This window comes from Hylemonella sp. P2_B10 (assembly GCF_056404875.1).
Genome location: NZ_JBFUDE010000001.1, coordinates 446,843 through 503,973, shown reverse-complemented (window position 1 = coordinate 503,973; position 57,131 = coordinate 446,843). Strand labels below are relative to the sequence as shown.

50 protein-coding genes (2 of these 50 running past the window's edge) are annotated in these 57,131 nt (G+C 65.3%); 31 read left to right on the top strand and 19 right to left on the bottom strand.

The features are described 5' to 3' along the window. The 6 genes in view from AC1DX2_RS02355 to AC1DX2_RS02330 are tightly spaced (at most 52 nt apart) and all read right to left on the bottom strand, a layout consistent with a single transcriptional unit that may run on beyond the window. Positions 1–637, bottom strand: partial view of an SCO family protein gene (locus tag AC1DX2_RS02355; RefSeq protein WP_477194675.1) — the 5' portion only. It extends 20 nt beyond the left edge of the window; the window shows 637 of its 657 coding nt (coding positions 1–637); it begins with the start codon at positions 635–637; the stop codon falls past the left edge of the window. Between the two features lie 20 nt (positions 638–657). Next, positions 658–1,257 (bottom strand): c-type cytochrome, encoded by a 600-nt coding sequence (locus AC1DX2_RS02350; protein WP_477194674.1) that lies wholly within the window; start codon positions 1,255–1,257, stop codon positions 658–660. Positions 1,258–1,277: 20 nt separating this feature from the next. Further along, entirely contained in the window at positions 1,278–1,871 is a 594-nt protein-coding gene (locus AC1DX2_RS02345) for a cbb3-type cytochrome c oxidase subunit II (protein ID WP_477194673.1), read from the bottom strand. Further along, on the bottom strand, positions 1,861–3,516 hold the full coding sequence (locus tag AC1DX2_RS02340; protein ID WP_477194672.1) for a cbb3-type cytochrome c oxidase subunit I: 1,656 nt from the start codon (positions 3,514–3,516) through the stop codon (positions 1,861–1,863). Before AC1DX2_RS02340 ends, AC1DX2_RS02345 begins: the two co-directional genes overlap by 11 nt. A 52-nt stretch (positions 3,517–3,568) precedes the next feature. After that, positions 3,569–4,789: an NnrS family protein gene (locus tag AC1DX2_RS02335; protein ID WP_477194671.1), complete on the bottom strand. Its 1,221-nt coding sequence runs from the start codon at positions 4,787–4,789 to the stop codon at positions 3,569–3,571. Beyond that, entirely contained in the window at positions 4,782–5,189 is a 408-nt protein-coding gene (locus tag AC1DX2_RS02330) for a group III truncated hemoglobin (RefSeq protein ID WP_477194670.1), read from the bottom strand. The genes AC1DX2_RS02335 and AC1DX2_RS02330 overlap by 8 nt, the downstream gene beginning before the upstream one ends. A gap of 274 nt (positions 5,190–5,463) precedes the next feature. Between AC1DX2_RS02330 and AC1DX2_RS02325 the strand changes: the two genes are divergently transcribed. After that, entirely contained in the window at positions 5,464–8,163 is a 2,700-nt protein-coding gene (locus AC1DX2_RS02325; RefSeq protein ID WP_477194669.1) for a cyclic nucleotide-binding domain-containing protein, read from the top strand. Between the two features lie 2 nt (positions 8,164–8,165). On the opposite strand, the gene AC1DX2_RS02320 is transcribed toward AC1DX2_RS02325, so the two are convergent. The 4 genes from AC1DX2_RS02320 to AC1DX2_RS02305 all read right to left on the bottom strand — a co-directional run bounded on the left by AC1DX2_RS02320 (position 8,166) and on the right by AC1DX2_RS02305 (position 12,319). After that, a complete protein-coding gene (locus AC1DX2_RS02320) occupies positions 8,166–10,304 on the bottom strand; it encodes a S46 family peptidase (RefSeq protein WP_477194668.1) in 2,139 nt (712 codons plus the stop codon). A gap of 123 nt (positions 10,305–10,427) precedes the next feature. After that, positions 10,428–10,619 (bottom strand): hypothetical protein, encoded by a 192-nt coding sequence (locus AC1DX2_RS02315; protein WP_477194667.1) that lies wholly within the window; start codon positions 10,617–10,619, stop codon positions 10,428–10,430. Between the two features lie 314 nt (positions 10,620–10,933). After that, complete coding sequence (locus tag AC1DX2_RS02310) at positions 10,934–11,848, bottom strand: SPFH domain-containing protein (RefSeq protein ID WP_477194666.1); 915 nt, start codon at positions 11,846–11,848, stop codon at positions 10,934–10,936. 42 nt (positions 11,849–11,890) lie between these two features. Then, positions 11,891–12,319 (bottom strand): NfeD family protein, encoded by a 429-nt coding sequence (locus tag AC1DX2_RS02305; RefSeq protein ID WP_477194665.1) that lies wholly within the window; start codon positions 12,317–12,319, stop codon positions 11,891–11,893. 134 nt (positions 12,320–12,453) lie between these two features. Between AC1DX2_RS02305 and AC1DX2_RS02300 the strand changes: the two genes are divergently transcribed. Next, a complete protein-coding gene (locus AC1DX2_RS02300; RefSeq protein ID WP_477194664.1) occupies positions 12,454–14,718 on the top strand; it encodes an Orn/Lys/Arg family decarboxylase in 2,265 nt (754 codons plus the stop codon). 62 nt (positions 14,719–14,780) lie between these two features. Here the strand turns inward: AC1DX2_RS02300 and AC1DX2_RS02295 are convergent, their stop codons facing one another. After that, positions 14,781–17,156, bottom strand: a complete 2,376-nt coding sequence (locus AC1DX2_RS02295; RefSeq protein ID WP_477194663.1) for a TonB-dependent receptor plug domain-containing protein — start codon at positions 17,154–17,156, stop codon at positions 14,781–14,783. Positions 17,157–17,284: 128 nt separating this feature from the next. Here AC1DX2_RS02295 and AC1DX2_RS02290 point away from each other — a divergent pair, with 128 nt between their 5' ends. Continuing rightward, positions 17,285–18,085, top strand: a complete 801-nt coding sequence (locus AC1DX2_RS02290; RefSeq protein WP_477194662.1) for an acetyltransferase domain-containing protein — start codon at positions 17,285–17,287, stop codon at positions 18,083–18,085. Positions 18,086–18,133: 48 nt separating this feature from the next. Here the strand turns inward: AC1DX2_RS02290 and AC1DX2_RS02285 are convergent, their stop codons facing one another. From AC1DX2_RS02285 to AC1DX2_RS02265, 5 genes are all read right to left on the bottom strand, one after another. Further along, a complete protein-coding gene (locus AC1DX2_RS02285; protein ID WP_477195746.1) occupies positions 18,134–18,919 on the bottom strand; it encodes a peptidylprolyl isomerase in 786 nt (261 codons plus the stop codon). Between the two features lie 88 nt (positions 18,920–19,007). After that, positions 19,008–19,283 (bottom strand): BolA family protein, encoded by a 276-nt coding sequence (locus AC1DX2_RS02280; protein ID WP_477194661.1) that lies wholly within the window; start codon positions 19,281–19,283, stop codon positions 19,008–19,010. A 14-nt stretch (positions 19,284–19,297) separates the two neighbouring features. Further along, positions 19,298–19,837 (bottom strand): septation protein A, encoded by a 540-nt coding sequence (locus tag AC1DX2_RS02275; protein WP_477194660.1) that lies wholly within the window; start codon positions 19,835–19,837, stop codon positions 19,298–19,300. A 12-nt stretch (positions 19,838–19,849) separates the two neighbouring features. Then, positions 19,850–20,260 carry a peptide-methionine (R)-S-oxide reductase MsrB gene (gene msrB / locus AC1DX2_RS02270; protein WP_477194659.1) on the bottom strand — a complete coding sequence of 137 codons (411 nt, stop codon included), beginning with the start codon at positions 20,258–20,260 and terminating at the stop codon, positions 19,850–19,852. Then, positions 20,257–21,741, bottom strand: a complete 1,485-nt coding sequence (locus AC1DX2_RS02265; protein WP_477194658.1) for a protein adenylyltransferase SelO — start codon at positions 21,739–21,741, stop codon at positions 20,257–20,259. The genes msrB and AC1DX2_RS02265 overlap by 4 nt, the downstream gene beginning before the upstream one ends. A gap of 158 nt (positions 21,742–21,899) precedes the next feature. On the opposite strand from AC1DX2_RS02265, the gene AC1DX2_RS02260 reads away from it, so the two are divergent. The 16 genes from AC1DX2_RS02260 (at position 21,900) to AC1DX2_RS02185 (ending at position 40,270) form a co-directional block, all read left to right on the top strand. Next, positions 21,900–23,528, top strand: a complete 1,629-nt coding sequence (locus AC1DX2_RS02260; RefSeq protein WP_477194657.1) for a 3-(methylthio)propionyl-CoA ligase — start codon at positions 21,900–21,902, stop codon at positions 23,526–23,528. 144 nt (positions 23,529–23,672) lie between these two features. Further along, entirely contained in the window at positions 23,673–24,905 is a 1,233-nt protein-coding gene (locus AC1DX2_RS02255; protein WP_477194656.1) for a branched-chain amino acid ABC transporter substrate-binding protein, read from the top strand. Positions 24,906–24,995: 90 nt separating this feature from the next. After that, positions 24,996–25,964, top strand: a complete 969-nt coding sequence (locus AC1DX2_RS02250; RefSeq protein ID WP_477194655.1) for a branched-chain amino acid ABC transporter permease — start codon at positions 24,996–24,998, stop codon at positions 25,962–25,964. 3 nt (positions 25,965–25,967) lie between these two features. Then, entirely contained in the window at positions 25,968–27,260 is a 1,293-nt protein-coding gene (locus AC1DX2_RS02245) for a branched-chain amino acid ABC transporter permease (protein WP_477194654.1), read from the top strand. Then, the gene (locus tag AC1DX2_RS02240) at positions 27,257–28,027 is read left to right on the top strand and encodes an ABC transporter ATP-binding protein (RefSeq protein WP_477194653.1); all 771 of its coding nucleotides are present in this window, start codon (positions 27,257–27,259) and stop codon (positions 28,025–28,027) included. The genes AC1DX2_RS02245 and AC1DX2_RS02240 overlap by 4 nt, the downstream gene beginning before the upstream one ends. Position 28,028: 1 nt before the next feature. Further along, complete coding sequence (locus tag AC1DX2_RS02235; RefSeq protein WP_477194652.1) at positions 28,029–28,724, top strand: ABC transporter ATP-binding protein; 696 nt, start codon at positions 28,029–28,031, stop codon at positions 28,722–28,724. 171 nt (positions 28,725–28,895) lie between these two features. Then, on the top strand, positions 28,896–30,995 hold the full coding sequence (locus AC1DX2_RS02230; RefSeq protein WP_477194651.1) for a 3-hydroxyacyl-CoA dehydrogenase NAD-binding domain-containing protein: 2,100 nt from the start codon (positions 28,896–28,898) through the stop codon (positions 30,993–30,995). Positions 30,996–31,026: 31 nt separating this feature from the next. Next, the gene (locus tag AC1DX2_RS02225; RefSeq protein ID WP_477194650.1) at positions 31,027–32,517 is read left to right on the top strand and encodes a M20 family peptidase; all 1,491 of its coding nucleotides are present in this window, start codon (positions 31,027–31,029) and stop codon (positions 32,515–32,517) included. A 27-nt stretch (positions 32,518–32,544) separates the two neighbouring features. Then, positions 32,545–33,720 carry an acetyl-CoA C-acyltransferase gene (locus tag AC1DX2_RS02220; RefSeq protein ID WP_477194649.1) on the top strand — a complete coding sequence of 392 codons (1,176 nt, stop codon included), beginning with the start codon at positions 32,545–32,547 and terminating at the stop codon, positions 33,718–33,720. A gap of 141 nt (positions 33,721–33,861) precedes the next feature. Continuing rightward, positions 33,862–35,694 (top strand): acyl-CoA dehydrogenase, encoded by a 1,833-nt coding sequence (locus tag AC1DX2_RS02215; RefSeq protein ID WP_477194648.1) that lies wholly within the window; start codon positions 33,862–33,864, stop codon positions 35,692–35,694. After that, positions 35,694–35,924, top strand: coding sequence for a hypothetical protein (locus tag AC1DX2_RS02210; RefSeq protein WP_477194647.1), 231 nt, complete (start codon positions 35,694–35,696; stop codon positions 35,922–35,924). Before AC1DX2_RS02215 ends, AC1DX2_RS02210 begins: the two co-directional genes overlap by 1 nt. Positions 35,925–35,974: 50 nt before the next feature. Continuing rightward, a complete protein-coding gene (locus AC1DX2_RS02205; protein ID WP_477194646.1) occupies positions 35,975–36,766 on the top strand; it encodes an SDR family oxidoreductase in 792 nt (263 codons plus the stop codon). Positions 36,767–36,803: 37 nt separating this feature from the next. After that, positions 36,804–37,262, top strand: coding sequence for a PaaI family thioesterase (locus tag AC1DX2_RS02200; protein ID WP_477195745.1), 459 nt, complete (start codon positions 36,804–36,806; stop codon positions 37,260–37,262). A gap of 23 nt (positions 37,263–37,285) precedes the next feature. Next, on the top strand, positions 37,286–38,302 hold the full coding sequence (locus AC1DX2_RS02195) for an NADP-dependent oxidoreductase (protein WP_477194645.1): 1,017 nt from the start codon (positions 37,286–37,288) through the stop codon (positions 38,300–38,302). Between the two features lie 25 nt (positions 38,303–38,327). Further along, a complete protein-coding gene (locus tag AC1DX2_RS02190; RefSeq protein WP_477194644.1) occupies positions 38,328–39,266 on the top strand; it encodes a glutathione S-transferase family protein in 939 nt (312 codons plus the stop codon). Between the two features lie 95 nt (positions 39,267–39,361). Further along, positions 39,362–40,270: an SDR family oxidoreductase gene (locus AC1DX2_RS02185; RefSeq protein ID WP_477194643.1), complete on the top strand. Its 909-nt coding sequence runs from the start codon at positions 39,362–39,364 to the stop codon at positions 40,268–40,270. A 222-nt stretch (positions 40,271–40,492) separates the two neighbouring features. Here the strand turns inward: AC1DX2_RS02185 and AC1DX2_RS02180 are convergent, their stop codons facing one another. Next, positions 40,493–41,290, bottom strand: coding sequence for an ABC transporter substrate-binding protein (locus AC1DX2_RS02180; protein ID WP_477194642.1), 798 nt, complete (start codon positions 41,288–41,290; stop codon positions 40,493–40,495). A gap of 170 nt (positions 41,291–41,460) precedes the next feature. On the opposite strand from AC1DX2_RS02180, the gene AC1DX2_RS02175 reads away from it, so the two are divergent. The 5 genes from AC1DX2_RS02175 to AC1DX2_RS02155 all read left to right on the top strand — a co-directional run bounded on the left by AC1DX2_RS02175 (position 41,461) and on the right by AC1DX2_RS02155 (position 47,193). After that, positions 41,461–42,363 carry a substrate-binding domain-containing protein gene (locus AC1DX2_RS02175; protein WP_477194641.1) on the top strand — a complete coding sequence of 301 codons (903 nt, stop codon included), beginning with the start codon at positions 41,461–41,463 and terminating at the stop codon, positions 42,361–42,363. Beyond that, entirely contained in the window at positions 42,363–45,359 is a 2,997-nt protein-coding gene (locus tag AC1DX2_RS02170; protein ID WP_477195744.1) for a PAS domain S-box protein, read from the top strand. Before AC1DX2_RS02175 ends, AC1DX2_RS02170 begins: the two co-directional genes overlap by 1 nt. Beyond that, the gene (locus AC1DX2_RS02165; protein ID WP_477194640.1) at positions 45,356–46,273 is read left to right on the top strand and encodes a TIGR02285 family protein; all 918 of its coding nucleotides are present in this window, start codon (positions 45,356–45,358) and stop codon (positions 46,271–46,273) included. The genes AC1DX2_RS02170 and AC1DX2_RS02165 overlap by 4 nt, the downstream gene beginning before the upstream one ends. Before the next feature lie 76 nt (positions 46,274–46,349). Next, the gene (locus AC1DX2_RS02160) at positions 46,350–46,832 is read left to right on the top strand and encodes an SRPBCC family protein (RefSeq protein WP_477194639.1); all 483 of its coding nucleotides are present in this window, start codon (positions 46,350–46,352) and stop codon (positions 46,830–46,832) included. A gap of 25 nt (positions 46,833–46,857) precedes the next feature. Beyond that, positions 46,858–47,193 carry an ArsR/SmtB family transcription factor gene (locus tag AC1DX2_RS02155; RefSeq protein WP_477194638.1) on the top strand — a complete coding sequence of 112 codons (336 nt, stop codon included), beginning with the start codon at positions 46,858–46,860 and terminating at the stop codon, positions 47,191–47,193. Between the two features lie 24 nt (positions 47,194–47,217). Here the strand turns inward: AC1DX2_RS02155 and AC1DX2_RS02150 are convergent, their stop codons facing one another. Further along, positions 47,218–47,964, bottom strand: coding sequence for a DUF1223 domain-containing protein (locus AC1DX2_RS02150; protein WP_477194637.1), 747 nt, complete (start codon positions 47,962–47,964; stop codon positions 47,218–47,220). A gap of 143 nt (positions 47,965–48,107) precedes the next feature. On the opposite strand from AC1DX2_RS02150, the gene AC1DX2_RS02145 reads away from it, so the two are divergent. From AC1DX2_RS02145 to AC1DX2_RS02120, 6 genes are all read left to right on the top strand, one after another. Further along, positions 48,108–50,477, top strand: a complete 2,370-nt coding sequence (locus AC1DX2_RS02145; protein WP_477194636.1) for a Tex family protein — start codon at positions 48,108–48,110, stop codon at positions 50,475–50,477. Between the two features lie 52 nt (positions 50,478–50,529). After that, positions 50,530–51,519, top strand: coding sequence for a biotin synthase BioB (bioB, locus tag AC1DX2_RS02140; protein ID WP_477194635.1), 990 nt, complete (start codon positions 50,530–50,532; stop codon positions 51,517–51,519). A 94-nt stretch (positions 51,520–51,613) separates the two neighbouring features. Further along, positions 51,614–52,432 (top strand): HDOD domain-containing protein, encoded by an 819-nt coding sequence (locus tag AC1DX2_RS02135; RefSeq protein WP_477194634.1) that lies wholly within the window; start codon positions 51,614–51,616, stop codon positions 52,430–52,432. 37 nt (positions 52,433–52,469) lie between these two features. Then, positions 52,470–53,588 (top strand): patatin-like phospholipase family protein, encoded by a 1,119-nt coding sequence (locus tag AC1DX2_RS02130; protein ID WP_477194633.1) that lies wholly within the window; start codon positions 52,470–52,472, stop codon positions 53,586–53,588. Between the two features lie 43 nt (positions 53,589–53,631). Further along, complete coding sequence (locus tag AC1DX2_RS02125) at positions 53,632–53,976, top strand: hypothetical protein (RefSeq protein WP_477194632.1); 345 nt, start codon at positions 53,632–53,634, stop codon at positions 53,974–53,976. A gap of 4 nt (positions 53,977–53,980) precedes the next feature. Next, complete coding sequence (locus AC1DX2_RS02120) at positions 53,981–55,327, top strand: M1 family metallopeptidase (protein ID WP_477194631.1); 1,347 nt, start codon at positions 53,981–53,983, stop codon at positions 55,325–55,327. Between the two features lie 22 nt (positions 55,328–55,349). Here AC1DX2_RS02120 and AC1DX2_RS02115 read toward each other — a convergent pair whose 3' ends face one another. Further along, on the bottom strand, positions 55,350–56,486 hold the full coding sequence (locus AC1DX2_RS02115) for an iron-containing alcohol dehydrogenase (RefSeq protein ID WP_477194630.1): 1,137 nt from the start codon (positions 56,484–56,486) through the stop codon (positions 55,350–55,352). A gap of 80 nt (positions 56,487–56,566) precedes the next feature. On the opposite strand from AC1DX2_RS02115, the gene AC1DX2_RS02110 reads away from it, so the two are divergent. Further along, positions 56,567–57,131, top strand: the 5' portion of a protein-coding gene (locus AC1DX2_RS02110; RefSeq protein ID WP_477194629.1) for an alpha/beta hydrolase. The gene runs 416 nt beyond the window's last position; only the first 565 of its 981 coding nucleotides appear in the window; the start codon lies at positions 56,567–56,569; its stop codon lies beyond the right edge, outside the window.

Below are 57,131 nucleotides of genomic sequence, written 5' to 3'. Positions count from 1 at the left end.
CGGCCAGTTGGTGCGCATAGGCCAAGGCCAGATCTACCTCGGCATAGTCAAACACCCGCACCAGCCGGCCTTGGGCGTCCACCACCAGCAGCGCCGCATTGTGCTCAAAGCCGCCCAGCCCATCGGGGATCACCGTCACCCGATAGCGTTGCAACAACGCGGCGTTGTCAGCACCCCGCACCACGCTGGCAAAACGCCACACCTGCGCATCCGCCTGCAGTTTCTGGGCATAGCGCGCCAGCGCCGGCGCATCGTCATGCGTGGGATCGAAGCTGATGGACAGCAGCCGCAGCGTCGTCTGGGGGGAAGGTAGGGCGTTGGCCGCCTGTTGCTCCTGCACGATGTGGGTTTGCAACTGCTGAAAGACCGTGCCCAGTGCCGCGCACACCGTTACACAGCGGGTGTACATGAAGTCCACAATCGTCACCGCGCGCTGTTGCGCCAGCAACTGCTGCAAGGTCTGGCCCTGCATGCCCGGCCCGGCCATCTGCGTGGCCGGTGCTGCCACCGGCTGCAGCGCAACATCAAGCCGCCGTGCGCCTTCAGCGGTCCAGACCTGGAAGTCATGCGTCAGCCAGCGCGCGCAGCCCCAGGCCAGCAGCAGGCTGGCCAGGCAAGCAAGAGTGCTGCGGGCCATGGTTGGGTCGTCCGGTGGCGTCACGGCGCCTTGGCCAGCGCCTTCAGTTCATCGCCATTGGCGAAGGGCTTGTCGCGCAGCTTGGCCGCGCGCTCCTTGGCCAGCAGCTCAACGCTGATGGCCCCCGACTTGTTGGACCAGGCCGAGCGCACATGGCTGAGCACCGCTGCCAATTCGGCGTCGCTGAGCTGGGCAAACGCCGGCATGCTGCCCTTGAAAGGCTGGCCCGCCACCGTGATGTCGCCGTTGATGCCGTACAGCAGCGCATTGGCCAGCACGCGTTCGTCGCCATTCACCCACTCCGAACCATCCAGCGGCGGGAACACGCCGGGCAAGCCCTTGCCATGGGCCTGGTGGCAAGCCACGCAGTTGGCGGTGAACACCTGGGCGCCGTCCGGCCCCTGGCCGGGCTTGGCCACGGCAGGGCGCAGGTCGGCCAGCGTGCGCCGGTCGCCCAGGTCGGCCACGCCGAAAGACTCTGACAACAGGATGTAGGCCACACAGCTCAACACCACGCCCAGCGTGACCCCGGCCACGATCAGTGGAATGGGTTGGCTGCGCTCGGACGGGTCGGCGGTCTCGCGTTGCTGCTGCGGGCGCGGATCGGGTTCAGAAGCCATGGTGCGGGTCCTCCTGACGCTCAGCGCTTGGGTTCCGGTGGCAGCACCGGGTAGGTGTGGTTCAGCCCTTGCAGGTACTTCACCAGGTCCAGCGCCTCGGGCGTGGGCACCACCACCTTGCCCACGCCGGGGCTCCAGCCGGGTGGCAGTTTCAACACTTCCTCGCCCTCGTCAGGGGCGTCCTTCACGTTGAACAGGTAGGGGTAGGACGGCATGATGGAGCCCGGCACATAGGCGCGCGGCTGGTACAGGTGGCCCAGGTGCCAGTCCTTGCTGGGCTGGCGCACGCCGATGTTGAACAGGTCGGGCCCGGTGCGCATGCTGCCCAACAGGTGCGGCTTGTCGTAGACATAGTCGGCCGGCACCGAGGCGCGGCCCCAGCCGCGTTCGATATCCGGCCCGAAGCCGCGGTCGCGCGGCTGCTGGCTGTGGCAGTAGACGCAGCCATTGGCGATGTAGACCTGGCGCCCGCGCAGCTGGGCGCTGGTGTAGGGCTTGAGTTGGGGCGGTGGCGAAACGTCGCGCACCTGGATGTAGGGCATCACCACCAGCGCGGCCGTGGCCACGCCCAGGGCCACCATGGCGCCTGCTGCCAGCTTGACTTCATTTTCCATGCTGTGCGGCCTCCACGACTTCTTGCTGGCCCTGCTGCCAGAACAGCGCCGCCCCGGCCCGGGTGGGACCGAAGCGCAGCGCCATGGCCAGGAAATGGCCCACGAACACCAGATGGCTGAGCACCATCAAACCGCCGCCCACCGAGCGCGACACCAGGTAGGGCACCGTCAGCGTCACCGAATCCATGAAGGGCCGCTTGGCGTCCAGCATGGCCTGGCCCTGCAGCCAGCCGCCCACCGACAGGCCGATGAAGTAGATGGCGATGCCCAGCGCCGCCAGCCAGAAATGCAGGGCGATCAGCTTGGGGTAGGGCCATTCCCAGTTCAGCACGCGCGGCATCATGAAGTACACGGCGCCGAACAGCACCATGGAGACGAAGCCATAGGCACCCAGGTGCGCATGGGCGACGGTGAAATGGGTGAAGTGGGTCACCTGGTTGATGCTGCGCAGTGACTCCAGCGAGCCTTGCAGCGACGAGGCCAGGTACATCAGGCCGCCAAACATCATGAAGCGCAACGTCGGCGAATGCAGCGCCAGATGCATGCGCCCGCGCAGTGTGCCGCCCATGTTGATGGAAAAGGCGATGACCGGGATCACCATCATGATGCTTTGCACGATGGACAGCGTAGTCAGCCAGCCCGGCACCGGTCCGCCGATCAGGTGGTGGCCCCCAACCTGGCCGTAGAAGAAGGCCAGCGTCCAGAAGCCCAGGATGGACAGGTTGTACGAGCTGACCGGCCGGCCGATGATCTTGGGCAGGAAGTAGTAGATGGCGCCCACGCTGACCGGGGTGAACCACAGGCCCAGCACGTTGTGGCCGTACCACCAGTTGGTGGTGGCCTGCTGCACGCCGGTGTGCACGCCGGGCATCTTGCCCACCAGGTACAGCAATGCGATCCACAACAGCGCAGCCACCATGTACCAGACGCTGACGTACAGGTGCTCAACCTTGCGGTTGACCAGCGTGAACAGCACCGGCAGGATGACCAGCGCGAAGCCGATGAAGATGAAGATGCCGATCTGCCAGGGCATCTCCAGGTACTCCATGCCATCGCTCCAGCCGGTGGCCACCGCCCCTATGCCACCGGCGATGCCGGTGTTGATCAGCGCGCCGCCCAGCATGGCCCAGATGCTGCCCATCAACCGCGTGCGCAGCAGCCGTGGCAACACCCACAGGATCATGCCCAAGGCGGCGTTGCTGATCCAGCCGTACAGCACGGCGTTCAGGTGCACCGTGCGCAGGCGTCCAAAGGTCATCCAGGCCTGGTCGACCAGCCAGTCCGGCTCGTGCAGCTTGATGGAAGACGCCAGCCCGGCCAACGAGCCCACAGCCAGCCACAGGCAGGCGAAGGCGATGAACATGAAGACCGGGAAGGCGCTGGAACTGTCGGCCTCGACGCGGGCGCGCAACTCCTGGGCATCGGCCTCGCCAAGCACCGGGCCGGCAGCGGCCTGCAGCGATTGCCGGCCGGCACCGGTGAGCGCCGGGTCGTCGACCTGGCCAATTTCACCGGGAGCGAAGATGACCGAGGCGGCGCGCGGGTTGTCGACGAACAGCCCCTGGCGCATGGACCAGATGAAGATGAACAGGCCGATGATGGACAGCAGGAAGGCGCCCAGCAGGCTGAGGACGGCGCTGTCCATCACGGTCTGCGCAGACGCGCGGGCGTGGGTTGCGATGCGGGTCCAGGGTGCGTCATGAAGCTCTCCTGAGGATGGTCGTGGCGGCCTGGTCCAGCCGCGGCCGTACCAGCATGGGTCCGAAGCGCCACAGGTACAGCCCGAACGCCAGTATCCATGCTGCCGCTGAAAGCTGCAAGGCGTAGGGGGCTCCTGGTAGCGGCAGCAGCGCCAGCAGGCGCAAAGCGGTGGCGACCAGCATGGCGGCGTAGGCCGCGAGCATGCTGCCGTCGGCGCGCAGCGGGCGGCCCAGATGGCCCAGCGCGGTGCGGGTCAGCATGCCGATGATGAGCACTGAAAAACCGCCCACCGCAATCACATGCACCGGCCAGGCTGCCCGTGCCACCCAGCCAACCGTGTGCGCGGCGGCCACCAGCAGGCCGGCGCCCAGCAGTGCATGGCCGGCGTACAAGACCCACAGCAGCGGTGTGCGCCGCACCGCCCAGGGCTGCCAGGCCAGCACCTGCCACAAGGCGAGGGCACCGGCCAGCGCAAGGCCTGCCGCCATGGCCCAAGGCAGACCCAGCAGACCGCAGGCCACGGCCAGCAGGATGGCAGCCAGCTGGCACTGCCCGCTGCGGGTGTGCAGGGGAATCTGCAGGCCCGGCAGCGCACGCATGGCGAAGAAGGGAATGACGCGTCTTGCAATCAGCAGTGCCAGCGCCGCCATGCACAGCAAGCCGGTGTTGAAGCGCTGCATCAGCAGCGTGTAGTCGCCGAGCCAGACGGCCAGCAGGTACAGGGCGTCGGCACCGCCCAGCGCCAGCAGCAGCAGCGGCATGCCGTAGTTGCGCTGGTTGCGCGAGGGGATCACCGCGCGTGCCAGTGCGCCTGCAGCCCAAACGAAGAAGCCCAGTTCAGCCATGGCGGCCAGCGCAAAAGCCGCGTCGCCGGGCAGCAGGTAAGCCAGGCGCGCCAGCAGCCACAGCGCGGTCAGCGCGCCCAGCGGGCGGCCGCGCAGGGGGTTGATGCCGGTCCAGTTGCTGCCGGCGGTCAGCAAAAAACCCACGGCGATGGTGGCAATGAAGCCCCACAGCATCTCGTGCGCGTGCCACAGCACGCCGGCCATCCGGCCGTGCAGCCATTGCGGTGCGCCCACCCACAGTGCCACCGCCACCACGGCCCAGCTGGTGCCCGCCAGGTACAGCGGCCTGAAGCCCAGTTCCAGGAAAGCTGACCATTGCGGGCGCGGCATGCGGGCCCGGCCCGGCTCCTCGATATGCAACAGCTCAGCCATGGCGGGCCTCCTGGGGCAGGGGACGGTAGGCCGGGGCGTAGTCGGGGAATTGGCCGAACAGCACATAGTGCAGGTTGCGCGCCACCCCACGCGCCACCTTTTGCATCTGGGTGGCCACGGCGGGCTGCAGCAGCGCCTCGGTGTGCAGCCGCCACAACGCCAGCCAGCGCTCAAACATGGCCGGGGTCAGTCCGGGCAGCGTGGTGTGTTTGTCCATCACGTTGCCGCGAAAGGCGTGGCTGCGCAGTGCCACACTGCTCCAGAAGTCCTGCATGCGCGCCAGGTGCTCGGGCCAGGCTGACGGTGCGATGGCGCGCTCGAACACCGGGCCCAGCAGCGGGTCCTGGCGCACGTCGTCATAGAAGGCCTGCAACAGGTGGCCCAGCAGGCCCGGCGTCAAGGGGGCAGGCGGTGATGGTGTGACATTTTTCACGGTGCGTGGCCCTATTTTAAAGATGTATTTTATATAGATCTTATAGATTTCGGATGCGCCTGGCAAATCGCCCCCGCAAGACCCTGGGCCAGGGCGGGTAACATCAGCGCCGGGCCAACTGCAATCCGCTATCATTTTTGAAGCACATTGGCCTTGCGGCATTGTCATTTAGCCCTGACAATCCGGTAACTTCAGGGGGCGTTTGATTTCATGATGAGCACTACCAAGGGCCGTTGCTGATATGAGCGAGAAGAGCTGCATTCTTGCTGTGGATGCCGACCCGGCGGTGACCGCGGCCCTGCGCAAGGGCCTGGATGACCGCTACCAATGGGTACTCGCCCACACCGCTGCCCAGGCCCTGGAGGCGGCCCGCGAGACGCCGCCCAGCCTGGTGCTGTGCGGCTTGGCCTTGCCCGACATGGACGGCTACCAGCTGTGCCGCGCGTTCAAGGCCGATCCTTTGACGCAAAGCGTGCCGGTGTTGCTGCTGGCTCCGGCCGGTCAGGCGCGCGACGAGGCACTGGGTCTGCAAGCCGGCGCAGCCGATTTTGTCGACCCGAAATTGGACCGCGGCCTGCTCGCCGCGCGCATTGAAACCCATTTGGCGTTGCGCCAGGCCAACGATGCGCTGGAAGCGCAAAACGCGGTGCTGGAGTCGCTGGTGGCGGTGCGCACGGCCGAGCTGGAGGCCAACCGCGAAGAACTGCGCCAGGCCATGCACAACCTGCGCACCACCCGGGTGACCAGCGGCGTGTACTGGATACAGGTGCCCGAGGCGGGCTTGTACATCCTGTGCGGCAGCCCGGCCGACGTGGTCAAACACCTGATGCTGCGCGGCTACATCGCGCAGGAGACGCGCGACGGCGTGGAGTGCGAGACCGGCCCCAACGCCATCCTGCTGTCCGACGTGATGATGCAAAACGGCGGCTTTGCCAACCTGGCCGAGTTCCCGGTGCTGCAGATGCTGTACCGCCAGGGCCTGATCCTGCCTGGCCACCCCAACAACACCGGTCGCAAGCCCTTGCTGATCGGGTCGGCCGCTCAGGTGCACGCCCAGCTGGACTACATCTACCGCGGCAACTATGGTCTGGTCAGCGAGGAAGAGCTGATGGCCGCCGGCCTGGATGCGGAAGAAGCACACCGCCAGATGGCCCTGAAGCTGCGCTTCGCCTTCGGCAAGATACGCGCCACCGATGACCTGCTGGACTACCGCATCGTCGGTCAGGAGCCGGTGGAACTGGTCAACGGCGTGTTCGTGCACCGGCTGGGCCTGAACCGTTTCGAATTCCGCTACCGTGGCGGCAGCACGGTGGTGGACCTGAACCTCGAGCCCGACGAGCGCTACGAATCCCCCTACACGCCGGGCCACCATGTGGTGGACCGGCAATACTTCGGCGTCATCCACTCCGGCAACGGCGACGGCTGGGACCTGCGGCGCCAGAGCATGGGCTCCATCGTGATGTTCCAGGGCCGCTACTACCTGGTGGATGCCGGCCCCAGCATCCTGCACACGCTGCGCAGCCTGGGTATTGACGTGTCCGAGATCGAGGGCATCTTTCACACCCACACGCATGATGACCACTTCGCCGGTCTGCCGACGCTGATTGCCTCGGGCCACCGCATCAAGTACTTCGCCACGCCGCTGGTGCGCCACTCGGTCACCAAGAAGCTGGCGGCGCTGATGTCGCTGGACGAAAAGCTGTTTGCCGAATTCTTCGACGTGCGCGACCTGAAGGAGGGCGAGTGGAACGACTGCGACGGCATGGAGGTGATGCCCATCTTCTCGCCGCACCCGGTGGAAAACACCGTGTTCATCTTCCGCGTCAACCAGGACAACGGCGACCGCACCTATGCCCACCTGGCCGACATCGTGTCGCGTTCGGTGCTGACGCGCATGCTGGAGGAGTTGCCTGAGGGCGACGCCTGCATCTCGCACGAGTACATCGACGCTGTGCACCAGCATTACCTGACGCCGGTGACACTGAAGAAGCTGGACGCCGGCGGCGGCCTGATCCATGGCGATCCGTTCGACTTCGCCGAGGACACCTCCAGCAAGGTGGTGTTTGCCCACCGCGCCACGCCGTACAGCCGCGAGGAGCTGGAAATCGGCTCCGAGGCCAGCTTTGGCGCTGTGGATGTGCTGGTGCCCTCCAGCCAGGACTACCTGCGCCAGCGGGCTCACCGCTTTCTGAGCCAGATCTTCCCCGAGGCCGACAGCTACCGCCTGAATGCGCTGGTGCGCTCGCCGGTGGAGACCTACAACGCCGGCTCCATCATCCTCAAGCGGGACATGACCACCGATGATGTCTACCTGCTGCTGACCGGCACGGTGGAGCAAAACCAGGCCGACCTGGACGCGCCGCTGTCATTGGCCACCGGCTCGTTCATCGGCGCGCAGGCGCTGTTCGACCCCGGTCCATTGACCGACACCTGGCGGGCGGCGTCTGCCGTGCGGCTGATGCGCATCGGCGTGGCCACCATGCGGGCATTTTTGATGTCGGGCGGCTGGAGCGATATGCTGCGCACGCTGCTGAGTGAAGCCGCCTTCCTGCAGCGCACCTGGCTGTTTGGCGAGCAGGTGGGTTTCACCATACAGAGCCGGTTGGCGCGCGAGCGCAAACTGTTGCTGTTGAAGGCTGGCACGCCGCTGGCGTTTCCAGAAGGCCCCTGCCTGTACCTGGTGCGCCAGGGTGAGCTGGAGCTGCGCGACGGTCGCGGCCATGTGATCGAGGTGATCACGGCCGGTGGCTTTGTCGGCGAAGAGAGTTTCATCGACCGCGCGCGCGCCGGCTGGCAGTGCGTGGCCCGCAGCGACACCGAGATGCTGGCCATGGCCTCGCCGGAGTTGCGCGGCATTCCCATCGTGCTGTGGAAGCTGCTGGAAACCCATGACCGGCGACTGCGCGCGATGGAGTTGGGCGGGCGCAAGCAACGGGTTTGATGTCAGCGCACGTAGCGCACTGTCATCTCCTGCAGCAGGCGGTCGGCATGGTCCACCTCCTTCATCACCCACAGCACATAGCGTATGTCGACGTGGATGGCACGGGTGATGGCGCGGTCGAAGTACCAGTCCTTGGAGATGGACTCGTAAGTGGAGTCGAAATTCAGCCCCACCAGCTCGCCGCGCTTGTTCATCACCGCCGAGCCCGAGTTGCCGCCGGTGGTGTCCGCCGTGCTGAGGAAATTCACCGGCACCGTGCCCAGCGCCGCGCTCTTGAAGGCGCCGTAGCGCTTGGCCGCCACCGCCTCGCGCAGCGCGGGGACGGTCTCGAACGGCGTCTTTCCGGTGGCCTTGGCCACCACGCCTTCCACGGTGGTGAATGGGCCCTTGGTCACGCCATCGGTGGGCGTGTAGGGCGCCACATTGCCGTAGCTGACGCGCAGCGTGGAGTTGGCGTCCGGGTATACCGGCAAGCCCCGCGATCGGTTCCAGGCGATGACGGCCTCCATGTAACGCGGAATCAGCCGCTCCAGGTTGCCTTCCAGCTCCTTGCGCCGGCCCTCCAGCGCCATGGCCAGCGGGTGCACCTTCACCGCCAGTTGCATCACGGGGTCGTCGGATTTGGCCAGCGCGTCGGCGTCCAGCTCCAGCGCAGCCAGTCGTTTCTTGGTGTCGGCCAGTGCGGTCATGTCGTACAGCGCGGCCACTGCGTCCACGGCGGGCAGCAAGGCATCCAGTTCCTTGACGTGGGCGTCAGCCGGCAACCCCTGGTAGCGCTGCAGGGCGGCCTTCCAGCGCGCCTGGTCCACGCCGGCGACGAAGGATTGCTCCAGCCGCGTCAGCCGTGCGCGAATGAAGGGCAGGTCGCGCTGCTGGTAGCCGGGCTCACGCTCGGCGTCGGGCTTGGCGCGTTCCAGCGCGGCCCGGTACAGCGTGCGTGCGCTGCGCAACAGGTCGCTGTGGGTGGCCTGATTGAGGGCGGCCTGCTCTTGTGTCAGTGCCATATCGGCGGCAATCACCCGCTCCAACTCGGCCAGCATGGCCTGGGCGCCACCCTGGTCGGGCTGCGCGGCCAGCCAACGGCGGAATTCGGCCTCCTGGCCATCCTTGATGGTGGCGATGTCCTTGCGACGAAAGCCGTCCAGCATGCCTTGGCTGCGTTTCAGGGTGTTCTGCGTGCCCCTGACCACGCTGGCATAGCGCACCTGCCACTCGGCATTGCCCAATGTGGCCTGCTGGATCACGGCAATGTCGGCCTGGGCCTCGGCCACGCGGCGGGGGTAGTCGACGTCGCGCGCAAAGCGCACCTCGCTGGCCAGCTTGTAGCGGCTGGTCCGGCCCGGGTAGCCGGCCAGCAGGATGGCGTCGCCGTTGTTGACGCCTGCGGCCGACACCGCCAGGAAGTCCTTGGACTTGTAGGGCACATTGTTGGGTGAGGGGTCGGCCGGCTTGCCGTCCGGGCCGACATAGGCGCGCAGGAAGGCGAAGTCGCCGGTGTGGCGCGGCCACTCGAAATTGTCCACCTCGCCGCCAAAGTTGCCTATCTTGTCCGACGGTGCGTAGACCAGGCGCACGTCGCGGACCATCAGCTGGCGCACGCGGTAGTACTCCAGGCCGCGGTGGAAGGCCGGCACCGAGCAGCGGTAGACCTTGTCTTTTTCGCACTCGGCGATCAGTACCTTGATGCGGTTTTCCACCTGTTCGTGGTATTGCTTGCCGGAGAGGCTCTTGTCAAGCCCGCCCAGCACGTGCGCGGTGACGTTGTCCACCTTGTCGGTGATGTAGACGCGCACATTGGGGCCGCCAGGCAGTTCCTCGGCCAGTGTCTTGGCCAGAAAGCCGTTGGCGATGTAGTTCTTGTCGCCGGTGGAGTTGCGCTGGATGGCGCCATAGGCGCAGTGGTGGTTGGTCACCACCAGGCCCAGCGGGGACACGAAGGCGGCCGAGCAACCCGGCAAGCCCACCATGGCGCTCATCGGGTGTTTCTTCAGATCGGCCAGCTGGTCGGCGGGGACTTGCAGGCCCGTGCGTTTGAGCTGGGATTTGAGTTGCAGCAGTTGGTGCGGTTGCCACTGGCCTTCGTCGGCCTGGGCGGCCAAACCCAGCGAGCAGGCGGCCAGCAGCAGTGTGTGTTTGAACAAGACGAACCCCATCCGCAGCGCGGCTGAAAAAACAGCCGCTGAGTATATCTGGGGGAGTTTATTTCCAGGGGGCGCCGGGAACGGGCAAGCGCAGGGTCGGCTTTGCGCCGACCCGGGGGTAGATCAGCGCACCAGCCAGACGCCCAGGGCCAGCAGCACGATGGAGGTCAGCAGAAACATCGGGCCGGAGACTGAGCGGCGGTCCAGCTTGGCGTCGCCTTCCTCGGTGGTGTGCGCCCATTTGCGCGGATTGCCGTCGGAGCTGAAAACCACGATGGCCAACCAGATCAGGATGCAACCAAATGCAAAGCTCATGATGTCACTCCTCAAACTGTCCAGGTACTCTGCGGTGCCACCTTCAGGCGAAAGGCATGGCGACGCGCTGATGAGGTTTGGATTATGAGGATTCAGTGCGGCAACGCTATCCCCCTAACGGGGGGTTGTGCGGATCTGGCGCAAGGTTTTGAGGAATTCGTCACAAATTGATACGCTTTGTAGGGACAAGACCTGTCACACAACTGTGAACTGGTAGTTTGTCCCCGGGCCAAACCGGTCATATTTCACGGAATGTGCGCGGTGAAACGTTGGCGTACCAAGCGCGCCAGACAATTCCGGGTGTTTCAGGCCCTTCAGGTCTTTTGCGAGGCCTGCAGCATCTTCATCGCCGAGCCCACCAGCGCGGCGACCTCGGTCATGTTGCTGGGCACGATCAGCGTCGTGCTGGCGTCGGCTGCCACCCGCGAATAGGCTTCCACCGATTTTTCCGCCACCTTCAGCTGCACGGCCTGTTCGCCGCCGGGCTGGCGTATCGCGGCCGCAATGCGCTCGATGGCGTGGGCGGTGGCCTCGGCCACGGCGGTGATGGAGGCCGCTTCGCCCTGCGCCTTGTTGATGGCGGCCTGCTTCTCACCTTCGGAGCGGGCGATGAAGGCCTCGCGTTCGCCGGTGGCGATGTTGATCTGCTCCTGGCGCCGGCCCTCGGAGGCGGCGATCAGCGCGCGCTTGCCGCGCTCGGCGGTGATCTGCGCCTGCATGGCGTGCAGGATTTCCTTCGGCGGCGTCAGGTCCTTGATCTCGTAGCGCAGCACCTTGACGCCCCAGTTCAGCGCCGCCTCGTCGATGGCCGCCACCACCTGCGCATTGATGATGTCGCGCTCCTCGAAGGTCTTGTCCAGCTCCAGCTTGCCGATCACCGAGCGCAGCGAGGTCTGCGCCAGCTGCGAGATGGCGATGATGTAGTTGGACGAGCCGTAGCTGGCACGCATGGCGTCGGTGACCTGGAAGTACAGGATGCCGTCCACCTGCAGCTGGGTGTTGTCGCGGGTGATGCAGACCTGGCTGGCGATGTCCAGCGGGATCTCCTTCAGCGAATGCTTGTAGGCCACGCGGTCAATGAAGGGGATCAGGATATTGGGGCCAGGCGTCAGCGTCTGGTGGAATTTGCCCAGGCGCTCGATCACCCAGGCATGCTGTTGCGGCACCACCTTGATGGACTGCGAGGCAAAGATCAGGGCGACGATGAAGATGATGACGGCGACTTCCATGGGCTTGTTCTCCGGTGATGTTGTTGGTGTCGTTGGCCGGGCTCAGGCCTTGCGTACGATCAATTGGCTGCCCACCACTTCCACAATGCGGTGTGGGCCTGTGCTGGCGGGTGTGTAGTCCGGCGCGGGCGCGGCACGCCACAGCGCGCCACGGTATTTCACGCTGGCGTTGCCGTCGCTGCCCCAGGCTTCCACCTGCACGGTTTCGCCGATGTCCATGTTGACGTCGCGGTTGGCTTCAGCCGGCGCACCCGCCACCAGGCCCTGGCGGTAACGCCGCCAGCCCAGGATGGCGGCGCTGCTGAGGGCTGCCGCCACCAGCAGTTGCACGGTCACGGAAGCACCCAGATGGGCCGCCACAGCCGCAGCGGCCAGGCCAATGGCCAGCATCAGCAGGTAAAAGGTGCCGGTGACCAATTCCACCGCCACGGCGGCGCCGGTCAAAACCCACCATATCGTTGATTCAGCCATCTTGCTCCCCTTGAGGTGATTCTCCACAACATTTTGAGTCAAAAGCCTAAGCCCGAACGCACGCGGACACATTATTTCCTTACACTTCGCGCCTGTTTGCTTTTTTTTGCACCGGGCACCGGTTGGAGGTTGGCATGAAGTTTCGCTTTCCCATCGTCATCATCGATGAGGACTTCCGCTCCGAGAACACCTCGGGCCTGGGTATCCGTGCGCTCGCGCAAGCCATAGAAAGCGAGGGCTTTGAGGTGCTGGGCGTCACCAGCTATGGCGACCTGTCGCAGTTTGCCCAGCAGCAAAGCCGCGCCAGCGCCTTCATCCTGTCGATTGACGACGAGGAATTCACCCCCGGCCCCGATCTGGATCCGGCCGTGCTGAACCTGCGCAACTTCATCCTGGAAGTGCGGCGCAAGAACCTGGACGTGCCGATCTACGTCTATGGCGAGACCAAGACCTCGCAGCACATCCCCAACGACATCCTGCGTGAGCTGCACGGTTTCATCCACATGTTCGAGGACACGCCCGAATTCGTGGCGCGCCACATCATCCGCGAAGCCAAAAGCTACCTGGAGGGTGTGCAGCCGCCGTTCTTCAAGGCGCTGCTGGACTACGCCGAGGACGGCTCGTACTCCTGGCACTGCCCCGGCCACTCTGGTGGTGTGGCCTTCCTGAAAAGCCCGGTGGGTCAGATGTTCCACCAGTTCTTCGGCGAGAACATGCTTCGCGCCGACGTCTGCAACGCGGTGGAAGAGCTGGGCCAACTGCTGGACCACACCGGCCCGGTGGCGGCGTCCGAGCGCAATGCGGCGCGCATTTTCAACGCCGACCACTGCTTCTTCGTCACCAACGGCACCAGCACCAGCAACAAGATGGTGTGGCACCACACGGTGGCGCCGGGCGATGTGGTGGTGGTGGACCGCAATTGCCACAAGTCCATCCTGCACGCCATCATCATGACCGGCTCGGTGCCGGTGTTCATGAAGCCCACGCGCAACCATTTCGGCATCATCGGCCCGATCCCGCAGAGCGAATTCGAGCCGGCCACGATACGCGCCAAGATCAGGGACAACCCGTTGCTGAAGGGCGTGGATCCGGATTCGGTGCGCCCGCGCGTGATGACCATTACCCAGTCCACCTACGACGGCGTGCTCTACAACACCGAGACCATCAAGAAGATGCTGGACGGCTACGTGGACACGCTGCATTTCGACGAAGCCTGGCTGCCGCACGCCGCCTTCCACCCGTTTTACGGCACCTACCACGCCATGGGCCGCAAACGCCCGCGCCCCAAGGATGCGCTGGTGTTCGCCACCCAGTCCACGCACAAGCTGCTGGCCGGCATCAGCCAGGCCAGCCACGTGCTGGTGCAGGATTCGCAGGAGCGCAAGCTGGACCGCCACCTGTTCAACGAAGCCTACCTGATGCACACCAGCACCAGCCCGCAGTACAGCATCATCGCCAGCTGCGACGTCGCGGCGGCCATGATGGAGCCGCCCGGCGGCACCGCGCTGGTGGAGGAGAGCATCACAGAGGCGCTGGACTTCCGCCGTGCCATGCGCAAGGTGGACGATGAATACGGCAAGGACTGGTGGTTCAAGGTCTGGGGCCCGGACAAGCTGGTGGACTCCGGCATCGGCCGCGCCGAGGACTGGATCATCAAGGGCGAGGCGCGCACCGCCAAGTGGCACGGCTTTGGCAACCTGGCCGAAGGCTTCAACATGCTGGACCCGATCAAGTCCACCATCGTCACGCCCGGGCTGGACCTGAACGGCAAGTTCGCCAAGACCGGCATCCCGGCCAGCATCGTCACCAAGTTCCTGGCCGAGCACGGCGTGATCGTGGAGAAGACCGGCCTGTACAGCTTCTTCATCATGTTCACCATCGGCATCACCAAGGGCCGCTGGAACACGCTGCTGACGGCTCTGCAGCAGTTCAAGGACGACTACGCCAAGAACCAGCCGATGTGGCGCATCCTGCCCGAGTTCTGCCAGAAGTACCCCAAGTACGAGCAGATGGGCCTGGCCGATCTGTGCCAGTTCGTGCACGAGCTGTACGCCAAGTACGACATCGCCCGCCTGACCACCGAGATGTACCTGAGCGACCTGACGCCGGCCATGAAGCCCAGCGACGCCTACGCCCACATCGCCCACCGCAAGACCGAGCGGGTGGCGATCGACGACCTGGAGGGCCGCATCACCGTCGGCCTGGTCACACCTTACCCGCCCGGCATCCCGCTGCTGATCCCCGGCGAGGTGTTCAACCGCAAGATCGTGGACTACCTGAAGTTCTCGCGCGAGTTCAACGCCAAATGCCCCGGCTTCGAGACCGACATCCACGGCCTGGTGGAAGAGGCCGACGAGAACGGCAAGATCAGCTACTTCGCGGATTGCGTGAAGGCCTGAGCACTGCTAGTCAATGACGCCGGGGTGAAGGTCTGCGGGGCCGACGCCGCTGGGGCGCGTGGCTAAAGCTTGATCTCCAGCCGGGCTTGAATGGCAACGAACGAAGGCGCATACGCCGTCGAAGTCTGCCGTACCGGCTGGTTCAGCACGTTGGTGGACACCGCCTGGCTGCTGGTCACGTACTGGCGCGGCGTGAAGTTGTTGGCCGAGATGCGCAGCTGGTAGGTGGGGTTGATGGTCCACAGCACATAGGCATCGGTCACCAGCTTGTCGCCTTGTATCAACGCCTGCGTGGTGGTCTGCTGCGTGGTGAAGCCCGGCGTCCAGTTGATGTTGCCGCCCACCGTGACGGGCACGCTGGTCAGCTTGTAGTCGGCACCCAGGTTGGCGGTGCCGCCGGGTTGCTGGTCGAGCCGGTTGTTGGGGCCCTGGATGCCCTGCACCTGCGAGCGGAAGAAGCTGGCGTTAGAGCGGATGTCGATGCGCGGCATGTCCGCAAACACCTCGCTCAGGCGGAACTTGGCCTCCAGCTCGATGCCCGCCGTGGTGGCGTCACCGATGTTTTGCTTGCGCGCCACCCAGCGTGGCACATCGGCCCAGCTGACGGTCTCCAGCGAGGTCACGGTGCGCATCAGGTTCTGGATGTGGCGGTAGAACATGTTAGCGCTCAGGATGCCGCCGCCCGGCACGTAGTGCTCATAAGCCACGTCCAGGCCGCGCGCCAGCTCGGGCAGCAGGTTGGGGTTGCCACCGCTGTCCGGGTGCAACTGGTCGTTGGGGCCGCGGTTCAGGTACATGCCATTGATGTTGGGCCGCGCGATCAGGTCCTGCAGGTTCGGCGAGCGGTAGCTGCGTGTCAGGCTGAAGCGTATCTGGTCCTTCACCGCCAGATCAGGCCGCCACACCGCATGCAGCAGCGGTGTCACCACACTGCTGTGGTTGCTGACGTTGGGCGTGTTGTCGCTGACACTGCCACTGGTGGTGATGCCTTCCATCCGCACCCCGGCGTGTGCCGCCCAGTTGGGCGTGACCGACCATTCGTCTTGCGCATAGACGGCGTAGCGCAGCGTGGATGCGCTCAGGTTGTCGTCAAAATCACTCAGCGGCGACTGGCCGTTTTGCAGCGTGGTGGCGGTCTCCACCCGCTTGTTGGATTCGGCCTCGAAGCCGGTGACCAGGCTGTGTTCGTTGGCGATCAGCTTGGACAGCTTGATGTTCAGGTTGAAGGTGTCGTCGTGCTGCTGCGATTGCTGGCTCTGCACGGTGCTGCCGCTGCCGGCCGTCTGGTTGCCACCGGTGTTGGTGCGCAGCGACTGGTTGTGCCACTCGCTCTGGCCCAGGCTGGCGCTGACGCGCAGGTTGCCGCCGCCTTCGATGCGGTGTATCCACAGGCCATTGAGGCGCACGGTATGGAAGTCGTTGCTGGCCGAGCCGGTGCTGGTGGTGAAGGGGATGATGCCGCCATCTTGCGCCAGGAAGCGGTTGACGTAGCCGCTGCCCCGGGTGGCCGCCAGCATGGGCATCAGCTGCAGGCTGTCGCCGCCGTCCAGCCGCCATTGCAGCCGGGCATTGGCATGCACCGAGTCGCGCGAGCCGGAAGAGCTGACCGCCTCGCGCGCGTTGACCACCTCGGCGGTGGCCAGGTTCTCGGTCAGCGTGGTGTTGACGATGTCGTTGGACCGCTCGCCATGGCTGCCGGCCAGCGAGAAGTTGTAGATCAGGTTGTCCACCGTGTCATTGCGTGACCACGACATGCTGGGCGCGGTGTGGCCGTTTTCCATGCCCAAGCCGACATTGATGTTGTTGACGTGCTTGGTGTAGCCGCCCCGGGTGATGATATTGATGGTGCCCGCAATCGCCCGTGCGCCGGTCTCGGCGGTGGGCGCGCGCAGGATTTCTATGCGCTCGATCTGGTCGGGTTGCAGGTCATCCAGCGAGAAGCCACGCGGCACGCGCTCGCCGTCCAGCAGGATCTGGGTATAGCCGCTGCCCAGGCCGCGCATGCGCGGCGCGCCGCCGCGCCCCGGGCGGCCCTGTATCGTGATGCCGGGCAGGCGCTTGAGCAGTTCGCCCATGGTGGTGTCGCCATAGCGCTCAATGTCATCGCGGCCGACGATGATCTTGGCAGCGGTGGACAGGCGGCGTTGCTCGGTCTCGTCGTTGGCAGTCACCTCCACCCGGTTCAGCACGGCGGTGGGGCGCTGCGGGGGTCTGGCGGCAGAGGCAGGGGCCGGTGCTGTTGTGGGCGAGGCGGGCGCGGGTGCCGGCCGGGTGGTCGCCGGCGGTGCTTTGGCCGCGGGCTCGCCGCTGTCGGCCGCGGGTGTGGGGGCGCTGCTCTGGGCCAGCGCCATGGTGCCGTGCGTGCCCAACGCGGCCATCAGGCTCAGGGACAGCAGCGATGCCTTCAAGGCGGGCGGGGTGGGCGTGTAGCTCATCATCGCGGCGATTATGCGGTGTGCTTGTCAACCATGGGTTAACGCCAGGCAGCGTTTTGTACCAGCCTGCACCCGCCCTGCATGCAACGCCCACACGGAGGCGGCTGGTTCGCATGGCACACTTGGGCCCCATGTCCGACCCGTCGTTTGCCCGCATGAAGCCAACCGCCCGCCATGACGCCGTCGATGCCCTGCGTGGTCTGGCCATGCTGTGGATGACCGCCTACCATTTCGGTTTTGACCTCAACCACTTCGGCTACTGGCGGCAGGACTTCTATGCCGACCCGCTGTGGACAACCCAACGCTCCGCCATCGTCAGCCTGTTCCTGTTCTGCGCCGGCCTGGGCCAGGCCATCGCGCTGGCGCAGCGGCAGGACACGGCCCGCTTCTGGCGCCGTTGGGGCCAGGTGGCGGGCTGCGCGTTGCTGGTCAGCCTGAGTTCGTGGTGGATGTTTCCCAACAGCTTCATTTACTTCGGCGTGCTGCACGGCATCGCGGTGATGCTGCTGTTGGCGCGCTTTGCTCTCGGGCCGGCGCTTGGCCAGCGCGGTTGGCTCCTGTGCGCATTGGGCGCGTTGGCGGTGGCGCTGCATGCGCTGGCGCCGCTGCTGTGGGGCAGCACGCCGTTGGCCGATGCGTTGAACACCCGGCCGCTGAGCTGGCTGGGCCTGAACACCGTCAAGCCCATCACCGAGGACTTCGTGCCGCTGCTGCCCTGGCTGGGGCCCATGCTGCTAGGCCTGGCGGCGGGCAACTGGCTGCTGCGCCGCCGCCCAGGCCTGCTGGCTGCCCAGGCGCCGGCGCCGTTGGCCTGGCTGGGCCGCCACTCCCTGAGCTACTACATGCTGCACCAGCCGGTGCTGATGGGGGTGCTGATGGGACTGGGTTGGTTGCGCGGCGCGCATGGTGTGTTCGCCGTCGCAGGGGCATGAAAAAAGCGGGCCGCGGCCCGCTTTTCTTTGGGGGAAGGCCTGCTGGCCTTACTCCACCTTGGCTTTGCCACGCAGGTCTTCCTGGAACTTGGCCAACTTCATCTGCTGCATCTGCTGGGCAATCTGCGGCTTCACGTCCTCGTACTTGGGCAGCTGGGCTTCGCGGATTTCTTCCAGGCGGATGATGTGGTAACCAAACTGGGTCTTCACCGGTGTCTCGGTCATCTTGCCCTTGCCCAGCTGCACCATGGCGTCGGAGAACTCTTTCACGTAGTTGCCCGGACCGGCCCAGTCCAGGTCGCCGCCCTTGGCGCCGGAACCGGTGTCCTTGGAGGACTTCTTGGCTATGTCCTCAAACAGCTTGGGGTTCTTCTTCAGCCTGGCGATGATGCCGGTGGCCTCGGCCTCGGTCTCCACCAGGATGTGGCGGGCGTGGTATTCCTTGCCGCCCTGGGCGCCCACGAAACGGTCGTACTCGGCCTTCATGTCGGCCTCGGAGATCGGGTTGTTCTTCTGGTAGTCGTTGAACAGCTCACGGATCAGGATGGATTGGCGGGCCAACTCCATCTGGGTCTTGAACTCTTCGGTGTTGTCCAGGCCGCGCAGCTGGGCTTCCTGCATGAACACCTCGCGCGCGATCACTTCCTGCTTGATCTGCTCTTGCAGCTCGGGGGTCACCTGGCGGCCGCTCTTGGCGACTTGCGCAGTCAGCACATCGGTGCGCGACTTGGGCACCGCCTTGCCGTTGACGATGGCCAGGTTTTGGGCCATTGCCACGGGAGCCAGGCCGGCCAACAGCGCGGCGGCAACGACGGTCAACATCTGCTTCTTCATCATCAGGTTTCCTCAAAAATCCATATAAAACAACGGGCGCGGCCGCCTGGAGGAACAGCATGCCTGGGCTGGCCGGGCATGCATTCCTTCAAGGCGGCGGTGCGGGAAGAGTCTCAATCGCAAGGGCGTGCAAGCCCTGGTCCATGAATTCTTGGAGCGCATCATACACAAGCCGGTGACGCCTCACCCGGGGCAGACCGGTAAATAAAGGTGAAGTTATGCGCACCCGGAAATGGGTGCCATGGCCCAGCCCATTGGCGCCGGCATGGCCCGCGTGGGCTGCGCTTTCGTCCAGCACTTCCAGGAATTGCGGCTCCAGGCGCTCGCGCAGGCGCTGCGTCAGCTGTTGCGTGGTGGGGGGCATGGGTGGCGGGGTCATCACGTGCTGGGCTCTTCGGCCTTCAGGTGCGGCGCGATGTAGATGCCCTGGCCGATGATGAATGCGAGCGGAAACACATAGCCCCAGACCTTGAAGTTGACCCAGGCGTCGGTGCTGAAATAGGCCGCCACATAGCCGTTGAGCGCCGCCATGAAGGCGCAGTAGACGATCCACACCAGGTTCAGCCGTTGCCACACCGCGTCGGGCAGTTCCAACTGCTCACCCAGGAAGGATTTCAGGAAATTGAGCTTCCTGACCCACACCATCACTGCCAGCACCAGCGCCAACACCGCGTACAGCACGGTGGGCTTCCATTTGATGAAGGTTTCGTCGTGCAGTGCCAGCGTGACAGCGCCGAACACCAGGATGGCGGCCAGCGTGATCTTTTGCATGGTGGCCAGCTTGCGCTCCAGCGCGTAGACGATGCCAGCCTCCACCACGCTGGCGGCCATCAGCACCATGGTGGCGGTGTAGATGTCGGTCAGCTTGTAGGCGACGAAGAACAGCAGTATTGGTAGAAAGTTCAGCAGCGTCTTCATGCGGGATGCCGGTTATTTGGGGCTGAAGTGTACCGAAGCCGAATTGATGCAATAGCGCAGGCCGGTGGGTGGCGGACCGTCATTGAACACGTGGCCCAGGTGGGCACCGCAGTCGCTGCAATGCACCTCCGTGCGCAGCATGCCGTGCCTGCGGTCCTCGGTGGTGCCTATGGCGGCTTCATCCAGCGGCGCGGTATAGCTGGGCCAGCCGCAGTGCGACTGGAACTTGGCGCCCGACTCGAACAACGGCTTGTCGCAGCAGATGCAGCGGTAGGTGCCCTCGTCGGTGGTTTCCTCGTACTTGCCGGTGAAGGCGCGCTCGGTGGCCTCGTGGCGGGTGATCTCGAAGGCGTTGGGCTCGGCGCCTTTTTGCGCCAGCAGCGCCTTCCATTCGGCGTCGGTTTTCTGGATCTTGTAGGTCATGATGAGCAGCTTATTTCTATGCCGGCCGCCCAATCAGGCGGAAAACCGGCGCGTTGGGCGGCTTGCGGCGATTCGTCATACGGATTTTGCAACACCGCCAGCAGCGTATGGACTTCGGAAAAGTCTTTTAGTTTCGCCAGTTTGATGGCTTGCTCGCCCAGATGGTTGCGCAGCACCACGTGCGGGTTGGCCGCCAACATGGTGGCGCTGGCGGCGGCCCGGTCGGCTGGCAGCCGCGCCAGGTAGCGCGGCAACCAGGCGTCGAACGCGGCGCGGTCCAGGAACAGGTCGCGCACCGAGGCGTCTGCCTGATCGCCCTGAGCCACCCAGTGGCTGAGCCGGCGCCAGAAGATGGTGTAGTCCACCCGTTCGCTGGCCAACAGCTTCAATGTCGCCTCCACCAACTCCCGGTCGCCATCCTGGCGGTCAGAGAGCCCCATTTTGGTGCGCATCAGCGCCTCGAACGTGTCGGGGAACAGCGTTTTGTAGGATTCCAGCGCCGCTATGGCCAGTTCCTGGTCTTCAATCAGTGGCAGCAGCGCCTGGCCCAGCGCATACAGGTTCCAGTAGGCGATGTTGGGTTGTTTGTTGAAGGCGTAGCGGCCTGAGGTGTCGCTGTGGTTGCAGATGTGGCCGGGATGGTAGCCGTCCATGAACTGGAACGGGCCGTAGTCAATGGTCAGGCCCAGCATGCTCATGTTGTCGGTGTTCATCACGCCGTGGCAAAACCCCACAGCTTGCCAATGCGCCACCATGACGGCCGTGCGCTCGCTCACCCGCTCCAGCAGCAGCGCATACGGGTTGCCGGCGAATTTGTCGCTGCCGCGGCATTCGGGGTAGTAGCGGTCTATGGTGTAGTCGGCCAGTTGCTGCAGTTGCGCGTACTGCTCGTTGTAGCTGAAATGCTCGAAATGGCCGAAGCGCAGGAAGCTCTTGGCCACCCGGGCCACCACAGCGGCGGTCTCCACCTCTTCGCGGCGCACCGGGGCGTCCGATCCGGTCACGCACAACGCGCGCGTGGTGGGGATGCCCAAGGCGTGCATGGCCTCGCTGCACAGGAATTCGCGGATGCTGGAGCGCAGCACCGCGCGGCCGTCGCCCATGCGGGAGTAGGGTGTCAGGCCCGCGCCCTTCAACTGCACTTCCCAGCCGGTGGTGGTTTCGCCCAGCAAGATGGCGCGGCCATCACCCAACTGGCCGGCCCAGACGCCGAACTGGTGGCCGCTGTACACGCTGGCCAGCGGCTGTGCGCCGGCCGGCGCCAGGTTGCCGGTGAAGGCCTCCAGCGCGGCGGCGGAATCGGCCCAGCCGTCTGGCAGGCCCAGCGTGCGACCCACGGCAGCGCTGTGGCCCACCCAGTAGGGGGCGGGCAGGGGCGTGGGACGCAACGCGGTGTAGAAGTCCGTGCCCAGTTGCGCAAAGCCGTTGCGCCAGGACAGACCCAGGTCCACGTCCAGCTGGGCGTCTTTCGGCATGTTCATGGTCGCTATTGTCGCCGCTGCGTTGGCGGACGCGGCGCGTGGGGGTACTTGGGTCGGCGCTGTCACCTCGGGGAATGTCCCGCTGTTTATCTCCCATGTGCGCTGCTAGCATGGCGTGGATCGCTTTCAACCTTTTCAAAGTACCCGAGGACACCGCCATGCTTGGCTTGATGCAAGACCAACCCCTGCTGATTTCAACCCTGGTCAACCACGTGGAACGCCACCACGGCGACGTGGAAATCGTCTCACGGCGCGTCGAGGGGGACATCCACCGCTATACCTACAAGGACATGACGGCGCGCGCACGCCGGATCGCCAACGCGCTGGATGCTTGTCAGCTGGCCTTCAGCGACCGCGTGGCCACACTGGCCTGGAACGGCTATCGCCACCTGGAGCTGTATTTCGGCGTCAGCGGCTCGGGGCGCGTGCTGCACACGCTGAACCCGCGCCTGCATCCGGAGCAGATCGCCTGGATCGTCAACCACGCCGAGGACAAGGTGCTGTGCTTTGACACCACCTTCCTGCCCATCGTGCAGGCCATCCACAAGCATTGCCCGGGCATAACCCATTTTGTGGCCCTGTGCGATGCCCACAAGCTGCCGGCCGACAGCGGCATCCCCAACCTGGTCAGCTACGAAGCCTGGATAGGCGCGCAGTCCGCCAGCTACGACTGGCCGGTGTTCGATGAAAAGTCGGCCTCCAGCATGTGCTACACCAGTGGCACCACCGGCCACCCCAAGGCGGCGCTGTACAGCCACCGCTCCACCATCCTGCACGCCTTTGCCAGTGCGCTGCCCGACGCGCTGAACATGAGCGCGCGCGACGCCGTGTTGCCGGTGGTGCCCATGTTCCACGTCAATGCCTGGGGCCTGCCGTACTCGTCGGCCATGAGCGGCGCCAAGTTGGTGTTTCCCGGTCCGGCGATGGACGGCAAATCGGTCTACGAACTGATCGAGACCGAAAAAGTCAGCTTCGCCGCCGGGGTGCCCACCGTGTGGCAGATGCTGCTGGGCCACATGCAGCCCAACGGCCTGCGCTTTTCGACGCTGAAGCGCACGGTGATCGGCGGCTCGGCCTGCCCGCCGGCCATGATCGCCGCCTTCAACGACCAGTATGGCGTGGATGTGCTGCACGCCTGGGGCATGACCGAGATGAGCCCGCTGGGCACGGTATGCACGCTGAAGAACAAGCACCTGGACGCTTCGCCCGAGGAGAAGATGAAGGTGCGCCTGAAGCAGGGTCGCGGCCTGTACGGTGTGGACATGAAGATCGTCGGCGACGACGGCCAGGAACTGCCGTGGGACGGCAAGACCTTCGGCGACCTGCTGGTCAAGGGCCCGTGGGTGGTGTCGGCGTATTTCAAGGGCGAGGGTGGTGATCCGCTGGTGGACGGCTGGTTCCCCACCGGCGACGTCGCCACCATCGATGCCGACGGCTACATGCAGATCACAGACCGCAGCAAGGACGTGATCAAGTCCGGCGGCGAGTGGATCAGCTCCATCGACATCGAAAACATCGCCGTGGCGCACCCGGCGGTGGCCATGGCCGCCTGCATAGGCATCAAGCACCCGAAGTGGGACGAGCGGCCCATCGTGGCGGTGGTGAAAAAGCCCGGCGCTGACGTGACGCGCGAAGAATTGCTGCAGTTTTATGAAGGCAAGACGGCCAAGTGGCAGATTCCTGATGACGTGGTGTTTGTCGACGCCATCCCGCTGGGTGCCACCGGCAAGATGCTGAAAACCAAACTGCGCGTGTTGTTGCAGGATTACAGCCTGCCCAACGTGTGAGCGGGCCACATAGTCCGGCTGGCGGAATATGTGTGCAAGTCACCTTGGCGATAGTTCCTGTCTCATATTACGGGAAATCCCTTGTGGTGCGTTGCACAAATTCTTGTACGCTGAGCCCGTTCTGAAAACAACGGAGACAACCCCATGAAATTCGCCTTGAAGATGGTCGCTGCCTCGGCGGCGCTGGTGTGTGCTGGCACGGCTTTCGCCCAAAAGGGTGAGACCGTCAAAATCGCTTTCATCGACCCGCTGTCAGGCCCCTTCGCCAACGTGGGCGCGAACCAGCTGAAGAGCTGGCAGTTCGTGGCCGAGCGCTACAGCGGCGCCAAGAACCCTGCCGGTGTCAAGTTTGAAGTGGTGGGCTTTGACAACAAGGGCGCGCCGCAGGAAACGCTGAACCAGCTGAAGGCGGCTGTGGACCAGGGCTTCCGCTATGTGACGCAGGGCAACGGCTCGGGTGCCGGCCTGGCCTTGTCCGATGCGGTGACCAAGTACAACGAGCGCAACCCCGGCAAGGAAGTGATCTACTTCAACTACGCTGCCGTGGACCCCGCCATGACCAACGAGAAGTGCAGCTACTGGCACTTCCGTCTGGACGCCGACACCACCATGAAGATGGAAGCGCTGACCACCTTCATGAAGGACCAGCCCAAGGTCAAGAAGGTCTACCTGCTGAACCAGAACTACTCGCACGGCCAGCAGGTGGTCAAGTACTTCAAGGAAGGCATCGCGCGCAAGCGCCCTGACGTGGCAATCGCCGGTGAAGACCTGGTGCCGATCGGCCAGGTGAAGGACTTCGCGCCCTACGTGGCCAAGATCAAGGCCTCCGGCGCCGATTCCATCGTCACCGGCAACTGGGGCGCCGACCTGACGTTGTTCGTCAAGGCGCTGAACGAAGCCGGCCTGAAACTGCCGATGTACACCTACTACGCCGGCGTCACCGGCACGCCCACGGCGCTGGCCGCCGGCGGCGACAGCGAGGTGTTCGTGGTCGCCTATGGCCACGCCAACCACCCCGGCGAGCTGGGCGCCATTGGCGCCGACTACAAGAAGAAGTTCGACGACGACTACTACACCTACGCCACATTGAACGGCATCAACCTGCTGGGCGAGGCCATCGCCAAGGCCAAGTCCACCGAGCCGGCGAAGGTGGCGGCGGCGCTGGAAGACCTGAGCGTGAAGAGCTTCGCCGGTGAGGTGAAGATGCGCAAGAGCGACCACCAGCTGCAGCAGTCCATGTTCATCACCAAGTGGCAGAAGCTGGACAAGAAGTACCCGTACAACGTGGAAAAAACCGGCTACACCTTCGTGCCGGTCAAGCAGATGGACCCGTATGTGTCCAGCACGCCCACCAGCTGCCAGATGAAGCGTCCGTAAGCTCTCTTCGGCTTGCCGAAACGCCGGATGACATTGCATTTGTCCCGGCGTTTTTTTTGGCCAGATTGATTTTTCCGCCACAGGGTTTGCATGGAGTTTTTCACCATTTCGCTTCTGACCGGCATCAGCTACGGGCTGTTGCTGTTCATGCTCAGTTCGGGGCTGACGCTGATATTCAGCATGATGGGCGTGCTCAATTTCGCCCACGCGTCGTTCTACATGGTAGGCGCCTATATCGCCTACAGCATCACCGCCGCTCTGGGCTCCATGGGCTCGGCGGGTTTCTGGCTGTCGCTGGTGCTGGCGCCGCTGGCGGTGGGCCTGATGGGGGCGGCCTTCGAGAAATACTGCCTGCGCCGGGTCCATAAGTTCGGCCATGTGCCGGAACTGCTGATCACCTTTGGCCTGAGCTACATCATCCTGGAACTGGTGCAATTGGTCTGGGGCCGCAGTTCCATGGACTACCGCATTCCGGTTGAGCTGAGCGGCCCGTTGTACACCTTTCCCAATGGCACTCAGTTCCCCAAGTACCGCGGCTTCATGATGCTGGTGGCCATGTTGATGCTGTTGTCGATCTGGCTGTTGCTGACGCGCACGCGCATTGGCCTGATCATCCAGGCGGCGTTGACGCATCCGGACACGGTGGAAACGCTGGGCCACAACGTGCCCAGGGTGTTCATGCTGGTGTTTGGCGGTGGCTGCGCGCTGGCCGGCCTGGCTGGCGTCATCGGCGGCAATGCCTACATCACCGAACCGGGCATGGCCGGTGCGGTGGGACCGGTCATCTTTGTGGTGGTGGTGGTGGGGGGCATGGGCTCGTTGGCGGGCGCTTTCCTGGCTTCCGTGCTGATCGGGGTGATACAAACCTTTGCGGTGGGCATAGACAGCTCGCTGATATCCGCCTTGGCCAATGTGGGTGTTGATGTGACACCGGAGACCTTTGGCTACGCGCTGTGGAAGTTGAAGATCAGCCAGGTGGCACCCATCCTGCCGTTCCTGTTCCTGGTGTTGACACTGATTTTCCGGCCCAAGGGCCTTCTCGGCACGCGGGAGGGCTGAGCGATGTCCAAGCAGTTTTACGAATTCAAGCCCTTGAACATAGGCCGTGTGGTGGTCTGGGGGGGCTATGCCTTGCTGTTGCTGGTGGCTCCGCTGATCTTCACCAGCAGCCTGAGCCAGACCATGCTGAGCCAGATGGGCATCGCCATCATCGTGTGCCTGAGCTACAACATGCTGCTGGGCCAAGGCGGCATGCTGAGTTTCGGCCATGCCGTCTACTCCGGTATGGGCTCATTCCTGGCCATACACACGCTGAACCTGGTCAGCAATGGGCAGTGGCCGATACCGGTCAGCCTGATCCCGATTGCCGGCGGCCTGGGTGCTGCGCTGGTGGCGGTGGTGCTGGGCTGGGCCACCACCAAGAAGGCCGCCACACCGTTTGCCATGATCACGCTGGGCGTGGGCGAACTGGTATGGGCATCGTCGTTGATGTTCCCCGAGTTTTTTGGCGGCGAGGGCGGCATCTCGGGCAACCGCGTGACCGGCGCCAAGACGTTTGGCATCACCTATGGCCCGCAGATTCAGCTGTATTACCTGATCGCGCTGTACACACTGGTCTGCACCGCGCTGATGTACGCCTTCACCGGCACGCCGCTGGGGCGCATGCTCAACGCCGTGCGCGACAACCCGGAGCGGGTGGAGTTTGTCGGCTATGACACGCAGAAGGTGCGCTACGTGGCCTTCATCATCGCTGCCTTCTTTGCCGGCATCTCGGGCGGCCTGGCCGCGTTGAATTTCGAGATCGTCACCGCTGAGGTGGTCAACGGCGCGCGCTCCGGCGCCTACCTGTTGTTCACCTTCCTGGGCGGCGCCACCTTCTTCTTCGGCCCCATCGTCGGCGCCATTCTGATGGTGCTGGCCTTCGTGCTGTTCTCGGAGCTGACCAAGGCCTGGTTGCTGTACCTGGGCCTGATCTTCCTGTTCATGGTGATGTACGCGCCTGGCGGCGTGGCCAGCCTGATCATGATGAATGTGCGGGTGGCGGCCTTCGGTCATTTGCGCAAGCTGTGGGTCAGCTACCTGGCGCTGGCCGTCACCGGGTTGGTGGTGTTGCTGGGCGCGGCCGCAATGATCGAGATGGTCTACCACATGCAGCTCAATGTGGCCCTGGGGCCGGAGCTGCCCTTCATGGGCTTCACGCTGAATTCGCATGGTGTGGACAGCTGGGTTGGCGCCGTCTTCGTGATGCTGACCGGCCTGGGCCTGTTCGAAGTGAGCCGGCGCGAGTTCGCGCGCAAATGGGGCGCGATACAGGTCAGCATAGAAAAAGAAATCAAGCGCAGGGAGGCCCTATGACCTACGCACTGGAACTGAAAGACCTGCGCAAGAGCTTTGGCAAGACCGAGATCATCCGCGGGGTCAACCTGGGCGTGACGGCCGGTGAGCGCGTGGCCATCATCGGCCCCAATGGCGCCGGCAAGTCCACGTTGTTCAACCTGATCAGCGGTCGCTTCGAGCCCAGCAGCGGGGATGTGCTGTTGGGCGGCACCTCCATCATCGGCAAGCGGCCTTACGAGATCAACCGCCTGGGCCTGAGCCGCAGCTTCCAGATCACCAACATCTTCCCCAAGCTCAGTGTGTTCGAGAACCTGCGCTGCGGCGTGTTGTGGAGCCTGGGTTACAAGTACACCTTCCTGAAATTCCTCTCCGGCATGCACGACGCCAACACGCGCGCCACCGAGTTGATGGAGATGATCAAGCTGGACAAGAAGCGCGATGTGCTGGCGGTCAATCTGACGTATGCAGAGCAGCGTGCGCTGGAAATCGGCATCACCATCGCCGGCGGCGCCAACGTCATCCTGCTGGACGAGCCCACCGCGGGCATGAGCACCAGCGAGACGGCGCGCTTCGTGCGGCTGATCAAGGAGGTGACGGCGGGCAAGACACTGTTGGTGGTGGAGCACGACATGGGCGTGGTGTTCGGCCTGGCCGACAAGGTGGCCGTGGTGGTGTATGGCGAGGTGCTGGCCTACGACGAGCCGGTGGCGGTGCGCGCCAATGCGCGGGTGCAAGAGGCCTATCTGGGCTCTTCGGTTGCAGACGCGCAAGCGGGGGGGCACTGACATGTTGCAAGTCCAAGACCTCCACGCCTACTACGGCAAGAGCCATGTGCTGCATGGCGTGCATTTCGAGATCAATCCGGGCGAGATCGTGGCGCTGCTGGGGCGCAACGGCTCGGGTCGCTCCACCACCGCCAAGGCCGTGATGGGCCTGGTGGAAGCCACCGGCAGCATCCATTGGAAGGGCAAGGAGATACGCGGCCAAAAGGCCTACGAGATCGCCCACATGGGTCTGGGCTATGTGCCTGAGAGCCGCGACATCTTCCCCACGCTGACCGTGCACCAGAACCTGATGCTGGGCCAGAAGGGCAAAGGCAAGGGCAGCCGCTGGAGCTTTGACGACATGTACACCATGTTCCCGCGGTTGAAGGAGCGCCAGCACACCGAGGCCGGCGTGATGTCCGGCGGCGAGCAGCAGATGCTGACCCTGTGCCGCACGCTGATGGGCGACCCCGACCTGATCATCATCGACGAGCCCACTGAAGGCCTGGCGCCCAAGATCGTGGAACTGGTGGGCGAGTATTTGAAGACGCTGAAGTCGCGCGGCGTCTCGGTGATGCTGATCGAGCAGAAGCTGACCATCGCCATGGCCATTTCCGACCGCGCGCTGGTGATGGGCCACGGCGCCATCGTGTTCCAGGGCACGCCGGCCACGCTGCGCGAGGACGCCTACATCCGCAAGGAATGGCTGGAGGTCTGACGCCCCCGGCCCCGAAATCACCGGCCTTGAAGCGCCGGTGATCCGCAACTAAACTGGCTCATCCACGCGCATGTCCCAAGTGGGACAGTCGCGCATCAGGGCGTCAAAAATAGCTCTTACAATGAAAAACGAACGCTCGTTCTTTTCCTCTTTTACCTCGGGAACACAAGCATGACGGCAGAATACAAAGTCCACGGCGACGTGGCCCTCATCACCCTGAACAACCCCCCCGTCAATGGGCTGGGCCATGCCACCCGTCTGGCCATCGCCGAGGGCGTGGCCAAGGCCAATGACGACGCCGCCATCAAGGCCATCGTCATCACCGGCGCCGGCAAGGCGTTCTCTGGTGGTGCCGACATCAAAGAGTTTGGCACACCCAAAGCCATGATGGAGCCCAACCTGCTGAGCGTCATCGCGGCCCTCGAAGCTTCCACCAAGCCGGTGCTGGCTGCCATCCACACCGTCTGCATGGGCGGCGGGCTGGAGTTGGCGCTGGGCTGCCATTACCGCGTGGTGGCCCCTGGCTGCAGCGTGGCCCTGCCCGAAGTGAAGCTGGGCCTGCTGCCCGGTGCCGGCGGCACGCAACGCCTGCCGCGCGTGCTGGGCGTGGAAACCGCGCTGAACATGATCGTCAGCGGCGAGCCGGTCAAGAGTGAGATGCTGGCCATGCTGCCCGGCCAGAAGCTGTTTGACAAGGTGGCTGCGGCCCCCGAGTCCCTGCTGGAGGAAACACTGGCTTTTGCCCGCAGCGTGGCCGACACGCGCCCGCTGCCGCTGGTGCGCAACCTGCCGTGCAAGCACCCGCTGGGCGATGCCTACTTTGGCTTTGCCGGCAACATGGTCAAGGGCATGTCCAAGAACTTCCCGGCGCCCATGAAGTGCGTGGAGGCGGTGGAAGCCGCCACCAAGAAGAAGTTCGACGAAGGCATGCTGGTGGAGCGCGAGATCTTCATCAACCTGATGTGGACCCCCGAAAGCCGCGCGCTGCGCCATATCTTCCTGGCCGAGCGCGCCGCCTCCAAGATTCCCGACGTGGCAGACGACACGCCGCAGCGCACCATCAAGTCGGTGGCCGTGATCGGCGCCGGCACCATGGGCGGCGGCATTTCCATGAACTTCCTGAACGCCGGCATCCCGGTGAAGATGCTGGAGATGAAGCAGGAGGCGCTGGACAAGGGCGTGGCCACCATCCGCAAGAACTACGAAGCCCAGGTGAAGAAGGGCAAGCTCAAGCAGGACAAGTACGACCAGCGCATGGCGCTGCTGAGCACCACGCTGAGCTACGACGACCTGAAGGATGCCGACCTCGTGATCGAAGCGGTGTTTGAAGAGATTGGCGTCAAGGAAGCCGTGTTCAAGGAGCTGGACCGGGTGATGAAGCCCGGTGCCATCCTGGCCAGCAACACCTCGACGCTGGACGTCAACAAAATCGCCAACTTCACCAAACGCCCCGAAGACGTGGTGGGCCTGCATTTCTTCAGCCCGGCCAACGTGATGAAGCTGCTGGAAGTGGTGCGCGGTGCCAAGACCGCCAAGGACGTGATGGCCACGGTGATGGCCGTGTCCAAGAAGATCAAGAAGGTGGCGGTGGTCTCCGGCGTGTGCGACGGCTTCATCGGCAACCGCATGGTCGAGCAGTACGGCCGCCAGGGCGGCTTCCTGCTGGACGAAGGCTGCACGCCCGCCCAGGTGGACAAGGCGATCGAGAAGTTCGGCTTTGCCATGGGTCCGTTCCGCATGGGCGACCTGGCCGGCAACGACATCGGCTGGGCCATCCGCAAGCGCCGCGTGGTTGAAAAGCCGGACATGAAGTACAGCAAGACGGCAGACCTGCTGTGCGAGCGCGGCCGTTTTGGCCAGAAGACCGGCGGTGGCTGGTACGACTACGTGGCCGGCAAGCGCGACGCCATCCCCAACGCGGACGTGGTCAAGATGATCGAAGAGCACCGCAAGTCGCTGGGCATCACGCCGCGCAAGATTTCGGACGAAGAGATCGTGCAGCGCCTGGTGTTCGCGCTCGTCAACGAAGCCGCGCACATCCTGGAAGAGGGCATTGCCAACAAGGCCAGCGACATCGACATCGTCTACCTCTACGGCTATGGTTTCCCCGCGCACCGCGGCGGCCCCATGCTGTACGCCGACCAGGTGGGCCTGTTCAACGTCGCCGCCGCCATGCACCGCTTCGCGCAGAACCCGCTGGACGACGCCAAGTTCTGGCAGCCGGCGCCGCTGCTGGCCAGGCTGGCGGCCGAAGGCAAGAGCTTCAACTAAAAGGCAGAGAGCAAGCGAAGGATAAGGCGCGATGCTGAAGCGAATCCTGTGGGGCCTGCTGGCGCTGCTGCTGGCCCTGGTGGCGGTGCTGGCGCTGAACACGCTGCGCAATGGCTCGCGCCAGCTGGACGTGCCGCCGCTCCCCGCCCTGGCGGTGGACAAGGACGCAGCGGCGGCCCGCCTGGCCGAGGCGGTGCGCGCGCGCACCGTGACGGCCTACGACCAGCCGCAGCTCAACGCCGATCAGTTTGCCCAGCTGCATGCCATGCTGCAGGCGCGCTACCCCAGGCTGCATGCCGCGCTGAAGCGCGAGGTGGTGGCAGACACCAGCCTGCTCTACACCTGGCAAGGCAGCGACCCCAAGGCCCAGCCCATCTTGCTGACCGCCCACCAGGACGTGGTGCCGGTGGCCGCCGGCACCGAGAAGGACTGGGCGGTGGACGCCTTCTCCGGCACCATCAAGGATGGCTTTGTCTGGGGCCGTGGCGCCTGGGACGACAAGGGAAACCTGATCTCGCAGATGGAGGCGGTGGAAATGCTGGTGGCCAGCGGTTACCAGCCGCAGCGCACCGTCTACCTGGCCTTTGGTGCTGATGAAGAGATTGGCGGCCTGCGCGGGGCTGCTGCGATCACCGGGCTGCTGAAAGCGCGCGGCGTGCGCCTGTCTTTCGTCATCGACGAGGGTCTGTTGATCACCGAAGGCATCATGCCCGGGCTGGACAAGCCCACGGCGCTGATCGGCGTGGCCGAAAAGGGCTACCTGTCGCTGCGCCTGAGCATCCCGGCCACGCCGGGGCACTCCAGCATGCCGCCGCCCAAGGGCAAGAGCGCCATCGCGCAACTGAGCGCGGTGCTGCAGCAGGTTGAAAACAACCAGCTACCCGCCGCCATCAGCGGCGTGGCCGGTGAGATGTTTGCCACCATGGCACCCGAGATGCATGGCTTCTCACGCGTGGCGCTGTCCAACCTGTGGCTGTTCGGCCCCATTGTGCAAAAGCAGTTGGAAGGTGGCGCCAGCACCAATGCCATGCTGCGCACCACCACGGCGCTCACCGTGGTGAATGCCGGCAACAAGGACAACGTGCTGCCCGGCCTGGCCGAAGCCACCATCAACTACCGTCTGCTGCCTGGCGACACCCGTGCCGCCGTCACCGAGCGGTTGCGCCAGCAGGTGCAAAAGGTGCTGGGGGCGGACGCCAAGTTCGAGCTGACACCGGTGGGCGAGGGTTCGGAGGCGTCCAAGGTGTCCGTCACCGCCGATCCGCAGTTCCAGCTGATCAACCGCACGGTGCGCGAGGTCTTCCCCGGCACCCTGGTCACCCCCGGCCTGATGATTGGCGCCACCGACTCGGTGCACTACAGCCAGATTGCCGACAACACCTTCCGCTTCTCGCCGGTGCGCGCCAAGGCTGAGGACCTGCCGCGCTTTCACGGCACCAACGAACGCATTTCGGCCGACAACCTCGCCGAGCTGATCCGTTTCTACCACCGGCTGATCGCCCAGGGCGCCAAAGCGTCCTGAACCCCATTTGCACAAGGAGCCTTCACCATGACCCAAGCCGTTATCGTTTCCACCGCCCGCACACCCCTGGCCAAGAGCTGGAAGGGCGCGTTCAACATGACGCACGGCGCCACACTGGGCGGCCACGCGGTCAAGCACGCCATCCAGCGCGCCGGCATCGAGGCCGCCGAGGTGGACGACATCATCATGGGTTGTGCCAACCCCGAAGGTGCCACCGGCGCCAACATCGCGCGCCAGATCGCGCTGATGGCCGGTTGCCCCATCACCACCTCGGGCATGACGGTGAACCGCTTCTGCTCCTCCGGCCTGCAGGCCATCGCGCTGGCGGCCCAGCGCGTGATCGCCGGTGAGGGCGACATCTTCATCGGCGGCGGTGTGGAAAGCATCTCCTGCGTGCAGCAGGAAATGAACATCCACATGCTGCGTGACCCGGCGCTGGACAAGATCAAGCCAGAAATCTATTGGAGCATGCTGCAGACCGCCGAGCAGGTCGCCAAGCGTTACAACATTGGCCGCGACGCCATGGATGAATACGGCGCCGCCAGCCAGCAAAAGGCCACTGCGGCCCGTGCTGCAGGCCTGTTTGACGCCGAGATCGCCGCCATCACCGTGCAGGCCGGCGTGGCCGACCCGGTGATGGGCCTGCGCGCCAAGGAAGTCACCATCAGCCAGGACGAAGGCATCCGCGAAGGCACCACCAAGGAAGGCATCAGCGGCATCAAGCCGGCGCTGCCCGGCGGCCTGATCTCGGCCGGCAACGCCAGCCAGTTCTCCGACGGCGCCGGCGCCTGCGTGGTGATGAACGAGTCGCTGGCCGAAAAGCGTGGCCTGAAGCCGCTGGGCCGCTTCCTGGGCTTTGCCGTGGCCGGCTGTGAGCCGGACGAAATGGGCATTGGCCCGGTCTATGCGATCCCCAAGGTGCTGGCCAAGCTGGGCCTGAAGGTCAGCGACATCGACCTCTGGGAGCTGAACGAAGCCTTTGCGGTGCAGGTGCTGTATTGCCGTGACAAGCTGGGCATCCCGGCTGACCGCCTGAACGTCAACGGCGGCGCCATTGCGGTGGGCCACCCCTATGGCGTCAGCGGCCAACGCCTGACCGGCCACGCGCTGATCGAAGGCAAGCGCCGTGGTGCCAAGAAGGTGGTGGTGACCATGTGCATTGGCGGTGGCATGGGCGCTGCCGGGGTGTTTGAGGTGCTCTGACCTTTCTCGCGTTCGCGCGTCAGGGCTGGGCACGCGATACCTTGCGGCTCAGCCCTTTTGTTTTGAACAGCCGACAATCAGTTGAGGACAGAGCGGCGCTTCGCCCCGGTCTGTCCCGCAAAGTAACGAGGACTTTCCTTCATGAGCCTGCGTCCCACCCTTGATTTCCTGCTGTACCAATGGCTGGATACGCCCGCTTTGAGCCAGCGCGAGCGCTTCGCCGACCATTCGCGCGAGACCTTCGATGCCGTGCTGGACACCTGCGAGCGCATCGCGCGCGAGAAATACGCACCCTTCAACCGCACCGTGGACGTGGAAGAGCCGCGTTTTGACGGCGAGAAGGTGATCCTGCCGCAATGCACCCATGACGCCAACCGCGCCTACGCCGAGTCTGGCATGCTCAGCGCCTCGCAGGACTATGAAGAGGGCGGCATGCAACTGCCCTACACGCTGGAAGCGGCGGCCAACGGCTTCTTCGGCCTGGCCTCGGTCAGCATAGGCTCCAGTTTGTTGACCAAGGGCAATGCCGGCCTGTTGATGGTGCACGGCACCGAGATGCAAAAGGCGGTATTCGCCCGCAACGAGTTCGCCGGCCGCTTTTCCGGCACCATGTGCCTGAGCGAGCCGCAGGCCGGCTCGTCGCTGTCCGACATCACCACCCGCGCGGTGCCGGATGGGGAGGATTTCGAAGGCGACCCGCTGGGCGCGCGCTATCGCCTCAAGGGCAACAAGATGTGGATCTCGGCCGGCGAGCATGAGCTGACCGAAAACATCATCCACCTGGTGTTGGCCAAGATTCCCGGGCCGGACGGCAAGCTGATCCCCGGCACGCGGGGCATCTCGCTGTTCATCGTGCCCAAGAAGCTGGTGGGCACCGACGGCCAACTCACCGGCCAGCGCAACGACGTCGCTTTGGCCGGTCTTAACCACAAGCTGGGGTGGCGCGGCACCACCAACACCTTGCTGAACTTCGGCGAAGGAAAGTTCCCTGTCGACGGCCAGGCTGGCGCCGTGGGCTACCTGGTGGGCAAGCCGCACGAAGGCCTGCGCTGCATGTTCCACATGATGAACGAGGCGCGCATTGGCGTGGGCACAGCGGCGGTGATGCTGGGCCTGGCCGGCTATTACGCGTCGCTGGACTACGCGAAGAACCGCCCGCAGGGCCGCCCGACCGGGCCGGCCGGCAAGGACGCCGCCAAGCCGCAGATCCGCATCATCGAGCACACCGACATCAAGCGCATGTTGCTGGCGCAAAAATCCTACGGCGAGGGCGCGTTGGCGCTGGAGCTGTATTGCGCCCGCCTGGTGGACGAGCAGCACACTGGCACCGTGCAGGCCGCAGAAGAGGCCAGGTTGCTGCTGGAGGTGCTGACGCCCATCGCCAAGAGCTGGCCCAGCGAGTGGTGCCTGGAGGCCAATTCGCTGGCCATCCAGATCCATGGCGGCTACGGCTACACGCGCGACTTCCCGGTGGAGCAATACTGGCGCGACAACCGGCTGAACATGATCCACGAGGGCACCCATGGCATCCAGGCGCTGGACCTGCTGGGGCGCAAGGTGCTGATGGAGGAGGGCAAGGGCTTGCAGCTGTTGGCCGGGCGCATCGAGGCCACCATGGCCAAGGCGGCGGCGCACCCCGAGCTGGCCGAGCACGCGCGTGCGCTGGGCGCCGCGCTGCAGCAGGTGGCCACGGCCACCCGCGCCGCATGGTCCACCGGCCAGCCGCACGAGGCGCTGGCCAACGCCGTGCCCTACATGCAGGCCTTTGGCCACATGGTGCTGGCCTGGATCTGGCTGGACCTGGCCGCCGCCACCTTGCAGCATGACGCCGCCCGGGCCCAGGCCGCCAGCGTCGGCCGGCTGGGCGCGGCGCGCTACTTCTTCCAGTTCGAGCTGCCCAAGATAGGCGCCTGGCTGCAGGTGGTGGAACGCCGCGACCTGACGTGCGCAGACTTTCCCGAAGAGGCCTTCTGATGAGCTCCGACGCCGCCATCAAACGCATACAGGTGTGGGCGTGGGTGCTGATCTATGGCGGCCTGCTGACCTTCATCCTGGGGCATTTCGTCTCGCGCACCGATGTCACCATGGCCCGCGTGCTCGGCGTGGTCGGCATGGTCGCCGTGGTGGTGGGCATCGTGCTGATCTTCGTGCGCGCGCGCATGAAGGCACCGCCAGCGCCGCCGCCTGACCAGGCTTCCAAATAGAACCCGACTTTGCAACCATTCCCACTCTTCCATCCGAGGACACACGCACCATGACCCGCACCATCCAACAACTGTTTGACTTGAAGGGCAAGACCGCCCTGGTCACCGGCGGCTCACGCGGCCTGGGCCTGCAACTGGCCCATGCGCTGGGCGAGGCCGGCGCGCGCATCATGCTGAGTTCGCGCAAGGCCGAAGACCTGGAAGAGGCCGCCGCCGAGCTGCAGGCCGCCGGCATTGACGCCCGCTGGATTGCCGCTGACTGTGCCAAGGAGGAAGACATACGCCGCCTGGCCGATGAGACGCTGCAGCGCATGGGTGACGTGGACATCCTGGTCAACAACGCCGGTGCCGCCTGGGGCGCGCCGGCCGAAGACCACCCCGTCGAAGCCTGGGACAAGGTGATGAACCTGAACATCCGTGGCTACTTCATCCTGAGCCAGGACATCGCCAAGAAGAGCATGATCGCCCGCAAGAGCGGCCGCATCATCAACGTGGCCTCCATTGCCGGCCTGGGCGGCAACCCCAGCGAGATGAAAACCATTGCCTACAACACCTCCAAGGGCGCGGTGGTCAACTTCACCCGCGCGCTGGGTGCCGAATGGGGACCGTACAACATCAACGTCAACGCCATCTGCCCGGGCTTCTTCCCCAGCAAGATGACCGCCGCCACGCTGAAGACCTGGGGCGAGGACAACCTGAAAGCTCACGCCCCGCTGCGCCGCCTGGGCGACGACGAGGACCTGAAGGGCATCTGCCTGCTGTTCGCGTCTGACGCTGGCAAACACGTCACCGGCCAGTGGATGGCGGTGGACGGCGGCGTCAGCATCATCACTGGCGGCTGATCAGGATTTGGGAGTCATCATGTACGAGCTCAAGCCCATGAAATTCGGGGTCGAAATTCCCTTCGTCCATCATCTCGGGTTTGAGCTGGTGCTGTTCGAGGGCGGCCACTCCATCCTGAAGTACGCCCCCAAGCCGGAGCACTTGAACTCCTTCGGTGTCACCCACGGCGGCGCCGCCATGACGCTGATGGACGTGTCCATGGCCGTGGCCGCGCGCAGCGTGCAGAAGGACATGGGCGTGGTCACCATCGAGATGAAGACCAGCTTCATGCAACCCGCCAAGGCCGGCCAGGGCCAGGTGCTGACCGGCAAAGGCCACCTGATACACCGCACCGCCACCATGGCCTTCACCGAAGCCACGCTGTTTGACGAAGAGGGCAAGCCCTGCGCCCACGCCACCGGCACCTTCAAGTATGTGAAGCGCCTGCCGACCGGCGCCAAGACCGTCAACCCGCTGAACCCGCCTGATGAAGGCAGCGGCATTTCCACAGATTGAAATCAACACACAAGGAGGCAAGCATGCCCACGAACAAACAAATCCACCTGGACAACCGTCCGCAGGGCGAAGCCGTTGCAAGCAACTTCAAGCTGGTGGTCGGCGACACGCCGGCGCTGCAAGACGGCCAGGTGCTGGTGCGCCACCACTACCTGAGCCTGGACCCGTACATGCGCGGCCGTATGAACGACGCCAAGAGCTACGCCCAGCCGCAGCCGCTGGGCCAGACCATGGGCGGGGGCACCGTGGGCGAGGTGGTGGAGAGCAAGAGCCCGAAGTACCAGGTCGGCGACAAGGTGGTCGGCATGGGTGGCTGGCAGGAATTCAGTGTGGTCAATGTCGAACAGCCCGGCGCGCTGCGCAAGGTCGACACCACCCATGTGCCGCTGTCGCACTACCTGGGTGCCGTGGGCATGCCCGGTGTCACCGCCTGGTACGGCCTGGTGAAGATCTGCGCGCCCAAGGAGGGCGAAACCATGGTCATCAGCGCCGCCGCCGGTGCCGTGGGCAGTGCCTTTGGTGCGCTGGCCAAGGCGCGCGGCTGCCGCGTGGTGGGCATTGCCGGCGGGCCGGACAAATGCAAGTACGTGGTGGACGAGCTGGGCTTTGACGCCTGCATTGACTACAAGGTGCATGCGGATGCCATCTCCCTGTCCAAAGCATTGAAGGAAGCCTGCCCCAAGGGCATAGACGGCTATTTCGAAAATGTCGGCGGCATGGTGCTGGACGCCGTGCTGCCGCGCATGAACGCCTTCGGCCGCATCGCGCTGTGCGGCATGATTGCCGGCTACGACGGCAAGCCGCTGCCGTTGGCCAATCCCGCGCTGTTTCTGGTCAGCCGCCTGAAGCTGGAAGGCTTCATCGTCAGCGAGCACATGGAGGTGTGGCCGCAGGCGTTGCAGGAGCTGGGCACGCTGGTGGGCACCGGCAAGCTGCGCCCGCGTGAGTCTGTCGCGCAGGGCATAGAAAGCGCACCCGAGGCGTTTTTGGGGTTGCTGAAGGGCAAGAACTTCGGCAAGCAACTCGTCAAGTTGATCTGACCTCGCACGCCGCAAGGAGCACACCATGGCCGACATCATCCTGCACCACTACGAAACCTCGCCCTTTTCCGAAAAGATACGCGGGGTGCTGGGCTACAAGAAGCTGGCCTGGAAATCGGTCATCATCCCGCCCATCCTGCCCAAGCCCGACGTGCTGGCGTTGACCGGTGGCTACCGCAAGACACCGTTCCTGCAGATCGGTGCTGATATCTATTGCGACAGCGCGCTGATCTGCGATGTGCTGGAGCACCTGCAGCCTGCGCCCACGCTGTACCCCGAGGGCTTGAAGGGCGCCGCGCGCATCACCGCGCAGTGGGCCGACACCACGCTGTTCTGGGCCTCCATGGCCTACAACTTCAGTCCGAAGGGTGCGGCGCAGATGTTTGGCGCCGGCCCGCCGGAGGTGGCCAAGGCCTTTGGCGAGGACCGCGCCAAGATGAGCACAGGCATGACGCGCCTCAGGCCCGCTGACGCCACTGCCGCCTACAAGAGCTACCTGCGCCGCCTGGCCAACATGCTGGAGAGTGGTGGCCCCTTTCTGCTGGATGACGCCCCCACCGTGGCCGACTTCGCCGCCTACCACCCACTGTGGTTCTCGCGCGTGCGTGTGCCGGTGATGGCGCCTATCCTGGACGCCACGCCGGTGGTGCTGGCCTGGATGGATCGCATGGCCGCGCTGGGCCACGGCCAGCGCAGCGAGCTGAGCGCCGCCGACGCCATGGCCATCGCCCGGGCCGGTACGCCGCAACCGGAAGACACCGACACCTTCCAGGACGACCACGGCATCCCGTTGGGAAGCCGCGTGACGATCAACGCCGAGACCTTTGGCCAGGAACCCACCGAGGGCGAACTGGTGGCCGCCACCCGCATGCATTTCACGCTGCGTCGCACCGATGAACGGGCCGGCACCGTGCACGTGCATTTCCCGCGCATTGGCTATGTGCTGAAAGCGCAGCTTCAGTGAAGACTAATTTGTATCCAAGTTATGTCGTAACTAAGAAGCTTGAGGCCTGAGCGGCCGGGCCTGGATGACTTTTTAACTTTTTACCCCACTGACCCATGATCACTGACTTCAAAGGCAAGACTGCCGTACTCACTGGCGCCGGCTCGGGCTTCGGCCTGGAGATGGCCCGCATAGGCGCCAGGCTGGGCATGAACCTGGTGCTGGCTGACGTGCAGCAGGACGCGTTGGACAAGGCCGTGGCCGAGTTGCAGGCAGCCGGGGCGGCTGTGCTGCCCTTCAAGCTGGATGTGGCCAGCGCCGACCAGGTGGAAGCCATGGGCCGTGCCACGCTGGAGCGCTTTGGCGCGCCGCACCTGGTGTTCAACAACGCCGGCGTGGGTTGCGGCGGGCTGATCTGGGAAAACACGGTGAAGGACTGGGAGTGGGTGCTGGGCGTCAACGTGATGGGCGTGGCCCATGGCGTGCGCGTGTTCACGCCCATGATGCTGGCTGCCGCCGCCAAGGACCCGGCCTACCAGGGCCACATCGTCAACACCGCCAGCATGGCTGGCCTGCTGAACCCGCCCAACATGGGCATCTACAACGTCAGCAAGCATGCGGTGGTGTCCTTGAGCGAGACGCTGTACCAGGACCTGTCCCTGGTGACGCAGCAGGTCGGCGCCTCGGTGCTGTGCCCGTACTTTGTCGCCACCGGCATCTCGCAGAGCCACCGCAACCGCCCCACCGACATGGTGGATGGCGCCAAGCCCACCAAGAGTCAGCTGATAGGCCAGGCCATGAGCGACAAGGCCGTGGGTTCCGGCAAGATCACCGCTGCCGACGTGGCGCAAAAGGTGTTCGACGCCGTGGCCGCCAACCAGTTCTACATCTACAGCCATCCCAAGGCGCTGGCCTCGGTGCAGACGCGCCTGGAAGACGTGATGCAGGCCCGCAACCCCACCGACCCGTTCGCCGACAAGCCGGAGCTGGGGCAGCAGTTGCGCGCTGCTTTGCGCTCCGCCTGAGTATCGGTATCCGTTCGGGCTGAGCCTGTCGAAGCCCTTGCGTGCCCAGATGATTGGCGTTCGGCGTTTCAGTGTTGCGCGTGCCAATGAGCCCGATGTCGTTGGGGCGTGTGGCGGAGCGGAATCAAGGAGGAGGGCCGCAGGCCCGGGGGACATCCGCGTAGCCACGCGCACCAGCGGCGTCGGCCGCGCACAAACCCATCACATCGACGTTATGGGCAACTACTGCCCGTAAATGTCGACCGCAAAGTACTTTTTGCGAATCTGGTCGTACACCCCATTGGCGCGGATGGTGGCCAAGGCACGGTTCAACTGCTGGCGCAGGTCGTCGTCGCGCTTGCGCACGGCGATGCCTATGCCTTCGCCGATGACGGCTTTTTCCTCTGGCGTCTTGCCATACAGGCGCTCGCCGACCACGGCGAAGGCCTTGCCTTCGGGCTTGGACAGGAAGCCGCCCACAGCCTCCCAGTAGTCGGACAGCACCGTGTCCACCCGGCCGGCTGCCAGGTCCAGGAAGGCCTCGTCCTGCTTGGCGTAGCGCACGATCTGCTGCGGCCCCTTGCCGGCCCAGAAGCGCGTGGCGTACTGGTCGGCCACGGTGCCGCGCTGCACGCCTATGGTCAGTTTCTTCAGCCCGTCGGCACTGGCCTGCAGCTTGGTACCGCTCTTGCCCACCAGCGCCAGCGGCGAGGCGTAGTAACGGTCGGTGAAGGCCACCTTGGCACGCCGTTCCTCGGTGATGGTCATGGAGGCCACCACGGCGTCAAACTTGTGCGACAGCAGCGCCGGGATCAAACCATCCCATTCCTGGCGTACCCAGGTGCAGCGGGTCTTCATTTCGGCGCACAGCGCATTGCCCAGATCGATGTCGAAGCCGCGCAGCGCGCCATCCGGCGCCATGTCGCTGAACGGCGGGTAGCTGCCTTCGGTGGCCAGCCGCAGGTCAGCGGCGTGGGCGGCGCTGGCCCAGGCCTGCAGACTGATCAGCAGGGCCAGTAACAGGCGGCGTTGGGACATCATGGGCAAGGACGGCGGTGCGCAAAAAAGGGCAGGGGCGGCGATCCGGGTAGGCGCATGGTACCCGAGGCGCCACACGGATGGGTGGAAAAACGGCACCGCCGCTTACAATCCGCGCAATCCGGAGCAACAAGCATGCACTGTGCCGTCCGTCCACCCGACCACGCACGCCCATGGCGTCGCGGTCCGCGCCACGCATGAGGCCGGCTGGGGTATGGGTGCGCTGGCTGCTGTGCGGTCTGGCCGGTGCCTGCGCCGCGCTGGCCCAGGCAGCCACCCCGGCCATGCTCACGGTGGCCACGGACCCGGTCTTCGAGCCGGTGCTCAACCGCGTGGCCCGTAGCTTCACCAGCCTGCATGGCGTGGCGGTGGATGTGGTGGTGGCGCCCAGCGAGCAAGCCGTCAACCAGGTGCGCGCCGGCAAAGCGGCGCTGGCGGTGGTGTTCGGCGCACCCGCCGGTGACGGGCCGGCACTGACGCGCCAGTGGCTGGGCGACGCCGCACTCAGTGTCTTTGTCAATGGCCGCAACCCGATGCGCGAACTCAGCCGCCAGCAGCTGAAGGCCTTGTTCACCGACGCCAAGCCCACGTGGGCGCAGTTTGGCGGCCGCGCCCAGGCCGTCGTGCGTGCACCGCACACGGCGTTCGACACCGCCGGTCTGATGTTTGACAGCTATGTGCAGCCCACCGTGCTGCTGAGCAACGACAGCGCTCGCGGCACCGCCTCGGGCGAGCTGCCGGCCTGGCAGACCCGCGCGGGCGATTTCCCAGCCATCCTTTATGTGGCCATAGACCAGTACGCCATTGGCTATGCCAGCAGCGTGGCGGTGTGGCGCAACCAGGCCGATGGCGGCAAGGTGCGGGCCCTTGCCATCGACGGCGTGGCGCCCACACCCAAGAGTGTGCGCGACGGCAGCTACCCTCTGAGCCGTCCCGTGGAGCTGGTGTACGGCGCGCTGAAACCGCCGCCGGCCAGGTTGTTCCATGAGTTCCTGACCGGACCGCAAGGGCAGGACTTGCTGATGGACGCCGGCGTTTCCACCACCCGGGGTGAAGCCAAGGGAGGCACGCCGTGATGCAGCGGTCCTTGAGCCTGCGCGCCCGCATGCTGATGGGCTTTACGCTGATGGCGCTGATGGTGATAGGACTGGCGGGGTTCATGCTCTTGCAGGAGTCGCGCTTCCGCTCCGAGATCCAGTTGCTGGCCGACCAGCAAAACGAGGTGCAAAACCGCCTGCAGGACTTGCGCGAGCACCTGAGCGGCATGCAGCGCAATGCCTTCCAGGGCGGCATGCTGCGCGACCGCAAGCTGCTGCTGTACGCTGCCGGCGAGGCCACCCGGCTGTACGAGGTGTTCGACACCATGCGCGCCATCGAGATACGCCAGGGTGCCGAGGCGCAAAAGGAGTTGCTGGCGTTCCTGGACAGCACCGAGGCGCTGTACCGCGAGGTCACGCCGCGCAGCTTTGCCGTGCTGGCCCAGTTGGCCGATGGCATCTCGCCCGACCCGGAAGACCTGTCCCAGCTGCGGCTGGACAACATCCAGCTCAACAGCGCCTTTGACGCCTACCTCAACGGCGTGCGCGGCAGCAATGCCGAGCAGCTGCAGGACGCGCTGGACGCCCTGCAGCGTTTCCGCTGGATCAGCCTCGCCGTGGTGGCCCTGGCCGCGCTGGCCTTGGGCTCTTACCTGTTCCTGGTGCACTTCCACCTGACGCAGCCGCTGCAGGCGCTGAGCGGCTTCCTGGCTGGCATCAGCGACCCGGCGGCCACGGATGAGCGTGCCCCAGTGCTGCGGCGCGACGAGATTGGCCGCATTGCACTGGCCGCCAACGACATGCTGGACAAGCTGCGCGACACCACCGTGTCGCGCGACCAGTTCGACCGCGTGCTCTCCAGCCTGGCCAATGCGCTGCTGGTGGTGGGGGCGGATGGCCGCATTGTCTCGGCCAACCATGCGGCCCGCGTGCTGATCGGCGAGGAGGCTGGCGAAGTGGCCGGGCGCCATGTGAACCAGGTGCTGCCACCCTTCATCGCCAGTGCTTTCGCACAGGGCACGCCGTTGCACAACCTGGAAATCGAGTTCAACCACGCAGGCGGCCAGCGGCCCACGCCGGTGCTGCTGGCGATGGCGCGCATCGCCCCGGGGGCCGAGTGGATTGTCGAGGCCACCGACCTGACGGCGCTGCGCGAGTCCGAGGAGAAATACCGCCAGGTGATCGAGAACGTGACCGAGGGTATCCTGGTGCTGCGCGATGGCCGTGTGGCTTTCGCCAACCCGCAGGCCGCCCACCTGTGCGGGCTGGAGCCGCATGAGCTGGCCGGGCGCGAGTTCCTCGACGCCGTTCACCCTGACGACCTGGCCATGATGACGCAACGCCACAGCGCCCGCCAATTGGGCTTGGCGGTGGACGCGCGGGTGGATTTCCGCATTGTCAAACCGGACGGCACGGCGGTCTGGCTGGGCATGAATGCGGTGACGCTGTCCTGGGAGGGGCGTCAGGCGCTGTTGGCCTTCATCACCGACATCAGTGCGCGCAAGCGGCTGGAGCAGGACTTGCAGCACACGCTGAGCGAGCGCGAGACCATCCTGCAGAACTCCATCGTCGGCATCGCCTTCCTCGGCCCGGACGGCCGCATCAGCTGGGCCAACCAGGCCATGTCCGACATGTTCGGCCAGCCGCTGTCGGAACAGATCGGCGCCTCGCTGGAGCCTTTCTACCCATCGCGCGAAGAGTATCTGCAGGTGGGCTCGGCCGTGGCGCGCGCGGCGCTGGCCGGCAAGGTCTATTCCGCCGAGTTGCAGATGCGCCGGGCCGACGGCGAGTTGTTCTGGGTCTTCCTGTCGGGCCGCGCGGTGCACCGTGCCGACCTGTCCAAGGGCACCGTGTGGGTGGCCATGGACATCAGCCGGCGCAAGGAACTGGAAGATGCGTTGTCGCGCACCACCGCCGAGCGCGAGGCCATCCTCAACTCGGCGCTGGTGGGCATCAGCCTGACCGGGGTGGACCGCAAGCACCTGTGGGTCAACCAGCGCTTTGCCGACATGCTGGGCTTCACACCCGAAGAACTGATAGGCCATAGCAGCCGCCAGCACTACCCGGATGAAGACCAGTGGCAGTCACTGGGCCAGCAGGCCTATGCGCTGCTGCTGGCCGGCCAGCCCTACAGCACCGAGCGGCGCATGCGGCGCAAGGATGGCAGCCTGCTGTGGGTGGAGATGTCCGCGGCCTGCCTGGACGTCAGCCAGCCCGAAAAAGGCGTGATCTGGACCATGCTGGACATTTCAGAGCGCTACAAGGCGCAGCAGGACATCCAGGCCGCGTTGGACAAGCAGCGCGAGCTCAATGTGCTGAAGTCCAGCTTCGTGGCCATGACCTCGCACGAATTCCGCACGCCGCTGGCCTCCATCCTGTCGTCCGAAGAGTTGCTGCGCCACTACGGCGAGCGCCTGGGCGCGGAGGAGCGCGATGAGCTGTTCAACAGCATAGAGGCCGCTGTGCGGCGCATGGCCGAGATGCTGGACAAGGTGCTCACCATAGGCCGCGGCGACGCCGACCTGATGGAGTTCCGCCCCCGGCCGCTGGACCTGGCAGCGCTGTGCCGCAAGCTGCGCGACGACGCCATCACCATGCCCGCCGGTGGCCAGCCGCAACGGGAGCTGGAACTCTCGCTGGCGTTGGACGACGCTCGCGTGGTGGCTGACGAAAAACTGTTGCGCCACATTCTGGGCAATCTGATGTCCAACGCCATCAAGTACTCGCCTGGCGGTGGTGTGGTGCGGGTGGGGGTGCGCGAGGAGGGGGAGTGGCTGGTGTTCGAGGTCACCGACCAGGGCATTGGCATCCCCGAGGACGAGCTGCCGCGGTTGTTTGACACCTTCCACMGCGCCGCCAACGTGGGCAACATCCCCGGCACCGGGCTGGGCCTGGCCATCGTCAAGCGGGCGGTGGAGTGCCATGGCGGCAGCATCGCGGTGCGCAGCCAGGCTGGGCAAGGCACCTGTTTCACGGTGCGCATACCCTGTGTGCGCGAAGCGGCGCATGCCGCCACCGCGCCGGAAATCTCATGAAGCTGCGCGCCTGGCTGCTGCCCCTGGCCGTCAGCACCCTGTTGGCGCTGGCCATGCAGGCAGCGGCGCAGGCGCAGAAGCCAGCGCGGCCGGTGATGAACTGGATCCTGGTGGACTTTCCCCCCGCGTCGATGCCGGTGGACGGCAAGCCGGGTCAGGGTTCCACCGATGGCGTGGTCAAGTTTGTCATCAAGCACTGGCCCGAGGTCGAGCACCATTTCATTGCCGCCAATGCCAACCGCGCCTGGTCCATGATCGCCAACGGGCAAGAGGCTTGCTACCCCACCGCCATCCACACTCCGGACCGCGACAAGGTGGCGTTGTTTGCCGACGTCAACCTGCTACCGCCGCTGGAGCTGGTGGCCCGCAAGGACGTGGCCGGCCGCCTGCCGCTGAACGCCAATGGCGAGGTGCGGCTGAAGGAGTTGCTGACGCAGATGGATGTGTCTGGCCTGTTGGTGGACAAGCGCAGCTACGGCCCCAAGCTGGACGCGCTGATTGCCCAACGACCGGCCGGCTCCAGCGCCAAGCTGCTCACCGTCAGCGATCTTGGCGCCCGCATCCTGAAAATGGTGGCCCTGGGCCGCGCCGATTACACGTTGGACCACGACCTGACGCTGGCCTACCAGCAGAAGACCGACCCCGCCAGTTTCGCCGGCCTGCAGGGCATACCCATTGAGGGCAACACCGAGCCCATAGTGGCCGGCATCGCCTGCCCGCGCAGCGCCTGGGGTCGCCAGGCGGTGGTGCGCATAGACCAGATCATCAGCCGTCATATCGACGCGCGCGAGCTGCGCGAGCCGTTGGAGCGCTGGATGACGCCCGAGACGCTTAAACGCTTCACCCCGGCACTGAACGCCTACATCGCCCAGCGGAAACGCCAGACCACGCCCACGGTGTATCCCCAATACTGAAGTTGTTGCTTGACTGTTGGAGTGGCTTCGTGCAATACTGAAGTCAATACTTCAGTATTCAATATGGAGCTCCCCAATGCCCACTGTTGCCACCCCGACCACCGTGCACAGCACCTTCGCCATCGAACGCAGCTACGCCAAACCGGCCGAGCGCGTGTTCGCCGCCTTTGCCGATCCTGCGCAGAAGCGCCGGTGGTTCGGCGAGGGAGAACACCATGAGCTGGAAGATTACAGCCTGGATTTCCGCGTCGGCGGCGTCGAGCGCATGCGGTCGCGTTTCAAGCCGGGTAGCCCATTCCCTGGCGTGCCGTTGACCAGTGAAGCCGTCTACCAGGACATCGTGCCCAACCGGCGCATCGTCGTTGCCGCCACCATGGCTGTGGGCGGCGTCAACATCTCGTCCTCTCTGGTCACTTTCGAGCTGCTGGCCACGCCCACCGGCACCGACTTGATCTGCACTTTCCAGGGCGCGTATTTCGAAAATGCCGACGGCCCGCAGATGCGCGAGGCCGGCTGGCGCAAGCTGCTGGACAAGCTGGGGCAGACGCTGGCGGGCTGATTTTTTCCGCCGAATGGATTCAGTGATGCCTCCAATTGCCGGCGATACAGCCGCCGCTGCTGTTGCCCGCGTGTTGCACGCACTGGCCGACCCCACGCGCCGCGCACTGGTGGAGCGTTTGAGCGAACGGCCGCACTCGGTGTCTCAGCTGGCAGAGCCGCTGGGCGTCAGCTTGACGGCGGTGGGCCAGCATCTGCAGGTGCTGGAGGAGGCGGGCATCGTCAAGACGGAGAAACTGGGGCGGGTGCGCAGTTGCCAATTGCTGCCGCAGGGGATGGCGGTGTTGCAGCGCTGGCTGGATCAGCGCAAGCCCCCATTGGAGCAACGGCTGGGCAGGTTGGGGGAGATGCTTGGCCGTTGATCCAGGGGCGGCTTCACCGTCAGCTCAGCAGCCCACCGACACCGCCTGCAAGGTTTTCAGCGTCTTGCTGTCAAACACCACCAGGTTGACCCGCCGCGCGTGACCACTGCTGGCGGCTATGCTGCGCAGGCTCAAGGTCTGCGTGGTGCCAGGTGAGGTCTTGTACGCGCCCACCGGCACGTACTGTCGCACCACATAGTCGTGCTGCAGGTATTCCCCGGCGTTTTCACCGCTCTTGACGCGTGAACTGTGGCTGTCCTCGGTCACCGTCCAGTATGCCGACCAGGCCAGCGTTGACACGTCCTTCGTGCTGACCTGGGCTTCGAATTGATCCGTGCCCAACTGGCGCAGCGTGATGCTGGCGCGTGCTGGCTCAGTCGCTGCCGACAGGCCGCTTTGGCCCCAGCCACGCCAGTCGCGGCCATCCAGCACGGTTTGCGGCGTGTAGATGCTGCCCAGGCCATTGTGCGCGGCAATGTCCCTTTGCCGCGCGGTGAAGGCCGGCGTGGCAAAGCGGTCCGTCCAGCCTATGTAGTCCCAATAACCGACGTGGAAGGCCTGCACCACCGCGCCGGCTTCGCGGCCTTTCAGCGACGACAGCCACTTGTCGGCCGGCGGGCAGGAGCTGCAGCCCTCTGACGTGTACAGCTCCAGCACCGGTGTGCGCAGCGCGCCGGACTCTGCCACGCACTGACCTGGAGCGGCCAGGGCTGTGGCGGAACTGGCCAGCAAGGCGGTGGATGCTATGAGTTTTGTAGCGACGGTATTCATGCTGTTTTCCGTTTTGAATGGGGCCAAACGCCTAACAGAAAAAGCTGCTGAATGGCGCAGCAGAAGCGCTTTTCAGCTGTGGCAAACTCGCGGCCTCCGGTTATTTGAAGAGTCGGTCTCAGGCCACAATTCCTTACAGTTTCATGCAGACAATCATCGCGCAGATCGCGCAGGAAATCCGGGTCACCCCACACCAGGTCGAAACCGCTGTTGCCTTGCTGGATGGCGGCGCCACAGTGCCCTTCATCGCCCGTTACCGCAAGGAAGTCACCGGCGGGCTGGACGACATCCAATTGCGCGAGCTGGAGGCCCGCCTGGCCTACCTGCGTGAACTGCACGAACGGCGCGATGCCATCGTCAAGAGCATCCAGGAGCAGGGCAAGATGACGCCCGCGCTGCTGGCCGCCATCCAGGCCGCGCCCACCAAACAGGAGCTTGAAGACCTGTACCTGCCCTACAAGCAAAAGCGCCGCACCAAGGGCCTGATCGCGCGTGAAAACGGCATCGAGCCGCTGGCCGACAAGCTGCTGGCCGACCCCACGCTGGTGCCGGCCGACGAGGCGGCCGCTTTCGTCAAGCCCGGGAAGAACGAGCAGGGCGACGACTTCACCACCGTGCCGGCCGTGCTGGACGGCGTGCGCGACATCCTCAGCGAGCGCTGGGCCGAAGACGCCGCGCTGGTGCAGGCGCTGCGCGAATGGCTGTGGCAGGAGGGCCTGTTCCAGAGCAAGCTGGCCGACGGCAAGGACGAGAACAACCCCGAGCACGCCAAGTTCCGCGACTACTTCGACTACGACGAGCCCATTGGCCGCGTGCCCTCGCACCGCGCGCTGGCGGTGTTCCGCGGCCGCGCGCTGGAGATCCTGGACGCCAAGCTGGTGTTGCCCGAGTCGCCCGAGGCGCTCGCGGCTGCCGGCACGCCCGCCGCCAAGGCCCAGCTGTCCATGGCCGAGGGCCGCATCGCCCAGCACGTGGGCTGGCGCCACCAGGGCCGCGCGGCCGACGACCTGCTGCGCAAGTGCGTGTCCTGGACCTGGCGCGTCAAGCTCAGTCTGTCCACCGAGCGCGACCTGTTCGCCCGCCTGCGGGAGGAGGCCGAGAAGGTGGCCATCAAGGTGTTCGGCGACAACGTGCGCGACCTGCTGCTGGCCGCGCCGGCCGGCCAGAAAGTGGTGATGGGCCTGGACCCCGGCATACGCACCGGCGTCAAGGTGGCGGTGGTGGATGCCACCGGCAAGCTGGTGGACACCGCCACCGTGTTCCCGCACGAGCCGCGCAAGGACTGGGACGGCTCGCTGTACACGCTGGCCAAGCTGTGCGACAAGCACGGCGTCAACCTGATTGCCATCGGCAACGGCACCGCCAGCCGCGAGACCGACAAGCTGGCCGGCGAGCTGATCAAGCTGGCCGCCAAGGGCGCCGATCGCGTGATCGACAAGGTGGTGGTCAGCGAGGCTGGCGCTTCGGTGTACTCCGCCAGCGAATTCGCCTCGCAGGAAATGCCGGACGTCGACGTCAGCCTGCGCGGCGCCGCCAGCATTGCCCGCCGCCTGCAGGACCCGCTGGCCGAGCTGGTGAAGATTGACCCCAAATCCATTGGCGTCGGCCAGTACCAGCACGACGTCAACCAGAGCGAGCTGGCGCGCACGCTGGACGCGGTGGTGGAAGACTGCGTGAACGCCGTCGGCGTGGACCTGAACACCGCCAGCGTGCCGCTGCTGTCGCGCGTGTCAGGCCTGTCGGGTAGCGTGGCCAAGGCGGTGGTGCGCTGGCGCGAAACCAATGGCGCCTTCAAGAGCCGCCAGCAGTTGCTGCAGGTCAGCGGCCTGGGGGCCAAGACCTTTGAGCAAAGCGCCGGCTTTTTGCGCATACGCGGCGGCGACAACCCGCTGGACATGACTGGCGTGCACCCCGAGACCTACGCGGTGGTGGAGCGCATCATCAGCCACACCGCGCAGCCAGTGGACGCGCTGATGGGCCGCGCCGACATGCTGAAAAAACTGCGCCCGGAGCTGTTTGCCAATGAGCAGTTCGGCGTCATCACCGTCAAGGACATCCTGGGTGAGCTGGAAAAGCCCGGCCGCGACCCGCGCCCGGACTTCAAGGTGGCGCGCTTCAGCGACGGTGTGGAAGACATCAAGGACCTGAAGGAAGGCATGGTGCTGGAGGGCACGGTCAGCAACGTGGCCGCCTTCGGCGCCTTCGTGGACCTGGGCGTGCACCAGGACGGCCTGGTGCACGTCAGCCAGTTGAGCAACAAGTTCGTCAACGATGCCCGCGAAGTGGTGAAGACCGGCGACATCGTCAAGGTGCGGGTGCTGGAGGTGGACGTGGCGCGCAAGCGCATTTCGCTGACCATGAAGCTGGATGCGGCGCCGGGGGCTGGCAAGCGGGATTCGGCGGGAGACAACCGCTTCCAGGCGGCGGGCAGGGGACAGGGCTACCGGCAATCCGCGCCTGCTGCACCTGTGAATTCGGCCATGGCCAGCGCGTTTGCCAAGTTGAAGCGCTGAGAGGCTTTTCCCCCGCACCCGAACAACCCCTGCCCTTGAGAAAGTGACGGCCATGCAAACAGTGACCCTGCATCCCACGAGGAAGAGCGCGCCTTCCCTGGCGCCAGAGGCCACCTGGCCCCTGGCCGATGTGCTGGCGCTGTTCGAGCTGCCGTTCAACGACCTGGTCTTTCGCGCGCAGCAAGTGCACCGCACCCACTTCCCCGCGGGCGACGTGGAACTGGCCACGCTGCTGTCCATCAAGACCGGTGGTTGCGAGGAAGACTGCAGCTACTGCCCGCAGGCTGCGCGGTATGACACCGGCGTGCAGGCCAAGAAGCTGCTGGATCTGGATGAGGTGCTGCAGGCCGCCACGCAGGCCAAAGCCAATGGCGCCACCCGTTTCTGCATGGGCGCTGCCTGGCGCGAGCCCAAGGACCGTGACATGGACAAGGTGGAGGCCATGGTGCGCGAGGTCAAGGCGCTGGGCCTGGAAACCTGCGCCACGCTGGGCATGCTGGAGCAACAGCAAGCCGACCGGCTGAAGCACGCCGGCCTGGACTACTACAACCACAACCTGGACAGCGCGCCCGAGTTCTATGGCCAGGTGATCTCCACCCGCCACTACCAGGACCGGCTGGACACGCTGGGCCGGGTGCGCAACGCCGGGCTCAAGGTGTGCTGCGGCGGCATCGTGGGCATGGGTGAATCGCGCCAGCAGCGCGCCGGCCTGATCGCCCAGCTGGCCAACCTGAACCCGTACCCTGAGTCGGTGCCCATCAACCACCTGGTGCAGGTGGCCGGCACGCCGCTGCACGGCCTGCCGCCGCTGGACCCGCTGGAATTCGTGCGCACCATCGCGGTGGCCCGCATCACCATGCCGCAGGCGCGGGTGCGGCTGTCGGCTGGCCGGCGCGAGCTGGGCCAGGCGGTGCAGGCGCTGTGCTTCCTGGCCGGCGCCAATTCCATCTTCTACGGCGACAAGCTGCTGACCACCGGCAACCCGGAGGCACAGGATGACCGGGTGCTGCTGGACAAGCTGGGCCTGCCGATTCGCGGCTGAACAGCAGGCTGGGTGGCACGGAGCGCGCCGCCTGAGATAATGAGCTTCACCGTACTTATTACCCTCCCATCAGAGAACGGAGCAGCCCCACACCATGGCCACGGCGTTGAATGATCTTCTGGCGATGCCCATCGCCATGCCCAGCATCCCCAAGGTGATTGCCTTGCTGATGAACGAGTTGGACCGTCCGGAGCCGGACCTGAAGAAGATCACCCAGCTGATCAGCACCGACCCGGCGCTGACCACGCGCTTGCTGCAACTGGCCAACTCGGCGTTTTTCAAGCTCTCGGGCAAGGTCAACAGCTGCTCGGAGGCGCTGGCCATCCTGGGCCTGAGCCATGTGCGCGCCATGGTCACCGGTGCCGCTGCCGGGCCGTCGTTCAAGGCGGTGCCGGGCCTCAACCTGCAACAGTTCTGGGCCTACAGCCTGAACGTGGCCAAGGTGGCGCGTTCGCTGGCCGGCGTGGTGCGGCAAAACCAGCAGGCGGCTTTCACCTGCGGGCTGATCCATGGCATTGGCGAGTTGGTCATGCACATGGGCATGCCGGTGGAGATCTCCCTGCTGGACAAGGAAGTGGCCCCGCTGGACCTGAAGCGCGCGCGTGCCGAGCACAAGACCTTTGGCTTCACGTATTCCGAGGTGGGCGCGGGCGTGGCGCGCAAGTGGCTGTTTCCGCAGGCCATGCAGGATGCGCTGGAGCACCAATACGCGCCGTTCGAGAACGACGTCTACGAGCCGCTGGCCGGCGTCATCCACCTGGCGACCTGGCGCGCCCGTTGCAAGGAAGCCGGGCTGAACCAGCGCGAGATGGCCGTCACCTTCCCTGGTGCGGTGGGTGTGGTGCTGGGCCTGGACATCGACATGGCGCTGCAGCAAGACCCGATTGACTGGAGCGGGCAGGGGGATTCGTGATCAGCTCCCACGCTGCTCATCTTGGGGCAGCCCGGCAATGACCATGCCTTCAGCCCTGTGCATCTATGCCGGCCCGGCTGCCCGCAAACACCTGGAACAGCATGGCCTGGCGCCTGAGCATGTTGACACCGTGCCGGGTGCGGCCGGCGGCCCCAAGGGCCTGATCCTGGGCGCGCTGGACCGCTTCCTGTTTGGCCAGTGGCTGGCCGCCAGCACCCACGAGGTGCACCTGGTGGGGGCCTCGATCGGTGCCTGGCGCATGGCCACTGCCTGCCTGGACGACCCCGCAACTGCCTTCGCCCGGCTGGAGCATGACTACACCCACCAACATTACGAGCTGAAGCCGGGCGAGAAGCGCCCCAGCGCCCAGTTTGTCAGCCAGCGCTTTGGCGAGAGTCTGCAATCCTTCTACGGCGGGCGGGTGCAGCAGGTGTTGAATCACCCACGCTATCGGTTGCACGTCGTCACCGCGCGCGGGCGGCATATTCTGCGGCGCGAGCAGGCGTTCAGCACGCCGCTGGGCTACCTGGGCGCCTTCGTCACCAACACCCTGGCGCGCAGGGCCATGGGTGCCTGGCTGGAGCGGGTGGTATTTTCCACCCCCGGGCCGCAAGCCGGCCTGGCGCCTTTGCCTTTCGCCGCCAATGACTACCGCACCCGCCAGGTGGCGCTGGACGAGGGCAATTTCTACCAGGCCTTGCAGGCCAGCTGCTCCATCCCCTTTGTGCTGACTGCTGTGCACAACATTGCCGGCGCCCCCCACGGCGCCTATTGGGACGGCGGCATCACCGACTACCACCTGCACCTGAACTACGCCAACCGTCCCACGGGTGGTACCGGCACTCCGGGCGGCCTGGTGCTGTACCCGCACTTTCAGAAGGCTGTGGTCCCCGGTTGGCTGGACAAGAGCCTGAAGTGGCGCCACAAGGCCACGCACTTCCTGGACAACATGCTGTTGCTGGCGCCCGACCCCCGGTGGATCAAGGGGTTGCCCAATGCCAAGCTGCCCGACCGCCAGGACTTCACCCACTATGGGCAGGATCTGGCCGGCCGCGTCAAGGCCTGGCGCGCGGCCATCGCTGCCAGCGCCCAGTTGGCCGACGAGTTCCAGGCCTGGTTGCACAAACCCGACATGGCCAAGGTGTTGCCGCTGTAAGACAGGCGGGCCGAAGGGGGCAATTGGCTTATCATTGGCTGCGATGCCGAATGACCCCAAAGACGCCAAAGAGTCCAGGTTCAAGGACACCGAGCCCGCTGGCTTTCCGCCGCTGGACTGGGAGGAGAAAGAACTGGCCACGCGCCCGATGGCGTTGCATGAAATGCCACGGCAGTTCCGCGTCGATCGTGAGATGGCCATCGTCAACCAGCACCACCCACGCATCGCCACCGCCATACAGGGGTTCTGGGGCCACAAGGATTGCGTGGAGTACCTGCAAAACCTGGTGCTCAAGGGGTATGACAGCTCAGGCAACAGCCGGGTGGGCTTCAAGCCTGAGGTGATGTCGGCGCTGATCAATCTGGCCAGCCTGCATCCCATCCAGTAGGCTGGTGGGCCGCTCCTTCACCCTCGTTGTCAGGGCGCTGCTGGCAGCCAGCCTGCTGTGGCTGGCATGTGCCCGGGTGCAGGCGCAGGGCGCACCGGGCTACGCCATAGAACATTACGCGTTGGAAATCACACCCGATGTGGCGGGCAAATCGGTGCGGGGCCGCGAACAGGTGCGCCTGCGGGCACGCCAGGACGGCGTGGCCGAGATCGTGCTGGACAGTGGCGCGCTGGTGGTGGAGCAGGTCACACTGGCCGGCTCGGCCCAACCCTTTACCCAGCAAGGCAACCGCACCCGCATACGCCTGCTGCAACCGCTGGCCGCGAACCAAGGCACAGCGTTGGCGTTGACCTACCACGGCAGCCCGAAGTACGGCATGAGCTTTCTGCCCGAAGCGCCGCAAATCCACACCGACTTTTCCACCAGCCAGTGGATGCCCTGCGTGGATGCGCCAGACGTGCGCGCCACACTCGCGCTGACGCTGGTGTTGCCGGCTGATTGGCAGGTGGCCGCCACCGGCGACCCGGTGGCGCATGAACTGCGGGCCGGCGGGCTGCAGGCCAGCACCTGGCGGCTGGAGCAGGCCATGCCCAGCTACCTGTATGGCTTTGCCGCCGGGCGTATGCGCGAAGTGGTGGTGCCTGCCGATGCCGGTCGGCCAGAATTGCGCCAGCTGGCCACCCTGGCCTTCACCGAGGCGCAAATGGGCCAGATCTTCCGCGACACGCCGGACATGCTGGCCTTCTTCCAGGCCAAGGCCGGTGTGCCGTACCCGTTGGCACGCTACACCGAGGTGCTGCTGCAAGGCTACGCAGCGCAGGAACTGGCCGGCATGTCGCTGCTGGGTGAACGTTACGGGCAGCGCCTGCTGGCCGATGACAAAAACGTCTGGCTGGGCGCGCACGAGCTGGCCCACACCTGGTGGGGCAACGGCGTGACAAACCGCGCCTGGACACATTTCTGGCTGAACGAGGGTATCGCCACCTTCATGACAGCGGCCTACATCGAGCACCGTTTCGGCCGCGACGAGTACATGAAGCACATAGCCGCCGCCCGCGTGAAGTACGAAACCCTTCGCGCCGCCGGCAACGACAAGCCGCTGGTCTTCCCCCACTGGGACAAGCCCAGCGCCGCCGACCGCTCGCTGGTCTACGACAAGGGGGCCTACGTGGTGCACCTGTTGCGCCTGGAAATGGGTGAGGACGCCTTTTGGCGCGGCATCCAGGCTTACACGCGCAAGCACTGGGGCGGCAGCGTCACCACGCCGGATTTTCAGGCGGCGATGGAGGCCGCCCATGGCAACAAGCTGGATGGCTTCTTTGCCAAGTGGGTGTACCTGACGGCGCCATAGGGAAGCTCTGAGCTTCCCAACCTCACATCGCCTGCGCAAGCATCTCGCGGTAGTCGTCTGTCGTGGCCACCACCGGGTTGGTCTTGTGGCAGTGGTCGGCCAGTGCGCCGGTGATGATGGCGTCAAACTGTGCCTCGCCCACGCCCATGGCTTTCAGCCCGGTGGGCAGGCCCAGGCGGGCGTTCATGTCGCGTATCGCCTCGGGAATGTCGGCGCCGGCCGCCAGCCCCATGGCGTGGGCCAGGCGTTGCAGCTTGTGCTCGGTGCGCATGGACTCGGCCCGGCTGTTGAAGCGGATCACCGCCGGCAGGAACATGGCGTTCAGGGTGCCGTGGTGCAGCCGCGGGTCGACACCGCCCAGGCTGTGGCTGAGCGAGTGCACGCAGCCCAGGCCCTTCTGGAAAGCCATGGCGCCCTGCATGCTGGCGCTCATCAGGTTCATGCGCGCCTCGCGGTCACTGCCGTCCTGGGTGGCGCGGGCAATGTGGGCCCAGGCGCGCGCCAGGCCGTCCAGCGCAATGCCGTCAGCCGGCGGGTTGAACGGCGGCGCCATGAAGGTTTCCATGCAGTGGGCGATGGCGTCCATGCCGGTGGCGGCGGTCAGCTTGGGTGGCAGGCCCAGCGTCAGCTCGGGGTCGCAAATGGCGGTCTTGGGCACCAGGTGCCACGAATGGAAGCCCAGTTTGCGGTGGTCATCGACGATGATGATGGCGCCGCGCGCCACCTCGCTGCCGGTGCCGCTGGTGGTGGGCACGGCGATCAGCGGCGCCACCTTGTCAGTGATGCGCGGTGACCCCCCCTCAATGGTGGCGTAGGTGGTCAGCGGGCCATCGTGGGTGGCGGCAATCGCGACGCCCTTGGCGCAGTCGATGGCTGAGCCACCGCCGACGGCGATCAGTCCGTCGCAGCGCTGCGCCTTGTAGATGGCGCTGGCGGCGCGCACAGCGGCCTCGGTGGGGTTGGAGGGGGTCTGGTCAAACACCGCCACCTCCATGCCGGCGATCGCGTCCAGCGCCTTTTGCAACACGCCGGCAGCCTTGACGCCGGCGTCGGTGACCACCAGCGGCCGGGTGATGCCCACGCGCTGGCATTCCTGCTTCAGCAGCTTGATGGCGCCGTAGTCGAACTGGACCTGGGTGATGTAGTAGATCAGGGACATGGTGGTAGAAGGAGTGGTGTGGGGGCGTAGTACGATCAGCCTGCAACTGTACTACCGGCCCACCTGCCCTTGCCATCACCATGGGGACAAGCCCGAAGACACACCCTGAATCGCTGCTGACGCCCGCCATGCGCGGCGTGCTCGAGCGCATGGCACGCGCGCAGCGCATGCCCTTGCAGGCCATGCCGGTGGCCACGGCGCGGCTGGCCTATGAGGCCGGTGCCGGCGTGCTGGAGGTGCCGCGCGCGGCGCTGCCCCGGATGCAGGATTTCACCATTTCGGCGCGCGACGGCCACCGCCTGCCGGCCCGGCTGGTGGCGCCCAATCACGCGGCGCTGCCGGTGCTGCTGTACCTGCATGGCGGCGGTTTCACGATAGGCAGCGTGGAGACGCACGACATCCTGTGCCGCGAACTGGCGCGGTTGGCCAACTGCGCGGTGGTGTCGCTGGACTACCGGCTGGCGCCCGAGCACCGCTTTCCCACCGCGGTCAACGACGCCTGGGACGCGCTGCAATGGCTGCACCGCCAGGGCGCCACCCTGGGGCTGGATGCCGCGCGGCTCGCGGTGGGGGGCGACAGCGCTGGCGGTACGCTGGCCTCGGTCAGTGCCTTGCAGGCGCGCGATGCCGGGTTGCCGCTGGCAT

Bases quoted from the DNA above. Each gene is read 5' to 3' on its own strand.
- AC1DX2_RS02125 (WP_477194632.1), top strand. From the start codon at position 53,632: ATGCCGAATGACCCCAAAGACGCCAAAGAGTCCAGGTTCAAGGACACC.
- AC1DX2_RS02275 (WP_477194660.1), bottom strand. From the start codon at position 19,837: ATGAAGACGCTGCTGAACTTTCTACCAATACTGCTGTTCTTCGTCGCC.
- AC1DX2_RS02205 (WP_477194646.1), top strand. From the start codon at position 35,975: ATGACCCGCACCATCCAACAACTGTTTGACTTGAAGGGCAAGACCGCC.
- AC1DX2_RS02225 (WP_477194650.1), top strand. From the start codon at position 31,027: ATGCTGAAGCGAATCCTGTGGGGCCTGCTGGCGCTGCTGCTGGCCCTG.
- AC1DX2_RS02265 (WP_477194658.1), bottom strand. From the start codon at position 21,741: ATGAACATGCCGAAAGACGCCCAGCTGGACGTGGACCTGGGTCTGTCC.
- AC1DX2_RS02245 (WP_477194654.1), top strand. From the start codon at position 25,968: ATGTCCAAGCAGTTTTACGAATTCAAGCCCTTGAACATAGGCCGTGTG.
- AC1DX2_RS02345 (WP_477194673.1), bottom strand. From the start codon at position 1,871: ATGGAAAATGAAGTCAAGCTGGCAGCAGGCGCCATGGTGGCCCTGGGC.
- AC1DX2_RS02260 (WP_477194657.1), top strand. From the start codon at position 21,900: ATGCTTGGCTTGATGCAAGACCAACCCCTGCTGATTTCAACCCTGGTC.
- bioB (WP_477194635.1), top strand. From the start codon at position 50,530: ATGCAAACAGTGACCCTGCATCCCACGAGGAAGAGCGCGCCTTCCCTG.
- AC1DX2_RS02150 (WP_477194637.1), bottom strand. From the start codon at position 47,964: ATGAATACCGTCGCTACAAAACTCATAGCATCCACCGCCTTGCTGGCC.
- AC1DX2_RS02195 (WP_477194645.1), top strand. From the start codon at position 37,286: ATGCCCACGAACAAACAAATCCACCTGGACAACCGTCCGCAGGGCGAA.
- AC1DX2_RS02175 (WP_477194641.1), top strand. From the start codon at position 41,461: ATGGCGTCGCGGTCCGCGCCACGCATGAGGCCGGCTGGGGTATGGGTG.
- AC1DX2_RS02350 (WP_477194674.1), bottom strand. From the start codon at position 1,257: ATGGCTTCTGAACCCGATCCGCGCCCGCAGCAGCAACGCGAGACCGCC.
- AC1DX2_RS02210 (WP_477194647.1), top strand. From the start codon at position 35,694: ATGAGCTCCGACGCCGCCATCAAACGCATACAGGTGTGGGCGTGGGTG.
- AC1DX2_RS02220 (WP_477194649.1), top strand. From the start codon at position 32,545: ATGACCCAAGCCGTTATCGTTTCCACCGCCCGCACACCCCTGGCCAAG.
- AC1DX2_RS02325 (WP_477194669.1), top strand. From the start codon at position 5,464: ATGAGCGAGAAGAGCTGCATTCTTGCTGTGGATGCCGACCCGGCGGTG.
- AC1DX2_RS02215 (WP_477194648.1), top strand. From the start codon at position 33,862: ATGAGCCTGCGTCCCACCCTTGATTTCCTGCTGTACCAATGGCTGGAT.
- AC1DX2_RS02185 (WP_477194643.1), top strand. From the start codon at position 39,362: ATGATCACTGACTTCAAAGGCAAGACTGCCGTACTCACTGGCGCCGGC.
- AC1DX2_RS02115 (WP_477194630.1), bottom strand. From the start codon at position 56,486: ATGTCCCTGATCTACTACATCACCCAGGTCCAGTTCGACTACGGCGCC.
- AC1DX2_RS02180 (WP_477194642.1), bottom strand. From the start codon at position 41,290: ATGATGTCCCAACGCCGCCTGTTACTGGCCCTGCTGATCAGTCTGCAG.
- AC1DX2_RS02130 (WP_477194633.1), top strand. From the start codon at position 52,470: ATGACCATGCCTTCAGCCCTGTGCATCTATGCCGGCCCGGCTGCCCGC.
- AC1DX2_RS02315 (WP_477194667.1), bottom strand. From the start codon at position 10,619: ATGAGCTTTGCATTTGGTTGCATCCTGATCTGGTTGGCCATCGTGGTT.
- AC1DX2_RS02190 (WP_477194644.1), top strand. From the start codon at position 38,328: ATGGCCGACATCATCCTGCACCACTACGAAACCTCGCCCTTTTCCGAA.
- AC1DX2_RS02240 (WP_477194653.1), top strand. From the start codon at position 27,257: ATGACCTACGCACTGGAACTGAAAGACCTGCGCAAGAGCTTTGGCAAG.
- AC1DX2_RS02285 (WP_477195746.1), bottom strand. From the start codon at position 18,919: ATGAAGAAGCAGATGTTGACCGTCGTTGCCGCCGCGCTGTTGGCCGGC.
- AC1DX2_RS02135 (WP_477194634.1), top strand. From the start codon at position 51,614: ATGGCCACGGCGTTGAATGATCTTCTGGCGATGCCCATCGCCATGCCC.
- AC1DX2_RS02305 (WP_477194665.1), bottom strand. From the start codon at position 12,319: ATGGCTGAATCAACGATATGGTGGGTTTTGACCGGCGCCGCCGTGGCG.
- msrB (WP_477194659.1), bottom strand. From the start codon at position 20,260: ATGACCTACAAGATCCAGAAAACCGACGCCGAATGGAAGGCGCTGCTG.
- AC1DX2_RS02250 (WP_477194655.1), top strand. From the start codon at position 24,996: ATGGAGTTTTTCACCATTTCGCTTCTGACCGGCATCAGCTACGGGCTG.
- AC1DX2_RS02230 (WP_477194651.1), top strand. From the start codon at position 28,896: ATGACGGCAGAATACAAAGTCCACGGCGACGTGGCCCTCATCACCCTG.
- AC1DX2_RS02295 (WP_477194663.1), bottom strand. From the start codon at position 17,156: ATGATGAGCTACACGCCCACCCCGCCCGCCTTGAAGGCATCGCTGCTG.
- AC1DX2_RS02155 (WP_477194638.1), top strand. From the start codon at position 46,858: ATGCCTCCAATTGCCGGCGATACAGCCGCCGCTGCTGTTGCCCGCGTG.
- AC1DX2_RS02165 (WP_477194640.1), top strand. From the start codon at position 45,356: ATGAAGCTGCGCGCCTGGCTGCTGCCCCTGGCCGTCAGCACCCTGTTG.
- AC1DX2_RS02335 (WP_477194671.1), bottom strand. From the start codon at position 4,789: ATGGCTGAGCTGTTGCATATCGAGGAGCCGGGCCGGGCCCGCATGCCG.
- AC1DX2_RS02235 (WP_477194652.1), top strand. From the start codon at position 28,029: ATGTTGCAAGTCCAAGACCTCCACGCCTACTACGGCAAGAGCCATGTG.
- AC1DX2_RS02300 (WP_477194664.1), top strand. From the start codon at position 12,454: ATGAAGTTTCGCTTTCCCATCGTCATCATCGATGAGGACTTCCGCTCC.
- AC1DX2_RS02340 (WP_477194672.1), bottom strand. From the start codon at position 3,516: ATGGACAGCGCCGTCCTCAGCCTGCTGGGCGCCTTCCTGCTGTCCATC.
- AC1DX2_RS02310 (WP_477194666.1), bottom strand. From the start codon at position 11,848: ATGGAAGTCGCCGTCATCATCTTCATCGTCGCCCTGATCTTTGCCTCG.
- AC1DX2_RS02200 (WP_477195745.1), top strand. From the start codon at position 36,804: ATGAAATTCGGGGTCGAAATTCCCTTCGTCCATCATCTCGGGTTTGAG.
- AC1DX2_RS02160 (WP_477194639.1), top strand. From the start codon at position 46,350: ATGCCCACTGTTGCCACCCCGACCACCGTGCACAGCACCTTCGCCATC.
- AC1DX2_RS02290 (WP_477194662.1), top strand. From the start codon at position 17,285: ATGTCCGACCCGTCGTTTGCCCGCATGAAGCCAACCGCCCGCCATGAC.
- AC1DX2_RS02145 (WP_477194636.1), top strand. From the start codon at position 48,108: ATGCAGACAATCATCGCGCAGATCGCGCAGGAAATCCGGGTCACCCCA.
- AC1DX2_RS02280 (WP_477194661.1), bottom strand. From the start codon at position 19,283: ATGCCCCCCACCACGCAACAGCTGACGCAGCGCCTGCGCGAGCGCCTG.
- AC1DX2_RS02255 (WP_477194656.1), top strand. From the start codon at position 23,673: ATGAAATTCGCCTTGAAGATGGTCGCTGCCTCGGCGGCGCTGGTGTGT.